Raw genomic sequence first — 56,778 nt, forward strand, 5'->3', positions numbered from 1 at the left:
GCGCCGCACCAGCGCTTCTTTTCTTTCTGCTGAGTAGGTTTTCATTCACTCTGATTTTACCGCCCCCGGACCATGTCTATAAGAATCAGATAACACGACAAGTAGTCTGACGCCGGGGGCTATTCAATAACCCACGACCGTTGAATTCCAGCAAAGCGAAATCAATCGAAAGCTGGCGCGTCATTGGTGTCAGCCCAACATGACGCAATGATTTTCAGTCCTTACTTAAATTGATATAGATATCCGAGCCTCGCTTCGGGAATCGTGGTTTTTCCAACAATCGGGCTATCCTTAATGCCACTGCCCAAGCGGGAGACACCTACGTCGAAACTGACTATTTGATGCTGCGTCAACCGGTAGTCGATACGCGTGCCGACGGATACATCATAGGTCGCTTTGCCGGTGTACTCATTTCGCCCTGCCCGGGTCTCCGAGGGGCGTACGCCATAGTAATAGTCAACGTATTTTCGACTGAGCCACTCCGCACCAACGTGCGGTTCGATGGAGAACTTGCCATACTCGAAGGCATGACTGAAATCCAGGCTTGCCCTTTGTCCTTTATTTCCACTGGTCAGGAAATCACCCGACAACGTGCCTATACCTGTTTTCCATTCGAGCGCGGGTCCGTACCATAAAGCCCCCTTTCTATTCTGCATCCCGTTCAAGGCAGTTGCGTCGGAGCCTTTATAGCCGTCATCGATCGCATAGGTTCCGCGCAAGCTAAATAGGACACTGCTCCAGTTTCCAATTTTCAGATCGAGCGTGGTCCCGGCAAAGTGCACCCACTTGTCGTCAAAATACACAATGGGTATAGGGCTGAACTGGGCGCCGTCCCCTCGATAGGGTGACTGTTGAACACTAGCGCCTACGCCCAGCCCCCACTTCGTTACGTTTGTGGCGTTACTTAACAACGTGAACCCCGTGTCATCGCCACTGAAGGGCACAGCGTTGGGTTCCTCTGCCTGCACAAACGACGAATGCAGGACAACGGCCGCTATAACTGCCTGCGAGCGATGCCCGCGCATGAAGAATTTTATCACTGTCGATCCAATGAATTGTTGGGAAGGCGAGCACTTATAGGGCGTGCATCGACCGCGGCCTCTCGCTGAGCAAGCCGTCAGGCGCGGACCACATGGTGAAACAATCTTTTCAGTGTCAAGATGAAATGTAGGGTATATATCTGTACGGTGTCAAGATGCTTTGTAAAATTACGTCGATGGAAGTTGGCGAGACGGGATCCTCCTTTTTGAGTCTGATCTCGTTGTCTCCAACTGAGGTGCAGCGTCATGCAGGGTCAGCAACGCTTGAACTTCAACAGCTTGCCGATCCGCGCATCCAAAGCGTCAATGGCGATCGCCTGCTTGTTAGACAGTCGGTCTCGGCCCCATAATTGGGGTACGTTTCGAATGGCAAATGCGTGCGACAGCTGGTCCACGATTGGCCGCGTAAAGAGGGGCGAGGGGCCGAGCGAACGGAAAGCCGCCGTTGAAAAGAATGGCGGACTACAGTCGTCATAGCAGGCAGTGATGCTGCATAGTTCAGAGGAGTGAAAGTGAAAGTGGCTTCGCCCAACCGGGCCGAATCAAAAGATCAAAAAGATCAGTATCACCATGGTGATTTGAAAAACGCTCTCATTGAGGCGGCAGAGGGGTTGCTCGAAGAAAAGGGGGCGAAAGAATTCTCTTTGCGCGAATGCGCTCGACGCGTCGGCGTGACGCCAACTGCCGTTGCTCACCACTTTGGAAACGCCTCGGGCTTGGTGACTGCTGTGGCTGCAGTGAGCTTCGCCGAGTTCGCAAAGCTGTTGCGAGCTGCACTGAAACGATCAGTGCACAACGATTCCGATAGCCTCGAGGCCATATGCGAAGCCTACCTAAGATTCGCCGAACGTAAGCCAGCTCGCTACAGAGTCATGTTCAGTGACGGCATCAGGGACAGGTCGAACGCTGACTACAATGCGGCATGGCTGGATGCCTTCGAAATTCTCTTGAATACTGTGAAAGTCCGCCTTGGAAATGTCGAGACCGAAGACGCCTGGGCTCGAGCGTTGTCCATTTGGAGCGCATTACATGGATTCGCCACGCTCGAGAATGCCCGAAAGTTGGACTTCTTGAAGGCGCCATTGCGAAGCGAGACCGACGCAGATCTACGGAGGAAATTTCTAAAAAGCCTGTTGACGCCGGAGCGATCACAATAGCCTGTTTGTCTAACGCCGCTTTCGGTAGGCAGAAAGCGGCCGAACGCGCGTAATCTGTACACCAACGCGCTGCGCCAGCCCTTTTTCATGCAATGACAGGTTCTCCAAAAACGAGAGATCGGCCCCGTCGCGGTCGGTCGACGTGGTGATGTGTTCCCATTGCGAGGCCGCTTTATCGCGGGCCGCCTCGACCATGCGAACAGCGAACAGCGCATCGCTTCCAAGAATCAAATGATTTGGAAGGGCGTCCATGCGAGACAGATCAAAGATGACCTTTGCGTATTTGGTCAGATCACCTATCTCGTTGCCCGCCAGTCGTTGCGTCATTGCAAGAAGGTGTCCGACGCTCGGTTCATACTCCGGCATTAGTTTTGGGGCGCTTTTCGACGCGAGCGTGGCCCAATTGGTTGGCATGCTCCCCGGTTCGACGGCGACGATTTTTACGCCAAAGCCAGCCACCTCTTTCGCCACTGATTCCGTGAAGCCACCGACCGCGAACTTGGCAGCATGGTAGGCGCTCATGCCTGGTGCGCCAAGCCGGCCAGCTCCCGAGGAGATGTTGATGACGTATCCAGAGCGCTGCTTGCGCATGATGGGAAGGGCGGCACGGGTCAAATTGACGACGCCGTAGAAGTTCGTATCCATCTGCGCTTTGAAGTCGTCTTCCTGCATCTGTTCGAATGGCGCGACAGACCCAAACCCGGCGTTGTTGACGAGAACGTCGAGACCGCCAAATGTATCGACTGCGACTTTAACGGCGGCTTGCGCAGCGGCCCCGTTGGTTACATCGAGCGTTGCTACCGCGATTTTGTCGCCGTATTTCTCCTGGAGGTCGGCGAGCAGATCAGCTCTGCGCGCCGTTGCCACAAGGCGGTCGCCGTTATCAAGAACTGCCTCGGCAATACTTCTTCCGAGACCGTTTGCACTTCCCGTTATCAGCCATGTCTTCGTCATTTCTGTTTCCTCTTTAGATGCGGAGGCTTAGACTTTAAGTGTGGACCATACTCCATGGTCAAGGGGGCAAGATGCTGATTTCAGACTTTGCGGGGGCCACGGGGCTAAGCCGCGATACGGTGCGCTTTTACGTGCGTCTCGGTCTTCTGAGGCCCGGGACAAGCGACAAGGGTGGCCGCCATCCTTACCAGTTCTTTACGGCCGAGGACGTTCAGACCGCGGAGGTCATTCGGGTGGGGCAGTCCCTTGGTCTGTCGCTAAAGGAGATAGCCGCGCTCGACACCGAGCGCCGCGAAAGTGGCATCACGGGTGCGCGTCTTATCGAGATTTTGAGCGGACAGCTCGCCAGCCTGGAAGCGAAGGCGACGGAGTTGGAGAAGATGACCCGCTTTGTCCGCGCCAAAATCGATTGGCTGGCTGCTGGCGGAAAGGGACCACATCCAAATTTCGGACAATGTGGGTGCGATGTTCAGATCGGGGTATCCGCGAGATCCAACGACTCGTTCGCGTGAGATCTGAAGACCGAGGCCTACGGTAATGTTCGCCCGGCTTGCCGCGTTCAATTTCCTTGGGCGCTTCCAACTGACTCGTGATTACTTAGGGAAGGTCTGAACAACTCGTTTTCAGGGTAACTGTTGACCACATTCGAAATTGGTGGATCTCCGAAGGGCATTTTTGCGTTGCGAGCCGGATGAAAACGAACCAAAAATTGAGCTTTATGTTTATGGATCGCCGCTCTTGCGGCGTCTACCACTCACATTTTCAACAGCTTGCGACGCGCCATCCAGAGATTGGACAACGCAAACAGCGTTGTCAGTTGCGCCGTGTTTTTCTTCAGACCACGGTAGCGCGCTTTCGCGAAGCCAAACTGCAGTTTGATTACCCGAAACGGATGTTCTACCTTGGCGCGCACGCTTGCTTTAAGGTATTCAATTTTGTTGACGATGCGATCAAGCGCGTCGTCTTTGTCCAGCGCCGCGCGCTTGCCCGGGCACATCGCGACCATCCATTGCACTGCCTTTGCGCTGGTACGTTTTTGTATCCCACGATAGCCCGCATCGCCGTACACAACAGTTTCCTCGCCGTGCAGCAACGCGTCCGCTTTGACAATGTCATGTACATTCGCGGCCGTTCCTTCAACGGTGTGCACCAGCCCGGATTCGGCGTCCACGCCGATATGCGCCTTCATCCCGAAGTACCACTGATTGCCTTTCTTCGTCGAGCTCATCTCAGGATCGCGCTCACCGCTCGCGTTCTTGGTCGAACTGGGCGCGGCGATCAGCGTCGCATCAACGACCGTACCTGCTTTGAGCAACAGGCCCTTGCTGCTAAGCACCGCATTGACCGCTGCAAGCATCTGGGCTGCAAGCGCGTGCTTCTCAAGCAGATGCCTGAATCGCAAGATCGTGCTCTCGTCAGGCAGACGCATGTTCCAGTTATCCAGTGCAGCAAACTCCCGAAACAGCGGCACGTCATGCAACGCTTCTTCCATCGCAGGATCGCTCAAGGTGAACCACTGCTGCATGAAGTGGATCCGCAGCATCGTCTCCACGGGAAACGGCGGGCGCCCTCGCTTACCTTCGGGTGCATGCGGCGCCACCAGCGCCACCAGTTCGGTCCACGGAACCACGCGGTTCATCTCGTCGAGGAACTCTCGCTTACGCGTTCGTTTGGTCGTCAAATCCAATCCCAGATTAGCTTGTTTCATTCCACAATCGTCGCAGCCGATCGTTTATTTGGCAACCCAATCCTGCACGATTTATGCAGACCTTCCTTAGCTCCCGGACCGAATCGCGCAATCACGAAATCAACGAAACTCGCGAGCTTGGCCGTCAGCTTGCGTTCCGGCAGATAGACAAGATGCACGGGAATGATTGGCGCCGGGGAGTCGGCAAGCAGCTGGATCAGCCTTCCGGCTGCAATATCCTGCTCCACCATCAACTCCGGCTGGAGAATGATGCCCAGACCGGCAAGGGCGGCTTCACGCAGGGCCATGCCGCCGCCGCTGATATCGAGGCGCCCTGGTACACGCACGGTCTCTTCCGAGCCGTCGGCGAGGGTGAAGCGCCAGTCGCGTTCCGGGCCACGGGCAAATCCGGTCGCGAGACAGTGGTGTCTTTCCAGATCCTTTGGCGTTGCCGGGGTTCCGTATCGTGAAAGATACGCGGGAGACGCGCAGACAATGAGCGGAGAGGGCGCCAGCGGTCGCGCGATCAGACTCGAATCCCGCAGTGCGCCGACGCGGATCGCCACTTCGAAACTCTCATCGGCGAGATCGACGAACCGGTCGGTCAGCGACAGCTCCACCTGAACGTCAGGGTTGGACTCGAGGTAGTCGCTTATTACAGGCGCGAGCTTATTGTCAGCCCGGGTCTGGTACTCACGCCGCTGTGGTCAAACGTCCCGGAGAGCGATCGTGAAGCGATGTACCTGCACGCCGGTTCGAGGCTACCGGTCGGGCGTGCCGGCGAGGCTCACGACATCGCCCAGACGTACGTTTATCTGATGAACAACGAGTTCGTCACCGGGCAGACCGTCGTGATCGACGGCGGCGGTGTTTTAGTCTGAAGGGCATTTCCGGATTCAGGCGGCGCATCGTGTTGTGGTCGGCGTCGGTGCGGCGCTTAATGCACAGTATTACTGATCATCAAAAACACCTCGATACAGGTTCGGGACGAGGGTCGCGGAATCAGGCAGGACCACCACCCATTTCTGTTCACGCGATTCTGGCGTGCCCCAGAAGCCAGCCACGATGGCGCGGGCCTGGGGCTGGCCAACTAACCCGGTTACCCAAGGTCTTTAACGCTTCCCTGTGCGCTGTACGACAAGATTTCGTTCGCGTCCGAGCAAATGCCGCATTTATTGAGTTCATATGATGGTGCGAGCGAGACACATACCGGGCATATGCCTGGTTAAGGATAGCCTTCCATCCACTTGAAAGCCGCGGCTGCCGTCGACGACGACCAGATCAACCTGATGCGCATCCCCGGCGTCACCGAGTGCCAGGTCTTCACGAAGCTCGTCATCCCCGCGTCGCTGCGAGACATCTTCGCGGGCCTGAAGCTGACCGTCGATCCCGCCCGCTTACCGGAACCCGTGAAACCATGAACATTGCGTCCACGCGCCATCAGGTCATCAGCAAGCAGCAACTGAAATACGCGCTTGCCGCGACCGACAGCTTTATCGCCGAAGTCGTGCCCGGCGAAACCTTCGAGGTTGAGACGGAACTGAACATCGGCGGCCATCTGATCACGCATCTCCACGAGAAGCTCGATGAAACGAAGGTGACTCTGCCGTTCGTCAATCCCGCTACGGGGCCGGTGCGGCTGAAGGGCGCGAAGCCTGGCGACATGGTGGTGATCGACGTGCTTGAAGTCGGTGTGCATGGGCTGGGTTATACGGCGCTCTGGCCCGGCATTGGCATCTTTCCAGACTGGGTGCGCAAGAAGGAGTTCGGCATCCAGAACCGCAACGTCGTGGTGGAGGACGGCGTCGTGCACTGGAGCGATACGCTCAAGCTCGAAGCCCGGCCGATGGTCGGCGTTATCGGAGTCGCGCCGGTCGCGGGGGGCACGCTTACGATCGACAACGGCGTGCACGGTGGCAACCTGGACATCCAGGAGGTGACGAACGGCAACCGCATCATGTTCCCCGTTTTTCATGAAGGCGCGTACCTCTATTTCGGCGACGTGCACGCCTTGCAGGGCGATGCGGAATGCAACGGCATGGGCGCTATCGAAATTCGCGGCCATCTGACGCTGAAGGTCGACCTCGTGCCGGCACCCAGACACATGACGTGGCCGCGCATCGAAACGCCGACGCACATCTGCACCGTCGGCTGCGCCCGTCCGCTTGACGACGCCTTGCGCATCGCCTTCGAGGAAATGATTTACTGGCTCGAGGAAGAATACCGTATTCCGGCGTCGGAAGCCTATATGTTGCTGGGACAGATCGCCGAGGCGCGCTGCACGCAGATGGTCAACCCAAAGTTCACGTACGTCTGCAAGGTGGCGAAGAAATACCTTCCGAAGAGGTGAGCCGGTGCAGACGGTGGTGGCGTCGCGAGGCGGTGACCGCGATGAGGCATCTTGTATCCGAGGACAACAACCATGGATTTGCAACTAAAGGGTTTGAAGGCGATCGTCACCGGCGGCACCAAGGGTATTGGCCTCGCGATCGCACGGACGCTTGCAAGCGAGGGCGCGGATGTCGCGATTTGCGCGCGAGATGCAGCGGTAGTCGAAGCGGCGGCGATCGAGCTAAAAGAACTCAGCAGGGGCCGTGCGCTGGGCGCGGCAATCGACGTGGCCGATGGCGCCGTCTTGAAGGCGTGGGTCGCAAGCGTCGGGACGCAGTGGGGTGGTCTTGATATCGTAGTCGCGAACGTGAGTGCGCTTGCGATCGGCAACGATATCGAATCGTGGCGCAAGGAATTCGAAACAGACCTGCTCGGCACGGTGAATCTTGTCGATGCAGCGCTGCCGTTTCTTGAGTCGAGCAAGGCTGGGTCCATCGTCGCGATATCGAGTGTCTCCGGACGCGAAATAGACTTTGCGGCCGGACCCTACGGCACCTTTAAAGCGGCGCTTGTTCACTACGTGCAGGGCCTCGCCTGTCAATTGGCGTCCCGGGGTATCCGGGCCAATACGGTGTCTCCCGGCAACGTGTACTTCGAGGGCGGCGTATGGGACTGGATTGAGCACAACAACCCGAAGCTCTACGCCGAGGCGCTCGCGTTGAACCCGACCGGACGCATGGCGAATCCTCAGGAGATCGCCAACGCGGTGGCTTTCGTGGTGAGCCCTGCCGCGAGCTTCGTCAGCGGGACGAATCTTGTTGTCGATGGTGCGCTCACGCGGGGTGTACAACTTTGAACTGGTGGTGAGCCGGCTGGCTTCACGCAGTGAAAAGCGCCTTGCGGATGATGGCGTGGACGCCCCAGTTGCCATCCACCACTTGGGTCACGCCAAAATCCACGGCCACCGACATCAGCGAGATCGCTTCATCCTCGGACAAGCCCTTAGTCGACATGAGGAAGCGCCGCGTCTTGATGAAAGCGTCGCGCATGGCCTGGTCGAGCGTCGATTTCTGGTAGACCTCGCTCTGCGCATTCGCTCCGAATTCAGCAAGATAGTTCGGATGACTGAATCCGTGCAACACCCATTCTTCGTCGGTCTCGACGAGCGGATAGGTGAGATCGGCGAACGGCTGATCGGTCAGCGACTTCTTCTTGTGCAGCACGAGTTCGAAGTCACCGGTCAGCGAGCATTCTATTGCCGTGCCGCACAGCTCTGAGTCGCCCTGTGACGCATGCGGATCGCCAATCGAAAGCAGTGCGCCCGGCACGCCCACCGGCAGATAGACGCTCGCACCGCGTGCGACCCGCCAATTGTCCAGGTTGCCGCCGAACGCCGAGGGTGGAATCGAATCGATCAGGCCGTCCTGCTGCGGCGCCACCGCGATGACGCCGAAATGCGGTCGTACCGGAATGCTTACGTTCTTGAGGATGTCGTGATTCTCGACCACCGTCGAGTGATCGACCGGCACGCCGGGATAGTCGATGGTCGGATGGATCACACCGAAGGGATCTCGCTGCGGCGTCCAGCGATAGTTGTAGACCGCGCGCGCGTAAGCGGTGACGCTGTCTGGCGGCGGTTCTGCATCGATCTCGTAGATGGTGACGACTTCGCGGGGCTTCGGTTCGGTCAGAAGCTCGCGATAGTGAAAGCCCCACCACGCGGCTGCGTTGCTGCCGAAGGCGCGGCCATGGAATTTTGGGCTGGCGCAACGCCGTGCGTAAATATCGATAATGCGCACTTCGAGCACGTCGCCGGGCTCCGCGTGGCGAACGGCGATCGGGCCCGTGCAAATATGCACGCCGAAGCCTTCACCCGCGCCGCGGCCAAAGATCGATGCATCCATCGGACCCGCGCCTCGCCGGTTCACGTTCTTGCGCTCGGCCGTCCAGTGGAAAACGCTTTCCGCGCCAGGGTCACCCGCGATCATGCGCTCCCAATCGTCGGATGCGTGCTGCGTCAATGTCTCGATGGTGACCGTGTCACCGCTGTCCACTTCAAGCACCGGTTTCAGGTCATGGCTGAAATAGCCCCAGTGCACGGTGTTCGCCGTCGCGCGCAACAGGTGATGGCGAGGTTTATCGCGCGGAGCGGGCGCTGCAATCTTGACCGGGTCGATACAGGGATCATCGAGTGCAACGAGCGCATCCGCGTCCGCCTCTGCGTGCCCTTGTTTCGCATGCAGGAGCAGACCGGTCGCGTTGACCGGCAAACCGCGCGAGATGCGACGCACGAGATGGCGTGCGATCTCGAGACTCGCTTCGTGACGGAACGTACGCGGAGACGCGCCGTAACGTTCGCGAAAGACACGGCTGAAATGCGCGGGATCGTTAAAGCCCCAGCGAAAGCAAATATCGGAGACGGAAACCTTTTCGTACAGCGGATCGACGAGTTCTGCACGGCAGCGTTCGAGCCTGCGCGAACGAAGGTAGGTAGAGAAACTTTGCCCCGCGGTTTCGAACAGCTTTTGCACGTATCGTGGCGACACGCGCTCTTCTTTTGCGAGCGTGCCAACGCCCAGTTCGGGATCGCCGAGGTTCGCTTCTACGGACCGGCACATGCGCGAAAAAATTGCCGCCTGCGATGGCGTAAGCCCACCGAACGAACCTTTGTGCTCATGCCCCGCGAGGCTCGCCACGAGGAACTCGGCAAGCGCCAGTTCCAACGGACGCAGCTCGCCGGCGGAGAGCGTCTCGACACTCTCCGCTACCGACACGAGAAAACCGGAGAAGACATGACCGATACCGGCATCGCCCGACAGACATGCTGCGCGCAATGAAAACGGCGACAGGAGGCGGGCGTTGATCGCGGCCCGTGGAACTCGCACCATGAACAGGCGAAAGTTCGTGGCAAACACGAGCGACGCCACTTCCTGTGACGACGCATAGACGATGTCGCGCACGGCCACACGTTCGCGCAGGCCATCGGTCACGAGCGTCGCGTCGCCATCGAGATGCAGGACAATCATGAGGCTATCGGTGTTATCGGCCTTGAGGTCGAGCGTCTGCGGCACGGAAGCAAGCGACGTGAGCTCGAAGCCGCCCGCCGATGTCTGAGACGTCAACGTGCCGTGCAGCCTGTGCCCGGAAGCGCCGGGCCTGCCGCACCAGCCAAGGCGGTCGAGCACGGCGGTCCATGCGCGCACCCGTTCCACCTCGGGATATGACTCGGTAGTAAAGCGCGACACGTCCAAACAAGGCTCCCCAAAGAAACGCGGCAGAACGGTGAATGCGAAGCAACCTTCGCGCCATGGACGTTATGGGCGTGTTGCGTCCGGTTCCACTCCTGCGCTTGCCGTAGCGCAGTGCATGCATGCGCCGTTGCGGCGCATGCATGCACGATGAAGCACTTTGCGTGTGCCACTTTTCTGCGGTTCTTTAACCGGTACTGTCCGGTCCCCAACCGTTGGCGTGCACGCCCATACCAGCAGTTGTGCGCGGCCAGACAAGTCCTGCCGATATCGTTCGCGTACGCTTTGGCGTGTGCCTTGGCACCGAATCCGCACGTCGCTTCCCGAGGGTCGAACATGAAGCATCACATCCTTCCCGTGTCGCCTGCCACCGTGCATTGGGGATATTTCAGCAAGCACGTTGCGCCAAGCCTCACGCTGCAGTCCGGCGATCGGGCCACCATCGAGACGCTGACCCATCATGCGAACGACGACCATGAGCGCATGATCGCCGGCGACCCCGGTGCCGAGAGCGTGTTCCATTGGACTCGCGAACACAAGGCGGTGTCGCGCCGCGGCGCAGGCCCGACGGAGGGCCCCTTCAGGCTTGGCTCGGGCGAGGGGATCGGCGTGCACCTGCTAACCGGCCCCGTGGTAATAGAAGGCGCCGAGGCCGGCGATATCCTGGAGGTTCGCATCCTGGACGTTCGCCCCCGGCCGAGTTGCCACGCTTGTCATGCAGGCCGCTGCTTCGGCTCGAACGTGGCCGCTTCCTGGGGCTTCCAGTACCACGACCTGATCGAAGAACCGAAGCCCCGGGAAGTCGTCACTATCTTCGAGCTCGATACCTCCGGTGAGCCCTTCGCGAGCGCTGTTTACAACTACGTCTGGACGCCGCAAACCGATCCGGACGGCATCGTCCATTCGACGATCGACTATCCCGGCGTGCGGGTGGACCAAACGCTCGTGCGGCGGCGAGGGAACATTCTTCCCAACATCAAGGTGCCGGCGCGGCTGCATTTCGGAACGATGGGACTGGCGCCTTCGGAGTCGGACTATGTCAGCTCCACCCCGCCGAGCTATACCGGCGGCAACATCGACGACTGGCGCGTGGGCAAGGGTGCAACGATGTACTACCCGGTCGCCGTCGAGGGCGCCTTCTTCTCCGTGGGTGATCCGCATGCGGCGCAAGGCGATAGCGAACTTGGCGGCACCGCGATCGAGACCTCGCTCACCGGCGATTTCGAATTCATCCTCCATAAAAAGGATCAACTTGACGGGACGATTCTGGAAGGATTGACTCATCCCATGCTCGAAACGGAGCACCAATGGTCCGTGTACGGGTTCACTTTTCCCAACTACCTGGCCGAACTCGGGCCCAACGCCCAGGTCGAGGTTGCGCAACACGCCAGCCTCGACAAGGCCATGCGCGACGCTTTCCGGAAGTTGCGCCGTTTCCTCATGACCGTGCATCGCTTGAGTGAGGATGAAGCGATTGCGCTGATGTCGGTCTCGGCGGACTTTGGTGTGACTCAGGTTGTGGACGCCAACTGGGGCGTGCACGGCTCGATTCGAAAGAGTGTTTTCACCGGAACGTGAAGGTATCCTTAGCGTAAGAGGATTGTTTGAGTGCCTATCCACCCGCGCTTTGGTATGGCTACAGAAAGCAACGGCCGCGGCCGCAACGAAAATAGGCAAGAGATCATTCGTGCTGATCCAAGTCGTTTTTTTGACCCGATCGTATCTTGAGACATCGACGTCACCTTTGTTGTGCCGACCCTAAACGATGGAATGGGAGAACTAGCTAATGTTCCAGAATCCGATCAAGGAAGTAATCGATCTAAGTCACGAAGTCTCCGAGAACATGGAAAATATTTCGGGGTGGACGACCGCCTTTCCGATGATGGATACGATCGCCAAGACGAAGCAACTGAGCGGCGGAAAGGTGGGTTACGCAGCCCGAATGATTCTTATCTCGGAGCACACCGGCACACACATCGATGCGCCTCGCCATTTCGTCGAAGACGGAATGGACGTAGCGTCCATTCCCGTCGAGCAGTTGTGCCTGCCGGGCCACCTCCTGGACCTCACTCACCGCAAGGTCGGCGAGGCGATCACGGTCGAGGATTTCGAGGAGGCCGAGAAAGTGTCGGGGAAGGCGGTAGGCCCGGGTAGCGCGCTTATCTGCTGGACCGGTGTCGACAAGGTGTGGGGCCAAAAGAATATGAATCGTATCCGGCCGCATATTCCGGCGGAATCGGCGCAATGGATGGTAGAAAAAAAGGTCACGCTGTTCGCTACGGACCTCATCGGGATGGACCATCCGGACGAGTGGCATGACCCGACACATCTTGCGTGGCTCGAGAACAATATCTGCATGGTTCAGCAACTCTGCAGTCTCGAGAGGCTTGTTCACAAGGATTTTCTTTTTTGCGCGTTCCCGATCAAGACGATCGGGGGAACCGGTTGTCCGGTGCGAGCGGTTGCGCTGGTCATCTGAGTTGGTCATTCCGACATGTGTAAAAGGGCCGGTGGCCCGCGCCGCCTATGGACAGGGAGAGATAGCCATGATCCGCACGAGCTTTGCTTTATTGATAGTTTTGTTCCTCGCTACGGCGGGCATTGCCCATGCGCAGGATGCCAAATGCGAACCGGCCAGACTTAAGGAGAAGTATCCCAGCCTCGTCGGCAAGACGGTCAAGGTTGCTTTGGATGGCCTGCAGCGGCCGTTCACCTACCGCGATCCTCAAAATCCCGACAAGATCATCGGCGTCGATATCGACCTGGCCAAAGCGACGTTCGATTGCATCGGCGTGCCCTGGACGCAGAGCGTCGGCGTGTGGGCGGGGCTGATTACTTCGGTGACCGAGGGACGCAATGACGTCATGTGGGACACGCTGAACTACACGCCGGCCCGCGCGAAGCAGGTGAACTATGCGTTGTATCTTTCCGCTGCTACCGGCTTCATCGTGCATGCGGGCAATCCCAAGCATGTTGACAGCCTCGATTCCATCTGTGGCCTGAATGCGGCGGCCGGCCTTGGGACGGTTGAAGAGGCGGCGTTCCACGACCTGGGCAAGAAGTGCGTCAGCATGGGAAAACCTGACATTAATCTGGTCACCTACACTGATCTCAATGCCGGGCTGCGTCAGGTGGCGAGTGGCCGCGTGGACGTCATCATGACCGATCTTGCCATGTCGAACATTCTTGTCGCCGACCAGCCGCAGAACTTCGCGCTCGCATTCAGCATCCTGAGCGGCTTTCACGTCGGCGTCGCCGTGAACAAGGGCGAGACCGAACTGCTCCAGGCTATTGCCGAGGCGTTGAAGGTCGTTCAGGCGAGCGGCCAGCAAAAAGCAATATTGGCCAAGTACAAGGTCGATCCGTCGCTCCAATATCCTGTCGAGATCAAGACGGAATAGCGGAAGTGATGGCGATCCGTTACGCGCCGTGCCGAGGCGGCTGGAAGGCCGCTTTCCGGCTAAGTCGTGAGGACAGACCCGCCAATGAATGACTGCTCGCGCGCCCGGCGAAGTACCGGCAGGTTGAATGGAGCCTATCGGACCCGTTTCCTTAAAAGGCCGGCGAGAAGGAATATTTTCTAAATGGCATACCGATCCGTTGCTCGAGCACATGCAGGAACGAAAGCGCCCTTCATCGCACTGCTGGACAGGTTGCTGGATCTGCTTCATGCCAGCGTGCGGTTCCTGAAACGAAGCGATCCGAAGCGGACTTTACTGATAGGAGGATTGCTCGCACTGTCGCTGACAACGGCCTTCGCGGCGAACGATCTGGTGGGCGGGCAGGGAGGAAACTTCGGAAGCGGTGGTTGCATAGTAGGGTGCCCGGACGCTGCATCGACACCTAAGGCAACGCCCAAAGCGGTACCCGCGCCGGTACCTCCAACTGCCACTTCAGCCGCGACCCGATCGATGATCACCGTATCGGCGATCCAGGCATCAGTCGGTTATCTCTTCGATCCGTTCCTAGCGAAAGGGGCGCTCCTCGCCATCGAAATAGCCGCTCTCGCAATGGTCGGCGGCGCGATCCTTGGCCTGATCCTCGCCTTGATGCGGCTGTCGAGTGTCCGGGCGATCAGTGGGCCGGCGTGGTTCTACATCTGGTTCATGCGTGGGACGCCGGTCATATTGCAGATCATCTTCATGTATGACGCGTTGCCCGTGGTGGGCATCGAGCTGGATAGTTTCACCACTGCGGTCGTCGGATTCATGCTGAACGAGGCCGCCTTCAGCGCCGAGATCATCCGCGGCGGCATTCTCTCCGTGGACCGCAAGCAGAGTCTTGCCGCGGCATCCTTCGGCATGGGGCCGCTCCTGACGCTTCGACGCATCATCCTGCCTCAGGCGATGCGGGCCATCCTGCCGGCTATGGCCAATCAAGGCATTTCCATGATCAAGGGCACGTCGATCGCGTCGGTGATCTTCGTGAACGAACTCACTTTCCGGGCAGAGCAGATTGTCGGCCAGAATTTCAAGTTCTTCACAGTCTTCGCCGCTGCCGGCGTCCTCTATCTGGTAATGACGAGCGCCGTCGCCGTGGCGCAATACTATCTCGAGCGTGCCTTCAATCCAGAGACGGAACGCAAGCAGCGCTCCGCGTTGCCGGCGCTTGTCGAAAGCACGGACAGGCCGCCCGCTCCACCGGGCAGGAGCCTCCTATGGGTCGATGCTGTTCGGACCGCCGGTACCCCGGCGCCGGTCTCCGACGATCCCTTCGTCGTCTGCTACAACGTCCAGAAATCCTACGGGCAGAAGGAGATACTTCGAGGCATCGACCTGGTGATCAAGCGCGGTGAAGTCGTGGTCTTGATGGGGCCGAGCGGTTCCGGCAAGAGCACGCTGCTGCGCCTGGTTAACCACCTGGAACCGCTGGACTGGGGGCAGATAACCGTCGACGGTAAATATGTCGGTTATGAGAAGCAGGTTGGCGGCGGCCTGCGCCCGACCCGCAATCTTGCGAAAGCACGGGCCAACGCCCGTATCGGGATGGTGTTCCAGCATTTCAACCTGTTTGACCATCTCACCGCGCTGGAAAACATCGTCGAGGCGCCCGTTCATGTCTATGGGGAACCGATGGCAAAAGCGCATGCGCTGGGCCTCGATTTGTTGAGCGCGGTTGGATTGGCGGCTCACGCGGATCATCTGCCTCATCGTCTATCCGGAGGCCAGCAGCAGCGTGTGGCGATAGCTCGCGCGCTCGCCATTTCGCCTCGCCTTATGCTGTTCGATGAACCGACCTCCGCGCTCGATCCCGAGCTGGTGGGTGAGGTGCTGGCCGTTATTCGCACGCTCGCCAAGGCCGGCATGACAATGATGGTGGTCACGCATGAGGTGCGGTTCGCGCGTGAGGTGGCGGATCGCGTGATCTTCATGGATGAAGGACAGGTGATCGAGGAGGGCCCGCCGAATGAAGTGCTCGATCATCCGAAGCATGAGCGAACGCAGCGATTCCTGAGAATGGTTGAAACGCGAACCGAATGAACGTTGCTACGAAAATATCTTGGCGTGCGATCTCCGCGCTATGGCGCGGAGGAAGTCAAGTGTGTAGTCAGAGTTAATCTAGTCGGATTGATTAAAAGATACGGAGTGCTATTAAAAATTAATATGAAAATTCGCACTATGTATCGGCTAAGCATTGATAGGTGATTTCAATCTGAAGCATGCCGTGTGCGGGTTGGTTAGCGGCTGTGAGGAAACCAGATGCGCCTGATCGATTGTTCAGGTCGTCCGGCGTCTGGCAGGGAGTTTCGGCAGGTCATCTCATAGCAAAACTACTTGCGCGACGGGCCTGTTATGCATTCGTAATGCAATGCTTAAGTTCGTAAGATAGCCATCACTACCGGTTAATGTGCTGTCTCTAAGATGCGCCTTGTCAACTTCCATCCAGACGGAAATTTAAAACAAGGACGCGTCAAAAATGCAACGGGTACGTTCACGGTTTCGCCAGAAACCACTCGCGCATATTGTTCTCGCATCGCTGTGCGCAACTGCTGCTCAGGTATCTCATGCACAGGCAACGGGGGATCTTGGTTCGGTACAAAGCACCGCCACTTCCAACTCGTCCAGCGGCGGTTCTACACCGGCCAACCCGCAGTCGGCGCCGGCACAGGCGCCCACGCAAGGCTCGCTGACAGCGGACGAACCGCAATCGATCATCAGCCGTCACTATATCCAGAACAGCACCGCACCCACGGCAAACTATAGCGATATCGTCCAGATCGCACCGAGCGTGAACAGCGTCAACCCGAACGGCGCGGGCCTGATGGAGTCACAGGGCTTGTCGATTCGCGGCTTCCAGGACGGCCAGTTCAACGTGACATTCGACGGCATTCCGTTCGGCGATTCCAACGACTTCACGCACCATTCGACGTCGTTTTTTACGTCGCAGAATATTGGCGGCATTAACGTCGACCGTGGCCCGGGTGACGCATCGCAGATCGGCTTCGCGACCTTCGGCGGCACGATTGCCATCCAGTCGCGAGAGCCGTCCATGACCCCGTCGGTTTCCCTTCTGGGTTCGTACGGCAGCTTCGACACCTGGCTCACGGGCGCGGAATTCAATACGGGTGACATGCAGCAGTGGGGCGATGCGCGCGCCATGGTCGGCTACACCCATACCAGCAGCGACGGTTACCTGACCAATGCTTCGCAACGCCGCGACAACGTCTTTTTCAAGCTGGAGAAGCCCATCGGCGACGACACCCTCGTCACCGTGTACGCGAACTACAACCGCATTCACCAAAACGTCTCGCTAGGTGCGACCGCGGCGCAGATTCATCAGTTCGGCCCGAACTTCGGACTTAGCAACGATCCAACCAGTCAGTCCTATTCGGGCTACAACTTCGATCGGATCAATACGGACATGGAATACATCGATGTCCAGACCCGTATTGCCGAGTGGAAGATCGAGAACAAGCTCTACACCTACGGGTATTACCACGACGGTTTCAACGGCTTGGACCCGAATGGCGAGACCCCGAACGGCACCAGCTTCGGTCCGAATGACGTGCCGGGGCAGCAGATTGCCAACAACTACCGGGCGTTCGGCGACATCGCGACGGCGGAACGCAAGATCGGTCCGGGTACGTTGCAGTTTGGCGGGTGGCTCACGCATCAGTCGAACTTCCGCGACAACATGAACGTGGACGACTCGCTGAATTTTGCGCTCCAGACGCTTAATTTCACGATGAACGACACGTTGCTCACATTCGAACCCTACGTACAGTACGCGTGGGAGTTGCCCTTCGGACTGACACTGACGCCGGGCCTCAAATACGTGTCGTTCAATCGCAGTATCGACGCGCCCGTGGACCAGGGCAGCGGCGTGCCGGTGAACTTCAGCCATACCTGGACGAAGGTGCTTCCATCGGTGACGCTGCACGAGCAGATCAACTCGAACTGGAGCGCTTACGCACAGTTCGCGCAGGGCTTTCTCGCGCCGAACCTGAACATTTTCTTTGTCACGAATCCGGCGGGATCGAGCCAGCCCAGCCCTGAGCAGACCAACAACTATCAGATCGGCACGACCTATAAAAGCGAGCGGCTGACCGTATCCGCCGACCTGTACTACATCGACTTCCTCAACGCGATTACGAGCCAGACGGTGGGCGGTAACACCACGTTCTCGAACGCCGGCGGCGCGGTGTACAAGGGCTTTGAATCGGAAGCGACGTTCTACGCCGGACTTGGCTTCAGCCTGTACGGCAACCTGACCTTCAACTCAGCCAAGCAAAAGAGCACCGGCGACTGGATGCCGGATGCACCGCAAAGCACCGCGGCATTGGGCCTGCTTTACGAGCGCGGGCCGCTGAACGGGTCACTGATCACCAAGTTCGTGGGGCACCAGTTTGGTTCCACGGGCGACCAGCAACCTATCGGCGGTTTTACGGTGACGAACTTCGCGACCTCCTACACGATCAAGAACCTGGCGCCGTGGCTGCACAACACGCGCATCGGCCTTGAAGTCGACAACATCTTCAACCGTACCAGCATCAACGCGCTTGCCGGCTTCACCGCTGCCGACAATACGCCGCTGTACTGGACGATTCCGGGCCGCGCGATTATCGGCACCGTATCGACCGACTTTTAAAAGGAGTTTGCCTGCATGACTTTCAACACGCTGCTTAACCTGGCCAACCATTCCGGAGGCGTTCTCTATGTCATCGCGGCGATGCTGTTTGTCGCGTTGACGATCATCATCGAACGCTCCTGGTTCCTGCACCGCGTTTCGGGCTGTGGGAGCGCCGCGCTCCAGCAGATCGACCGTCTCGATCAGCTCGACACATCGACGCTCGCCACGTTCGCCGAGAAATATCGGGGCCTGCCGATCGGGCGGATCTTCTCGACGGCCGCACGCCTTCATGGTTCCCGAACGCGGGAAGAACTCGACGCGAGTTTCGAGGAAGTAATCATGCGTGAAGCGCCGCGCATCGACCGCTTGCTGTGGGTTCTCGATACCATCGTCACGCTCGCGCCGCTGCTTGGCCTGTTCGGCACGATCGTGGGAATGTTCAATGCATTCCAGGTGCTGTCCGACCCGGGCAACGCACCCACGCAGGTAACGGGCGGTGTGGCCGAAGCGTTGATCGCCACTGCGTCTGGGTTGTTTGTCGCGATGATCGGCCTGGTGTTTTTCAACGGTCTGCACAACCGTGTGCGCGCGGTCGTGCATCAGCTTGAAACGCTGAAGGCTGCACTCGTCAACCGGCTGGCGAGCGGATCGCACGAACATTCGAAGGAACTGAGGGAAGGGGCAGGGCCGCGCGCGGTGATTGGGAAACTTGCCTCGCAAGGGGCCTGACAATGAACTACTTCGAAGCGAAAAAGGCCCGGATCGAGATCATCCCGATGATCGACATCATGTTCTTCCTGCTGGTGTTCTTCATCATGATTACGCTGCACATGATTCCCAACGCCGGCCTGAGGACCCAGTTGCCGTCGAGTGCGAGCGCCCTCGCTTTGCCGCCGCCCAAGGTGATGGTCACGTTGTCCACCGACGGCAGCATGTCGGTCGATGGCCATGCGCTGACGCCGGCCGGGTTGACCGCGATGTTGTCGGCGCGGCCGAATGCGTCGCATACGGTAGTGACGATCGCCGGATCGAAGGCGGCACAGATCCAGGATCTCGTCACCGTGATGGATGCGTGCCGTGCAGCGGGTGTCTCGCAGATCGCGCTTGCCGCGCAACCCGCGGCGAAGTGATATGGCGACTCCCTCTGCTGCCGGCTTCGTGCCGGAACGACGACGTTTCTATCCGGCGGCAGCGCTCGCGCTGCTCGCCGAAGCGCTACTGCTGGGCGGCGGGTATCTGATGCTTGCGCACAAGCCGGCGCCGCCGGTCGTACCGCCTGTGACCATGCTGTCGATCGCGCCCGCGCCAGAACCTGTGCCCGTGCCCGTGCCCGTGCCCGTGCCGTTGCCCGTTCTCAAGCCGCAGCCCGTTGCCCGTCCTGTTACTCCTGTGCATCAAGTGACGCATGTTGCCCGGCCACGTCCGGTGCCGGCCGCCGCGCCACCCACGCCGACCCCGGTACCGGAGCCCGCAACGCCGTCTGCAGCGCCTACCGACACGCGCCCGGCACCTGCCCCGCAGCCGCCTCCTGCGATGCCCGCAGCGGCGCCTGCAGCGCCCAATCCGAGCTTCGAGAACGCCATGCGGGCCGCGATCCAGGCCGCGCTTCACTACCCGGAGTCGGCACGCATGGCCGGCATGGCGGGCCGCACGCGAGTGGGCTTCCGGTATCGCGACGGCAGCGTATCGGACGTAACGCTCATCACGTCGAGCGGCAGTGGAATGCTGGATCGCGCGGCGCTTGCGGCCGTGAGGGATGCGGCCTATCCGAAACCCGACCCCGCCCAGATGGGCAAAACCCTGGAAGAACAGCTCTGGGTAACCTTCAATCTAGACGCCAACGAATGAAACAAATACTCTCCGTTATTGCAGCCTTGCTGAGCTTGTCCACGGCCGCCGCAACCGCAGCCACGCCCGCGGCGTCGCTGCCGCCTGACGCGCCCGTGCGCCACGTCCTGCTGATCAGTGTCGACGGTCTGCACACCGGCGATCTCGCGCATTTCATCGATGCCCATCCGGACAGCACGCTCGCGAGCCTTCTGAAGCAGGGCGTCGACTACACCAACGCTCATACTGTCGCTCCCGCCGATTCGTTTCCTGGCCTGATGGCTCTGGTAACCGGTGGCACGCCCGCCGTGACCGGCGTCTATTACGACGACTCGTACGACCGGGCGCTGGCTGCGCCAGGCGGCGATTGCAGCCGGCTCGGCACCCGCGTTCGCTACGACGAATCACTCGATCTGGCCGCCGCTGACGGGCATGACATTATCGATCCTGCCAAGCTGCCTCGCGATCCTGCACACGGTTGCGTGCCGGTTTATCCCCACAGTTACCTGCGCGTCAACACGATCTTCGAAGCGGTGCATGCGGCCGGGGGTTATACCGCCTGGACCGACAAACATCCGACCTACGAACTGGTCCAGGGTCCTTCGGGGCACGGTGTCGACGACCTGTTCCTGCCGGAGATCGGCGCGAACTACGAAGGGCTCACCAACGTCGCAGCCAAGGAGATCACCGGTTCGCTTCCGCGGACCGAGGACTATGACGATATGAAAGGGCGGGTGATCGTCAACGAAATCGACGGCCTGACGCACGACGGGAAAAAGCATTCAGTCATACCGAACGTTTTCGGCCTGAATCTGCAGGCGGTCAATGTCGCGCAAAAAATCTACGGATACAAGAATGCGGATGGCGATCTGACAGCGGGGCTGGATCGCGCGATCGGACATACCGACCAGTTGATCGGGCGCTTCGTGAGCGAGCTTGAACGGCAAGGCTTGCGTGACGATACCTTGATCATCGTGACAGCCAAGCACGGCAATGGCCCCATCGATACCAGCCTGCTCAACAAGATCGACGAGCGCCGGCTCGAAAGCGTGATCGACAAGGCCGCGCCGGGTGCGCTCGCCCAGTTGACCACGGACTATGGCGCGTTGATCTGGCTGAATGACACCTCGGCTACCCCCGCGGTGAGCGCTGCGTTGAGGGCGAATGCGAACGCGCTCGGTATCGCCGATGTCGTGAGCGGCGAGCGCCTGGCGCTGCGGTTTCCCTCGCCATCGCGAGACAGCCGTACACCGGATATTGTTGTCGTGTCTCGCAACGGTGTCATATTTACGCCACCTGGCGATGGCAAACTAGCTGAACATGGGGGATTCCATGACGACGACACGCGCGTTGCCTTGCTCGTGTCTAGTCCGCGTCTTGCCGCGCAGGGCCAGCAAGTGACCTATCCTGTGTCGACCACGCAGGTCGCGCCGACCATCCTCGCCGCGCTTGGCTTACCGGTGACTGCACTTCAGGCGGTCGCGCAAGAAGGCACGCCGGTGCTGCCGGACGGGAACTGGAATCCGCTTCGGCAAGTCGCGCAGGCTCAACCTGGAACACAATCGCTTGGCAAGTGAACAGGCCGTCGTCCGCTCGATCGGACGGAAGTACCGCATTCTGGTTGTCGAAGACGACCAGAATGCGGCGCTGGAAGTCAGGGCAGCGCTCGAAGACTATGGTTTCGACGTCGAATGCGTGTCGTCCGGACATGATGGCTTGTTGCGCGCGATCGACGGCGAGTTCGACGTCGTGGTGCTCGACCGCATGCTGCCTGACATAGACGGTCTGTCGATTCTTTCGACGCTGCGCAACATCGGCAAACAGACCCCGGTGCTGATCCTGAGCGCGCTCGCAGCAGTCGATGAGCGCGTGCGGGGCTTGCGTGCCGGAGGCGACGATTACGTCACCAAGCCATTCGATAGTCTCGAACTGACCGCGCGCCTTAACGTCCTGCTGCGTCGCCAATCGTCGGCGGCGGCACCGTCTATTCTGAGTGTCGGCGATCTGACGCTCGACACCAGCATGCACCGGGCGCAACGCGCTGGCCAGGCACTCGATCTGAAGCCGCGTGAATACAGTCTGCTTGAATTCATGATGCGGCATGCCGGTCAGGTCGTCACTCGCACCCTCTTGTTCGAGTCGGTCTGGAACTACCACTTCAACGCGCAGACCAACGTGATCGACATGCATATCGGCCATCTGCGCCGGAAGGTCAGCCTCAACGGGCGCATGTCGGCGATGATTCATACGGTACGTAATGTCGGCTATATTCTCCAGCCCGCCGAGTAGGCGTGCCGCGCGCCTGAATCCGGGCAGCATTGGCTGGCTGATGCTGGTATTCGTCAGCTCGGCGATAGCGCTGTTCGCATTGCTTTACTGGCTCACCAGCGGTTACCTGCTTCACCAGGTCGATGAACGCCTTAACGGAGAGGTGGCGGAGTTTCAATCGATCGGCCGCGACGAAGCCATTGCAACTATCAGCGCACTGAGCCGGCGCGACGTGGCGAGCAGCCGGCCCTATGGCCTCTTTGACGAGAACGGCAAGCGGCTCGCGGGTAACGTCGATACCCTCCCGGCGCAGAAAGACGGTACGCCGTTCGATTACGCGCAGGCGACCCTCGAGGGACGCGGCCGGGTGACAAGCCAATATCGCGGCATCATCGTGCCCACAAAAAGCGGTCTGAAAATTGTCGTGGGGCATTCGATCGACGAAATCATCGTGTTCGACCGGACGCTGGTGACAACGCTATGCACTGGCCTCGCGCTGACGATCCTGCTTGCGGTCGGCTGCGGCGCCGCGCTGAACAGGATGTCGAACCGGCGCATCCGCGCCATCAGCGAGACGAGCCGTGAAATCATGGCAGGCCAACTGGACCGGCGCTTGCCTACGCGTCATACGAACCACGATCTTGACCGGCTTGCCGGGATCGTCAACACGATGCTCGATGAAATAGAGCGGCTCGTGAGCGAGGTCCGCGGTGTGTGCGCCGGCATCGCGCACGATCTGCGTACGCCGATGACCAGTCTGCGCGGCGGGCTGGAGCGGGTGCGCCGCCGTTCGACTGCGGTCGACGACTACGCCGACGCAATCGACACGGCAATCGAACAGTCGGACGCCGTGCTCAATCGCTTTACGGCCCTACTGAGAATTGCGGAAATCGAGGCCGGCGGACGGCGCGCGAGTTTTGGTTCGATCTCGCTTGATACCGTGCTGCGCGACGTGGTTGAGCTTTACGAACCGCTTGCCGAGCATCGCGGCTTGTCGATGATGGTGCATGCGCCTGCACCTGTCGAGGTCATCGGCGACATCGACTTGTTGTTCGGCGCAATCGAGAACCTGCTCGACAATGCGCTGAAGTTTACGCCGAGGGGAGGGCAAGTAACGCTCGAGGTTTGGAACGACAATGGTTTTGCCGCGCTGCAGGTTACCGACACCGGGCCGGGTATTGATGTGGGCGAGCGCAAAGCAGTGCTTCGGCCGTTTTACCGGAGTGCGGGTGCGCAAGCGGATACGACGACGGGGCACGGCCTTGGCCTGAGTCTTGTTGCTGCAATTGCCCGTATGCATGGGGCCGACTTCGAGATCGGGGACAACCAGCCGGGTTGCAAGATGCTGTTGCGTTTTAGAGGGCGTAGTTATGTTGGCGAGCAGGTGACGCATTAGAGGCGGCCGGCGTCCTTCGATCGCGTCCGCGTTTTTGTTCGAGCTACAGTCCACTATTGGCATGCGAGGTATCGCTGGAAAGGCATGAGGCGTGGCCCCTGGATGGCCTCAACGGCGTCCAGGTAGCCCGATCAGCCCGAAGGGCAGCGGCGGTGCCCACGCCTCGCCTTGGTTACTTATCGCCCTACGCGCCCCCCAGGTTCGGCGTTCCACGCCACTATCAGACGGGTGAAGGTGCTTCTGGTTCTCAATCATCTCCGTCGCGGCAACATCCGTCGCAGCGTGTCATCCTTTATGATGAAATGATGAAATAAGGCAGCTGAGATGTGCAGCCCGACAGCCACGAGCAATACCCATGCAAATACCTGGTGCATGTCGCCCATTTCATGTCCAAGAACCGAACCTGTGGGTGAGAGCGGCGGCAGCGGTACCAAGCCGAACAGAGAGACCTGCCATCCCCGCGACGACGCGTTTGCCCATCCCATCAGCGGGAACGCGACTAGTAACGCATATAAAAGCCAATGGGTCGCGCGTGCAACAGCCTGAAGCAAGGGCGGGAGAGCGCTTGGTTCTGGGGGCGTTGGGTGGGTCAGCCGCCATGCCAATCGAATCAGAACGACCAAGACGATCAGCGACCCAATCGAAACATGCAAACTGATCAATCCAATTGGCTTGGTATCTTTATGCACATCCGGCATCAACCATCCAATGGTGAACTGGATAATGAGCAGCAAGACCGTGATCCAGTGGAAGAGCTTTACCGGAGCACTAAAGCTCAGGCGATTGCGGGGTGCATTGTGAGTTTTCAGATAAAAGTCCATGTGATCGCGTACAGCCGAAGGGCAGATTCATTTTCGTACCGTGACTTTGCCGACCTCGACTTAGACGAAACATAGGTAACCGATGGTTCCCGGGCCTTCGCGCCTTGTGCCTTGTGTACTGGCGCCCAATCCTCAATACCGCGGCACCAATTGAGTCGTACCTCTGTCAAATCGGAGCAGAGTCTTGTTTGTCTTGGAAAATCACAATGAAATGCCACTCAACTCTGTCAGGAGCCCATAAGTTTGAGCGTGATCGCAACTTGCACTCACCGGTGCAATCACGTCGAGCCATCGGAAATTGCTGCCTTGTGAAGTCTGATTTATCACGCGCCTAAGGAAAGCTTAAGCCTTGGTGGTCTAGTCTATTGTCGGATAAGTCGCATCGTTCGCTGGGGACCGATGTTTATTGAGGGTCAACGGAGCACGAATGCTAAACAACGCAAGGAGTTGGGCGCCGCGAGGCCCATGGCGCTACGCAGTGGCGCTTGTCGCGGCACTTGCCGCTTTCGGCGCCCGGGAATTGATGCATCCTGTGCTTGAAGCGCACATGCCCGCGCTCTTTTTTACGATTGCGGCCGTCCTGGTAGGATTTTTCCTGGGGTTCGGTCCAGCGATACTTGTAGTGACTATCGGGGTGCCAGTCGCGGACTATTTCTTCGTTCCGCCGTACGCAAACTTTAGTTACTTTGATAAAGAGGATGTGATCCTTTTTGTAGGGTTTCCCGTAGCTACGCTTTTGTTCCTTGGCATGATCGAGTGGCTTCGACGAACCCAGCATGAAGCGAAACTTTTCGCAGAGGTCGCCAGATCTCGGCATCAAATGCTTTTACGCTCAGACAAGCGAAGAAGAAGTGCCGAGGCGTCGCATTTGATTTCAGACCGATTGCTCCGGCAGTTCACGGACGAAAACGCAGATGTCTTATATGTAGGTAAAGTCGGATCGTCCTACGAGTATGTCAGCGAATCGCTTCACCAAGAGATTGCTCCTTTGGAAGGGGAAGCCGTCTCAGCGCGATTGATGGCGACATTTTCCGAGAGCGACGCATCGACGTTCGCCGCCGCGTTCGAGCAATCGAGCGACTTGGGCACACGAAGTTGGCAGGTGAGCTTGCCTCGCCGGAATCCGGCTCTTTCTGATTTGATGTGTCAGTTGGAGCGCTTCCCCACCGCCCACGGTGCCTACCTGATCATGAAAATTCCCTCAAAGGCTGTCGGATGAGCGAGCAAGACGTCTTGATGCAGGACATTTTTCATCCGGCAAGTAGTCGAAATCACGCAGTCTTGCTGCTCCATGGATTGCGAAGCACGCCGCAAGAGATGGGTTACCTCGCCCGAGCGCTCGCCAAGCAAGGTTTTGCCGTCCATGCTCCATACCTTGACGGTTACGGACTTGGAACCCCGTGCACCACGTCGGTTGAGTGGCGCGAACAGGTCAGAGCGCACTACCAAAAACTCACCTCTGCGTACGGCAGCGTTTCAGTAGGCGGTCTATGCATTGGGGCGACATTGGCGCTGGCTCTTGCCGTAGAAGAACCTGAACTTCTGGCACTGTCGTTGCTGTCCGTGACACTGAACTACGATGGCTGGACCATTCCCTGGTATCACTGGATGCTTAGCCTTGCTTACAAAACACCCATCCGGAATTTTTACAGTTTGCCCGAGCGCTCACCCTATGGCTTAAAGAATGCGGCGCTTCGAGCGAAAGTGGCGAAGAGCATGGAGCGTCAGGGTGATTCCGAGATTGGCGCGGCCAGCTTGTCGATGCACCATATTTTTGAAGCAAGGGCGCTGGCGCGCTACGTAACGAAGAACATCAGGACCATAAAAGCGGATTGCTTGTTGATCCACGCGATAGACGACGATATTTCCACGACGGCCAATGCGGACCTCGTATATTCGGGTGTGGGTTCGCAACGACGACGCAAGATATTCCTGGATGACTGTTATCACGTGATCACGATGGACAATGAACGTGACCTCGTCGCGCGCGAAACACAATACTTCTTCGAGGAAGCCGCCGACCTGAACAGGGATCGGTTAAATGAAGCTAATGCCCCAATAGCGCTGCGACACCGGCGCCAACAATCTTCTGTGCACTGAAAGTGATAGAACTAACGTCGGATGATTCCGGCGCAGTACACGGACTGCTGCACCGATACGCCATTGGTTTCCAGCCTCGCTACGGAATAGAAAAACTGGCGCAACTTTCTTGCTACGCATTTGCGACGGGTAACCGTTCCGGTTGTATGGATGTTAGCGCCTCAGCGCGTTGTAGCTTGTCATCATATTTCTACTCAGCACCCTGCAATCAACACTGTTTCTTCCGCTGGGGCTATCGCTGTGCGGCGGGGCACGTCGTTCTCACACTCGGTGGGAACAAGCCTTGGTGACATAGGGATACACCGAGCGTTGGTGCGTGCGTGCGCCCCCCATCCCGGCGGGTTGTCACGGATGGAGAGCCGCAAACGTACAGGACCGCGATCTTTGACGACGCTTAGGTTTTATGAAAAATAAAAACGATGCCGGCTCGTTTTTCTCGCTTACGCCAATCGCTTAATCATGCGTTAAGCGTGTGTACTTTATCGTGTGCTTACCGGTTGCGAACAGGGCTGTTCGTGACGGTAGAAATAGTGGAGGTATCAAATCATGAAGATTCTTTGTCAAGCCTTTTTTGTAGCCGCCGTGCTGGCGGCTCCAGTCGCCGCATTTGCTCAACAGTCGAACACGCCGGTGACCCGTGCTCAGGTGCGTGCCGAGTTGGTTCAGTTGGAAAGGGCCGGCTACAACCCTGCTAAGCGCGACACTACCACCTATCCAGATGACATCCAGGCCGCCGAAGCCCGTGTTGCTGCCCAGAATGATGCGGAGCATGCGGCAGACACCGGAGTGGGTGGAGTGACAGGTGGTGCAGCGCAGTCGGGTCACCATTCCGCATCTGCAAACTGGGAACCGCTTTACGGACACCACTGATACCCTAGAGCTTTTTGCAAGCAGTCCTCGACACGTGGCAGGGCAAAAACAGGTGTGCTTCCGCAAACAATCGCGAGAGCACACTTTTTTGAATTTTGGAGCGGACCAGATCGTAACCATACGTGGCGTCGGCTATCGTCTGAGTGAGTTCCGTCGTCGTTAAGGCGTACAGGAGTAGTTTTACTTAAGCATCTCTTAAGTCTGCTTGTTCTAGCATCTGCAGGAAAGTTGACGACGGTTGTCGAGATTGCGAGTCTGCCCAACCGGATACAAACGAAAATCTCCAATGCAGGCGTCGAAAGCGATGAGCCGCATTCGCATGATCAAAGGTTTTCGGGAGCGTGCTTTTTCGAACGTCGCCATGTCGCGAAGCGCAAGACATCTCCTCACATTTACTGATTGGGCTGCATATTGTTGGCGCGCTCACACATCGGTTCTTGTTTAAAGGCAGAATTGTTCTCCGAATGTTGTGACCAGGTAGATTCCACGTGCAACTTCGATGCTCGGCCCAGCCACAAATCGTTCTCGATCGTTTAGGCGGATTGGCGGTTGGTTCTTGTCGGCCCACAGGCTGTGGGCAGTGCAAGGACCATGTCACACCCCGTCGAACTATGGTGCACAGCGAAACAGCCGGGTGACCGTCTACTCGACGGCTCAATTAAATGTTGTCCGACAAACGAGAGTAAATGAACATCCGCAGAAAAGCGTCGTCATCGATGATGATTGGATAGCTTCGCAATCGGGCAATGAACGACACGCCTCGGAAATCGGGGTGAGTGTAAGGTAGGCGACTCAATGTAGGCGGCGACGCCGAGCGAGGTTAGATTGAAATCAGTGCGCGCGCAGCTTTTAGTGGGGCTCGTTTTGGTCCTTGGCCTAGCGACGGTGATCGCGGGGTATGGAATTTTCCGAAGTGCCTTGGAAGAAGCCAACGAACTTTTCGACTACGAACTTCGCTCCATCGCACTCTCTCTGCCGCCGTCTGTTGCTGCCACTGAATTGATAACCCACCCGGATAGAGATGTCGAGGGACTGGATGATGAGCGAGTCGTCATTCAAATCTGGGATGCGCAAGGCAAGGAAATCTACCGTTCGGTTCCCAGCGCACAGTTTCCATTGCAAAAACCCGGCTTCCACTCGATAGAGATCGGCGAGAAGCACTTTCGCGTGTTTGGGGTACAACAATCGTCTCGATTTGTGCAGCTTGCGCAACCGACTTTTGTTCGAGATGAATTGGCATTGAAGCTTGCCTTGCGAACCCTGTGGCCTTTGTTGACCGTGCTTCCCTTTGAAATAGCCTTCGTCCTGCTTATCGTGAGACGGGCTCTGCGCCCCGTGAATACTCTTTCAAAGGCCCTTGCGGCACGCTCCGTCGAAACATTGCAACCCATTGAAAAGGATAGTGCGGTGCCGACCGAGGTCCAGCCGCTCGTTGACGCATTGAACGGCATGCTCATACGATTACGTGGAGCGCTCCAAAGCCAACGCGTGTTCGTCGCCGATGCCGCGCATGAATTGCGAACGCCGCTAACGGCGCTCAAACTTCAGATTCAGGCCGCCCGGCGCGATGGATCCGTATCGTCTGACCCTTCTTGGCTACAGCGATTAGAGGAGCGAGTAAACCGCGCGATTCACTTGGTGCAACAACTTCTCGCACTAGCGCGAGAAGACGCGGAGTTTACCGCGCGAGAGGGAAGGGTTGATCTGCCAATCATTGCGTCCCAGGTGATCGGCGAGCTGTCAATTTTAGCGGAGGACAGGAAAATCGACCTCGGATTGGAATGCGTCGGCGTAGCACGGTCGAACGATAGAATAATTGTTCGTGGCGACGAAAACTCGCTGATCACTCTGCTTACCAATCTGGTCGACAACGCGCTTCGCTACGCGGGTGCTGGTGGGCGAGTTGATGTAAGGGTTACGGTAACTTCGGGTATGGCCGCGGTCGAGGTAATCGACGATGGACCGGGCATTCCGCCAAGCGAGTTGGAGCGCGTTCTGGATCGCTTCTATCGCGCCGCGAACACGACCGGACAAGGAAGCGGGCTAGGCTTGGCCATTGCAGCCAAGATAGCCGAAAAGCATGGCGCATCCTTTGAAATACAGAACCGTACTGATGGCACGGGCCTGCGCGTGCGTGTGAGTGGCCTCCTGTTGGCCACTCAGGTTTAAGCTTGAATGAGCTGGCGCTGCGCATGCTCGACATCCACACGCCCGTCGAGCATGCAACTTCCATCGGCTGTGGTGCAAATAGCGATCAACGAATCGGTTAGAGTGTCGGTCTGACTGATTTGAGAGCCCGCGATGAGCAAGCTGAAACCCTCTCCTCAATCCGCTCTATTGCGCGTGTTCAAGCGCCCACTGTGCGACGTCCCGGTGTGTTGCGAACCAAACCTTCGGATGCGACTGCGCGTGCCGGATGATTTCTTCAAGAATCCAGATCCGCGAACGGTAGCCGGTCACATGCGGATGCATCGTCAGCTGGAAAATTCCGCCTTCAACGTAGGCGGCGTCGAACTCGCGGCGAAAGATATCGTACACGTCGGCGGGGGACGTGTAGGGCCGTATCGCTTCGAAGCGGTTCATGATGAGATAAGCGCCGTCGTCGCGGATCCACTCGACCGGCAACTCCACCAGTCCGCTCGGCACACCGGCCTCGAGCAACTCATAGCAGTCGACGTCCGCCATTAGCGACGAATCGTAGCGCAATCCCATCTCACGCGCGATCGAGAGGGTGTTCGGGCTGAAATCCCACGATGGTGTGCGCATGCCGACCGCGCGCTGCCCCGTGATCGACTCGAGCGTATCCGCCGAGCGCAGCAGCAGATCGCGTTCGGCCTCATGCGGCAAGATGGAATTCAGTTCGTGGATCCAGCCGTGCAGGCCCACTTCATGGCCTTCGCCGACAATGCGCTGGGCCTCCTCCGGATGAAGCAGCGCGGTCACCGCCGGCACGAAGAAGGAGGCGGACACGGCATGCCTGCGCAACACCTCGAGAATGCGCGGCATCCCCGCACGGCTGCCGTACTGCCCCCAGCTGAGCCGGCCGATAGAATTTCCACCCTCGCGCAATTCGCTCGTTTCGTGATCGCAGTCGAACGAGAGTGCGACCGCGCATTGGGCCCCGGCCGGCCAGGCCGTAGGACGAAGCGCTCTTCCGGCGCGAACCTGTTCGACCAATTTTCGCCAATGGTGGTCGGGCCATTGCCAGGGTTGGGCATGCGAGTCGTTTGTGTCCATCGAAGCGTCCTTGTTGACGGTTGTGCTGCTGTTAAAGAGAAGTATTCAGGCCGGTCTGGCTAGTCGCATAAAGGGACGCGCATGCCCGCGTTCCGGGCGCGGCGAGCGTCATACCGGAAGCTTCTTTTCGTAGTCGATGCCGAGCGAGCAGAGCAACAACCCGACGCCGGTCGCGGCGAAAAACATCATGGCGAGGAAGTACGAGCCAGTCGCCTGCACGATCGCGCCAACCAGGATGGGCGCGCCGATGCCGCCGATCGCAGCCCCCAGGTTCAGGAATCCCCCGAGCGTGCCCACTTTGGCGCGCGTGCCGAGCAGCGGCGGAATGCACCAGTAAAGGTTGCCCCAGCGCAAGAAAAACACAGTGCACGATAGAAGCACGACGACAAGCGTGGTGCTCGACAAGTAAGCCACCGAAAACACCGAGACCGTGGCAATGACGGCGGCGATTCCGAAGATCGTGCGCAACACCGTATTCGGTCTGCCGCCCGAGGCCAGCCATTTGTCCGCGATCCACGCGCCGACGAGTTCTCCGACGAAGCCGGAGAAGTAGATGATGAAGCTCGATCCACCCATCTGGCGGATATCGAGGCCGTGTTCTTTCATCAGATAGCTTGGCATCCACGTGAGCAGGCCGTTGAAGAGCGTGTTGCAGCACATGAACCCAAAAAACATTAACAGGAACGAGCGGTACTTCAGGAAGTCGAGCGCGCGCCCGGAGGCGTCGGCCGGCTCGCGCCTCAACTCCTCGTCGTGCGAACTCTCGATAAACGCGGCTTCGGCTTCGTTGACGGCGGGATGCTCGCGGGGATGATTGCGTATGTACGCCCACGCGAGGGCGCCAACCAGTGCTGTGGCCGCGCCGGCCACCAAGAATGCGATGCGCCACGAACCGAACAACGCGATCAACGCCGAGATCAGGATGGAGCCCACGGCCGCGCCAAGCGGCGCACCACCGTCCATCAGCGAAGCGCCGCGCGTGCGCTCGTTGCGCGTGAGCCATAGTGCGTTGAGCTTGCCGCCGGCGGGCGCGATCGAGGCTTCGGAAAACCCGAGGCCCAGCCGCATGACCAGCAGCGAAAGGGCATTGGTGCAGAATCCCGCGCCGGCCTGGAACGCGCCCCAGATCAGCGTGGCGACCGTGATCACGAGGCGGGGCTTGAAGCGGTCGACCAGCATGCCGGAAGGAATTTGCATGACCGTGTACGACCAGAAGAACGAACTCAGGATAAGCCCTTGCATGACCGGCGAGAGCGTGAACTCCTTTGCGATTAGCGGCATCGCGACGGAGAGTGAAGCCCGGTCCACGTAGTTGACCGTTATCAGCACGAGCAGGAACCAGAAGATCCTCCATCGAACCGATGACTTCCGGGCAGGGGCGAGCGCAGCCATTCTTGTATTCATATCCTTTTCCTATTTCAGTCATGGTGGCCGCCCGGCCGAAACGCGCGGCACGATAAACCGACGAGGCCGGCCGCCGGTAATCAAGTCTTCCGCAAGTTGCTGATAGAGCGCGTTAAACCGGCGTGGTACGAACGGCGAACAACTCGCCCGCAGTTCAGAACTTCACGCGCAGACCCGCGCGCGCGACCCATTGCGTGGTCGTGCTTGATTCCACTGCCGGGAATCCCTGGTAGATATCGGCATTTGCCCCGCCCGAGGCCTTTTGATATGCCCCATTGAAGTAGACGTCCGTGCGTTTGGAGAGGGCGTAATCAGCCAGCAGGTTGACCTGGTTGTACTTCGGTTTCGCGCCGTTGTAGTCCACCTTGCCTTCCGTGAAGGTGTAGCCGGCGCCGAGCGTCGTCGCCGGCGTCACCTGATATTGACCCCAGACTTCATAGTTGTCGAAGGTGACGGTGTTGCCCTTCACCCCGCTTGCGTCATCGAACTTCGTATTCGTATAGGCAAGGCTGAAGCGTGCCTGGCCGATCGTGTACGCGCCGCCCACGCCGATGTTCTGCATATTGCCCGGATTGCCCACGTAGCCGAACGCGCCTTCTCCGTTCGAAACACCCGGCGTTGCGTTCGGCTTGAAACCGCCGTCGGTGAATTGTTGCGCGGGGTTGGTGGCGTAGAAGTACGCAGTGCCCAGGTACAGGGGACCATTGCGGTAATTCGCGCCGCCGGCGATCGTGCTGTTCTGGCGGAAGTTGCCTGCCACGCCGCCGAATGCATACATCACCTCGGCGGTGACGCCCTTCCAGGTTGGCGTGACGTACTTGACGGAGTTGTTCACGCGAAAGGCATTGTCGGTGTTATCGATATCGCTTGGATGCGAGAACAGTCCACCCCACTGGCCGTTGGATGTGGTCGGCGCGACCATGTCGACCACCGGGTCATATTGGCGGCCGATGGTCAGCGTTCCCCACCCTTGATTCGCAAGGCCGACCCAGGCCTGCCGTCCGAATTCGAGGCCGCCCTGTCCAAGCGTGCCGGTAGAGAGGTTGTAGCCGTTTTCCAACTGGAAGATCGCCCTCGTTCCCCCGCCAAGATCCTCGCTGCCTTTCAGACCCCATCGGCTGCCGCCTTCCACGCCGCTTTGCATGGCCCACTGGCTGTGGCCGGCGGAGTTGCTGGCGTAGGTCAGGCCTTCGTCGATCAGGCCGTACAGCGTAACGCTGCTTTGCGCGAATGCCGGCACCGCGAACGTGCTGGAGAGTGCAACAACAATCAGTGATTTTTTTATCATCGGTAGTCCAAATTAACGTTGTGATTTATATATCGATTTTGTGACTGGCCCTGCGCTACAAATTGTGTCTGGAGATCGGGGGTGATTGCGCGAGGCGATCGATGCCATGGGCTGTCTTGCCGCAAACGGACGCATGGGTCAGACCACGTCGGCATCAGTAAAAACGCAACCAATTCAGCGAATCAACTATACAAAGGCAAATTTGACAGGAGATAATCAAAGTTAGTGAAGCTAACTGATAGAGAATTACGATCATGCGCATTTCCTTGCAGCAAATCGAAACCTTTTACTGGGTTGCGCGACTGGGCGGATTTCACGCGGCTGCGCGTCACCAGCATCTCACGCAGCCCACAATCTCGGCGCGCATCCAGGAGTTCGAGGAACACCTCGGCGTGCGGCTCTTCGAGCGCGGCCGGAGTCGCTCCGAGCTCACGCTGGCGGGCCGCGAAGCACTCGCCAACGCAGAGAAAATGCTCAAGCTCGCCGACAATCTCGAACGAATCGGCAAAAGCCGCGACCCCATGCAAGGGCTGCTGCGGCTTGGCGCGAACGAGTCCATCGCTCAGGCAGGTCTGGCGGACTTGCTCACGCATATGAAGACGCGCTACCCGCAGATGAAAATCGAACTCACCATCGATGTCGGCGTGACGCTCGGCCGCAAGCTAGGCGCTCGCGAAATCGACGTCGCAATACTGAACGATTCCACCGATGCTCCGTATGTGGTGGAGACGGCCATCGGACATACCGACCTCCACTGGGTTGCGTCGCCGCAACTCGTGCCTAACCCCATCGCCACGCCTCGCGCCCTTGAGTCTGTTCCCATCATCACCGTCTCCCAGCCGTCGTCGAACCATTCGCTCGTAATGAACTGGTTCCGCAACGCGGGTTGTACGCCGGAAAACATCAGCTCATGCAATTCCCTGTCTACCATGTTGCGGCTTGTGGCGGCGGGACATGCGGCGGCGGTGCTGTCTCCCGCGATCATGCGCTCCGACATCGAGGGTGGGCTGATTCATGTGCTCAACACCGAACGGCCCATCACCCAGCAAGCCTTTTTCGTGGCCTACCAGGAAGAGCGTCATGGAGGGATGGACGCCATCGTAGAACTCGTGAAAGATGTGCTCACGCGCAGCCGCTTACTGATTCCCGATTGACCGCCGCGGCGCGCTATCCTGCGCATCTTGCGCACGAAGCAAACGAAGGATTCATGCGGCCAAGGAATGCTCCCGCTCGATGACGCGCTGTCCGGTTTGCGCATCGAACAGATGGATCGCCTCCGGCCGCGGCGAGATGCGCAAGGTCTCGCCCGGGCGAGCCAGAACACGTTCTCGAAACTCGCAGACAAGCTCGTCCGTGCCCCGGCGAACGTTGACCTGGGTGGCCGATCCGGTTGTTTCGACCACCACAACCTCGGTTGGCGTGCCGTTCTCCGTAGCGGAGAAATGCTCGGGCCGGATGCCAAGGATCACAGGCCGCGGGCACTCCACGGCGAGCCGGCGCCCAAAGGGCACCGTGAAGCCGCTCGCGGAACTGAACACCGTCCCTTGCTCGCCGTCGACGAGGTCACCCTCGATGAAGTTCATGGCCGGGGAGCCGATGAAGCCCGCGACGAACACGTTGCGCGGCTGGTCGTAGACGTCGAGCGGTGCGCCTACTTGCTCGACTACACCGTCGCGCATCACGACGATCTTGTCGGCGAGCGTCATTGCTTCGACCTGGTCGTGCGTGACATAGATGGTCGTGGTGTGCAGACGCTGGTGCAACTGCTTTATCTCGGTGCGCATGGCGACGCGCAGCTTGGCGTCCAGATTCGACAGGGGTTCGTCGAACAGGAAGACTTGCGGATCCCGCACAATCGCGCGCCCCATTGCGACGCGCTGGCGCTGGCCGCCGGAAAGCTGGCGGGGATAGCGCTCAAGAAGCGGGCCCAGCGCCAGGATCTCGGCGGCGCGCCGTACCCGCTGCTCGATTTCGGCCTTCCGCACGTTGCTGATTGTGAGCGAGAAGCCCATGTTCTCCCCCACGGTCATATGCGGGTAGAGCGCATAGTTTTGAAACACCATCGCCATGTCGCGGTCCTTCGGCGACAGGTCATTGACCACTCGTCCCGACACGCGGATCTCGCCCGAGCTGATGGTCTCGAGACCCGCGATCATGCGCAGCAGTGTGGACTTGCCACATCCCGACGGTCCCACCAGCACGGCAAACTCGCCGTCGGCGACATCCACGTTGATGCCGTGAATGACGGCGTGGGACCCGTACGACTTTCGAACATTCTTGATGCTGAGGTCTGTCAAGGCGATGACTCCGGAAAATATGCGGGTGGTGAATGCGCGGCCCTGGGGCTCACGGCATCAGCAGACCGCCGTTGATCTCGACCACTTGGCCGGTCACATAGCCGCTCAATTGATCGGAGCACAGGAACAGGAATGTCCCGACGCAGTCCTCCGGATCGCCGATGCGGCCCATCGGGATCTGCGTGGCGGTGGCCTTGAGCTGTTCCTGTGACGTCACCCGGTCCTGCATGTCGGTCGTGATGACACCGGGCGAGACGACGTTCACCCTGATGCCGTCGCGCGCATGCTCTTTCGCAATCGAGCGTGAGAACGTGGACACAAACGCCTTGGCGCCGGCGTAGACTGCGGACCCTGCGCCACCGCCGGTCCGCCCCGCGACCGAGCTGACGTTGATGATGTTGCCGCCGCTATTCTGCTTGCGAAACTGCCGGACGGCCGCGCGGCATGCGCTGAATACCGGCCGCACATTGATTGCCATATGACGCTCGAAGAGCTCGTCGGGAAAGTCTGGGAGACTCACCCGGGAGATCTGGTCTCCAGCGTTGTTGATCAGCACGTCAAGCCGCCCGAAGGCCGCGACGGTCTCCTGGATCAGCCGGTCTGCGGCGCCCGGCTCGGCAAGATCAGCCTGGACGATGCGGGCGCTGCCGCCGTGTTCTTCAATATAGGCGGCGACCGCTTCGGCCTGTGCCTGGCCGCTGCGGTAATGAACTATCACTTTCGCGCCCTGCGCGCCAAGGCCTTTGGCCACCGCCGTGCCGATGCCACGGCTGGCGCCGGTCACGAGGCACGCCTTGCCCGCGATTTCGTTCAGAGTCATGCGAGTTATCTCCATTGTTGGATGCTGGTTGCGGCCGGTGGCCGGTTCATGGGCGCGCGGCCAGCAGGAAGGGCAGCGCGACCTCATGGAACGCGTCCGCTTGTTCGATCTGAGGCGTATGACCGGCATCCTCGATGATCGCCAGCGCAGCGCCCGGGATACGCTCACGCATCAGCTCTCCGTGCTCGGGAGTGCGCGCGCGATCGTGCCGTCCCTGGACGATCAGCGTCGGCACCCTGATGCCCGAAAGCTGCCCGAGCGTGTCGTTCACGGCATTGGAGCGGGCTGCTTCGATAGCCGCGACAGGCGTGGCTCCGAGTGCAATGCTGCGGAATCTGGCTAGCTCCGCGTCGGACGGAGGATGCAGAAAGAAGCCGTTGACGACCGGGGTTATCGCGGCTTCATCCCAGGGCGCGGCCTCCATGGCGTCGGCTTTCGCAAGCGCCGCTGCAGGGTCTGCGGTCGTTGCACCGGTTGCGACGAGCAACAGGCGCCCGACGCGCTCCGGGTAGCGGAGCACGAAGTGTTGGGCCACGACGCCTCCCATGGATCCGCCGACCAGCGTGATTCGTGCGATGCCGCGCGCATCGAGCAAACGCGCGAGCGAGTTCGCAAGGCCGGTCATGGTGTACGGTCCGCTCTCGTCCGCCGATGCACCGAAGCCCGGCAGGTCTGGCGCCACGCAGCGAATACCGGCTGCCGCGAGCCGGCCGGCGGTCGGCTTCCAATACACCGACGACTGGCAGAACCCGTGCAGGAAAACCGCCGGGGGATTTGCGCCGTCGTGCTCCAGCGTGAAATAGCTCATCAGCTTGCCTCTTTCTTCAGTTGCTGCGCTTTTTGGGCCGACGCGGTAAGTGCCGCGAGGGGCGTGGTCTGGCGCATCAACACTGCCTGGATCTGCTGCTGCGTGAAGCGATCCCATTCGCTATACCAGGTGGTGCTGATGTTCTCCCGCGTCCGGGCATGCGCCATCTGCTGCTGGAAAATGGCTGGCTCGTAGCCGAGTTGTTTCTGCGAGGCTGCGATTTGCGGGTCCGTGTCGAGCGCCTTGAACGGATAGCCGACGCCATACTTCAGGTACCAGGTCTCTGCAGACGAGTACTGCCCGTGGGCGTCCTTGCCGCCAAGAAAATACATCAGACGCCAGGCTGCGTCGCGGGACTTCGTCTGGGAACTCATGCCATACAAGCGCGCCCATCCCATCGGACCCTGGCCGGCATCCTTGAGCCCGGGGAATCTCGTCATGTGGATCTTGCCGGCGCGCTTGCTGTACTGCGAATTGTTCGAGCGCGGAAAGACGTTGCCGACATTGGACGTGAAGATGCCCTGTCCGCTCAGGAACGTGTCGCGCACTTGGGTATCGTCGAGCTCAAGGCCGCGCGGGTCCAGGATCTGCGAGCCATGCATTGCGTCGAGCATCCATTCGAGGACACTCAACGCGGTCTTGTCCTCATTGGGGAACACTGGATCCATGGCGGGATTAAACATGTGCCCGCCGGAGGCGAATACCATGGACCAGAACTCGCTCAGCCCGTCCACGTTCGTCTTGTAGCCCTTGAGTATCGGGTACTGGGCGATGCCGGCCTTCTTCACCTCCAGCGCTGCGGTCTTCAACTGGTCGAGCGTGACCGGTGCTTCTTTCACGCCGGCTTTGTCGAGTGCCGCGCGGTCGTAGATGTAGACGTAGATGTCACCATAGTAGGGCGTTCCGTACTGCTTGCCCTTGTAGAAGAGCGCTTCGCGGTCGAATGGGAAGATGTCCTTATTCAACGCGTCGAGCCCGGGCAGGCCGTCGACGGGCTGTAACCAGCCGGCGTCGACCCACGCGCCGAGGTCCGTGTCGCGCACGTAGAACGCATCCGGCTGGGAGCCGGCATTGAAGAGCGCGATCATTTTCTCGTTGTACAGCTGCATGTCCAGTGGCGTGTAATTCACCTTGATGCTGGGGTTCTCGGCCATGAACTGCTTGAGCCGCTGTTCAACCACCTGAGGCTCGAAGGCCCAGCCCGCAAACTGAACGGCAACGTCGGCCGCGCGTGCGGAAGACATCAGCCCGAGGTTGCCGACGGTGGCGCCGGCGCCGGCGCCGGCAAGCGCAGACAGCGTCAGGAATCTGCGGCGGGACATCGGACTATAAAGATCGTCATTGGGCGGCATCGCGGTCCTCCTTGAGGCCATGAGATTGCGCTAAACGGTTGGTCATGATCAGTCCTTCACGGCACCACTGGTGAGGCCCTGAACAATCAGGCGCTGGAACAGGAACGCCAGCGCCAGGGGCGGGATGATCGCAAGCACGCCGCCCGTTGCCATCAGCGTGCGTTGGGTCGTCACGTCGGTGGCAAATCCTGCGACAACCACGGGCAAGGTCTTCGAGGCGGTCGTGCTGGTCAGGATCACGGCAAACAGGTAGTCGTTCCAGGCGGTCATGAAAGCGAACATCGCCGCGGAGACAAGTCCGGGCATTGCAACGGGCAGCAGCACCTTGACGAGCATCTGCAGCCAGCTGCAACCGTCCATGAACGCCGCCTCCTCAAGTGAGCGCGGGATAGTCTGGAAGTAGTTCTTCAGCAGCCAGATCGTGAACGGGAGCGTGAAGGTCACGTAGGTTGTGATCAGCGCGGACAGATGGTCCAGCATGCCGAGGTTCTTGAGCGTCAGATACAGCGGCACGATGAGCGCAATGCCCGGGACCATGCGCGAGCCGAGATAGACACCGAGAAGCGCGTTTTGCCCGCGAAAGCGCAGGCGCGCGAGGCTATAGCCAGCCAGCGTGCCGAGCACGAGGTTGACCACAGCAGTGCCCAGCGCGGCGAGCAGCGAGTTCACCATGCCCGGAAGCATTTCCTCCGCGGCGCGGCCACCCACCAGTGCGCTCGCTCCCGAAGGATGGAAAAACGTCCGATAGTGCTCGAGCGTCGGATGGTGGGGAATCCACTGCGTGGGTACCGTAAGGGCGTCGCGTTCGTGCATGAAGCTTGTCAGCAGCAGCCAGCAGAACGGCGCCAGGATGTAGACCGCGACGGCAATGCCGGCGAGCGCCAGGAATGCGGTGCGGCGCGAGCGGTGACCGGCGGGCGTGAAAAAACGGATGGGCAAGGTACTCATGCTTCGATGTCTCCGCGTCCGTAGAGCACCCGGAAATAGGCCAGCGCGAGCGCGAGCGTAATCAGGCTGACCAGCCACGCGTATGCGTTGCCATGGCCAAAATCGAGGTTGCTGAACGTGGTCAGGTAGGTCTGCCAGGTGAGAGTGGTGGTGGCCGTGCCGGGGCCTCCCGCAGTGAGCACGTAGATCACGTCGAATGCGCGAAGCGCCGACATCGTCTGCAGGATCAGCACGACAAGCAGCGACTGCGAAAGCCAGGGCAGGGTGATGTATCGAAAGAGCTGGGACTTGCTCGCGCCATCCATGCGGGCCGCCTCGTAAAGTTCTGCGGGAATGCGTTGCAGCGCGGAGAGCAGCAGGATGACGGCAAGTGGCAACAGGCTCCAGACTTCGGAGAATACGAGCGCGAGCAGGGCGGACGTGGGCGATGACAGCCAGCCCCGGTACTGGTCGAGCAAGCCAAGGCTCACAAGCAGGCCGTTGAGCGCGCCTACCTTGGCGTCGTAGATCCATTGCCACATCAGGCCGTTCACCACGGGCGGAATGGCCCACGGCAGCAGGACCAGCGTGCGCACCAGCGCCCGCCCGGGAAACTCGCGGTTGAGCAGCAGGGCAATCAGAATGCCGAGCACCACCACCAGCATGACGACGAGCACCGTGTACTCGACGGTGATCCACAGCGAAGTCCAGAACTCGGGTGACTGGAGTATGTCCACATAGTTCGATATCCCGACGAATTTGAACGCATGGGGTCTCTGCAGGTTGTAACGGTGCAGGCTGATCCAGGCAGAGTAGGCAATAGGGAATGCGGACAGCACGCAGATCGCTAGCAGCGCCGGCGTATTGAGCAGCCAGGCAAAGGCCCGGCGATCGTAACCGACACAGTTGCTGCGCTGGCTGGGTTCTGCGGCTGGTATCGACAATGAAGGTCTCATGAGCGGCTCCCCAGGCGCAGGAACTTGCCGGCGCGCTCGCCGGTGGCGCCTCGCGCTTCGTAAGTCATCGTGCCGCCCACCATCACGTTTTCTATACCGTCGGCGAGCAGTGTCGGCTGCGCGTAGGTGGCGCGGTCGATCACGAGATCCGGATCGAACACGACCAGATCCGCGTGCTTGCCCACGGCGATCTCGCCACGGTCGAGCAGATTGAAGCGGCGCGCGGACAGGCCGGTCATGCGGTGCACGGCCTCTTCCAGCGGAAACAGGGCGAGTTCGCGTGCGTAATGCCCTAGCACGCGCGGAAAGGTGCCCCACAGGCGTGGGTGCGGATGACGGTCGTGCGGCAGGCCGTCGGAGCCGATCATCGTCGCCTCGTACTGCAGGACGCGGCGCACGTCGTCCTCGCGCATCTGGAAGTAGCTCGCGCCGCCCGGCTGCAGGCGCTCGCAAGCCTCCCTCTGGCTGCAGTTCCACTCGCGCGCGATGTCGGCGAGCAAGCGCCCGCTCATCGCGGGATAGGGCTCGGACCACGTCACCATGACCTCGATGACCTCGTCCACCAGGTCGGGGCGCAGCACGGTCGAGCCGGCGATATAAGGGTAGGCGTCCAGGCCGATCGGCTGGCCATGCCGAGCGGCGTTTATGTGGGCCAGCGTCTCGACCGAGCGGCCCCAGTTGAGCGGTCCCGCGCACTTGTGATGCGAAATCACAAGCGGTAGCCCGGCATTACGCGCGGCAGTGAATGCTTCGTCGAGCGAAGCGATCACGTCCTTGGCTTCATCGCGTATGTGGGCGGTATAGACGCCCCCTGCTTCGGCCGCGATGCGCGCGAGCAGCGTCACCTCGGCCGTGTCCGAGGCCGCGTTGGTGTCATAAAAGAGCCCGCTGCTGAAGCCGGTCGCGCCCGCGGCCATCGCTTCGCGCATGAGATCGGCCATCTTTGCCTGCTCCGCGGACGTCGCGGCGCGGTAAGGGTCGTCCATTGTCGCGACACGCAAGGTCGAATGTCCGACGAGCGCCGCCACGTTGACGGCCGGCCTCGCGGCATCGACGGCTTGGGCGTACGCCCGCATCGTCGGATAGACATGCTTGCCCGAACCGCCCAGGAGAGTCAGCGGCGCCGGCACGTCCGGATGCACGAGCGGTGCGAGGCTGATGCCGCAATTGCCCACCACGACCGTGGTCACGCCCTGGCTCACCTTGGGCAGCATGGCTGGCGATGACAGCACACTTTGGTCGTCATGCGTGTGCACGTCGATGAATCCCGGGGCGACTATTCTCCCGGCTGCATCGATCGATGTCGCCCCACGCAACCCGAGATCCGCGCCGATTTCGCTGATGCGCCCGTTTTCCACGCGAACGTCGGCGAGAAACCGCGACGATCCGGTGCCGTCGACCACTTGTCCGCCCTGCAGCAGCCAATGCGCAGGCTTTTGCGCGTGCCGGGTGTCGGTCATGGCCGTGACTCCTCGAAGACTGACATCGATTGATCTGATATGTAATTAAATTTCACTACCAAAGCTAAGCTTTTGCCTGGAGTTCGTCAAAAAATAAACACGTCTCTTGCGACATTCTTCCGTTTCATTCGCGGTACAGGTTACAGATACGCTACAAAACAAGGGATAAAGTGAAAAGTCTCTGCTCTTATTCTTAATGAAACACCTTTTTTAATGTACGGATACGGGGCGGCGTAATTGCGTTGACAACTTTTTCGTGTAACAAAATTTCATGTCTAAGCGTAAAACGTCGATTGTTCGATGTCAAAAGGAAAAAATAAATTTTGACGGGCGAGGGGCGAGGGGCGAGGGGCGAGGGGCGAGGGGCGAGGGGCGGGGACGGCGGGTCACACGCCGTGCCTTGGTTCACATGTCTTATTTCTTACAGCGGGTCGGGTCCCGCTTCGGACCATGCTCGCTGCAGCGCCGGATGGACCTCGGTGTCGACGCCGCGCTCTCTCAGTACCGACCGGACTCGCTTGAGGCGCTCGAGTGCGGAGGGCCCAAGCCGCAGACCTACGCCGACCATCAGGACCTCGAGGAGAACCTGACCCGCGATGTAAGCCTCCGTGCCCACGCGTGCGGCGGCGTCCTCGGGCACGACCATCCCGATTGGAATAGTGCATTGCCTGGCAAGTGGCGTATCGGGCTGTGTAATGCCGATCACCGTCGCACCCTGTTCGCGCGCGAGTGCTACCGCCTCCAGCAAGGTGGGCATGCGACCGACATGCGAGATGGCGAGCACGACGTCGCGGGGAGAGAGCGAGGCGGCCGATATGACCTGCATGTGCGGATCGAAATATGCGTTGGACATCAGGCCAAGCCGGGCGAAGCGCGACTGGGCGTCGCTCGCGAGGAAGGTCGACACGTTGCCCACGCTATAGCACTCGATCCGCTCGGCCGCGGCCAGCTTCTCGATGGCCAGGCTGATCGTATCGGCGTCGAGCTGGCTTTCAAGGCTGGTCAGCACGGCGGCGGCGGCGTACAAGATCTTGTGGATCAGACTGGGCACGCCGTCCTGGGCGTTTACGGCCCGATGAAGGTACGGCGTGCCCACTGCCAGGCTTTGTGCAAGCTGCAGCTTGAAGTCGCTCAAGCCCTCGAATCCAACGGCACGGCAGAATCGAATGACGGTGGGCGCGCTGACTCCCGCGCGCTGCGCGATCTCCGCGACACTGGCTCGCACCGACCACTCCGGCTCTGCGAGTATCGCCTTCCCGACCTGGAGCTGGGCGTCCGGCAAGGACTCGGAAATTGCCCGGATTCTCGCGAGGGTGTCCGTGGTGGAGTGCGGTACGACTTGCAGGATATCCATGCTTCCCTTGGCTGATTTTGTGCGTTTAGGCCACCGTAACACGGTCGAAGGCAGTTCAGACGGGGCGCTCGGTGTGGGTTAATGAAAGTCCGCGAGCGGTGCTGTCCCTGCGACGACGGCTGCTGATACGCCCATCGGTCGACATTTTGAATGCGGCGGAGGATAGCTGCCACTCCGTGATCTTTTTTGGGGGCTCGCTCGCGGGTCGCGAACTTTTGATGATAGACCAGTTCATTTTTCAATGAGCCCCGGAATGACTTCATCGGAGCGTTGTCAAAGCAATTTCCCCGTCTGCTCATTGATGCCTGCATGCCAACGGCTCAATTGGAAGGGAAAGGCAGTATGACTCTGCATGAGGAGGAGGCTGACCCGCCGTGGGAAAACTGAACGCGGATACAGAGGCGACAGCCTTGAGCGCCTGTCGGCGGTCCCATGCCAGCTTGAAATCGGACGGGTGATGCACTTCAATCTGCGTCGTAGGCGGGCTGACTTGAAGCATTCTGTGCGCTCAACAGCGGCCGCTCGGCGGGTATTGGTCACAGACCAGCTTGTACAGACCTCGAATCTTGCTACCAGTTGAGCCTCAGTCCTGCCTCGGTTGCACGATGCAGATCATCGTTGTCCGCATGCAGGTACTGGCTGGTGGTCGAGATCGATTCATGCCCCAGGTTGTCCCGCACGTAGCGCAGGCCCATCAGATGCAGGAGCGAGATCAGCCAGCGCACCCGCGCGTAGTGCTCCTGCGCCCGTGTGGTGTCACGCGGCATCGCGCCGATCGAGCTTTTGACGGCCTGCCATAGATCGTCCTCGAGGAAGCGCGTCACGCGGGGCTTGGCCTTGCGCGCGGGTTGGCGTGACAGCGACAGCGGATTGCCAGCCAGGTAGCCTGCGTTGACCAGCCAGGAGAAGAGCGTGTTCAGAATCACAACCGCCTGCCGTTCGCTCGCGGGGGAGAGCGGTCCCGCGAACGGCCGCCACGACGGGTCGGCGCGGGCCACTTTGCGACCAGTCATGACCCAGCACGCGAACCTGTCGACGAAAGGTGTCGAGCGGGTTGATGGCTCCGGTGGTTCCCCCAAGGTAGCCAAGACATTGATCTGGCCGCCGCGGCGAATGGCGCGAAGCTTTCTGGGCCGCCGACTTCCAAGACGTGGTCGACACCGGCGCCATCGGTCAATTTCAGGACTTCGCCGGCCCAGTCCTCATGGCGCCGATAGTTGACGCCGGCATATGCACCGAGCGTTTTCGCCCGTTCGAGCTTTTCATCGCGCCCGAAAGGCTGGCAGCGGTCGTTGCCTACGACATATCCATTAAGGCGATTTGCGATGGATTTAAACGAAGCAGCGGATCAAGGGTTTCGGGTGCAGTCTTCGCTTGACCGATCCCGATGAGCGACGAATATTCAATGCGCGTCGCGCGGGTAGGCAACGCCGAGTTGGCGCGCGAGCGTGGCGAGCCGGTTGTCCAGCGTCCAGATCTGGGCACCGGGGGTCATCAAGGTCGAGGCCAGCAGCGTCAGGTCGACGCCGCCGCATCCTTGGCCATACGGCCGCTCGGTTTCGATGAACCGCATGACCTCGTTCCATGTCGCTTGCTGTACGTGCCGCAGCAGCCCGATGTCGTGGAGGGACCGTGCCCGTGGTGCGGGTGGGGTTCCGCAGGCGAGTTCAAGGAGCACGAGCGGATGGGTAAGCGCCTGATCGGTGCTGATCAGATGAGCGAGCGTTTCGTTGCCTCGGCGGAAATGATCAACCCACACCGAGGTATCGATTAGGACGTTCACTATGCGTCGGTCTCCGGGCGACGTCGTGGAATTTCGCGCATTTCGGGGATGGTACCGCCAAGCATGGCGAGGCGCTTGGCTGCCTGGATGCGGACGAAGGTCTGCATCGCGAGCCGGAAAAGGTCGGCCTTATCCGTCCCGGGATCGGCGAGTTCCAGTGCCTCTTGATAGAGCGTGTCATCGATCGTAACGGTGGTTCTCATGGCGGACGGCTCCTCGTTTGATGCATTCAAGCATCAATTTTAGCATCAAACCAGACAGCTAATTGCCCAGTCCGGCGGTTTGGTTATGGGGGCGGCCGGGCGGCGCCAAGATTTTAAGCCGTAGTGGCGACGGCTACAGACGCTGGCTCGCTGAACTTAAACAGAGGGTCGAGCGAACCCGACTTCGCGCAGTCACCAGCGCGAACCGCGAACTCATGGCGCTGTACTGGCAGATTGGCCGGGAAATCTTGGATCGTCCGCAGCGACAGGGGTGGGGCGCCGGAGTAGTTGACCGGCTTGCCCGGGACCAGAAAGCAGCGTTTCCCGACATGCGCGGTTTTTCCCTGCGGGACCTGAAATATATGCGCTCGCTGGCGCAGGTCTGGCCAGACGCGGAATTTGTGCAGCAGCCTGCTGCACAATTGCCCTGGTTCCATCTCTGTATCTTGCTGATCGAGACAGCGGCCTATGCGAGCCGGCAGCGCCGTGGCGAATTTCAGGGAAACTTTACCCCCGCAGCAGTCCGATCTCGCTCGGGATGCGCTGAAGGACCCGTACATTTTCGACTTTCTCGGCCTACTGAAGGTGCACAGGAGCGTGATATCGAGCGGGCGCTCACCCGTCATATCACCCGGTTCCTTCTTGAGTTGGGAGCGGGATTCGCGTTTGTCGCCCGGCCGCGCCGCGGCGGCCGGGTCGCATACGACGCGACGTCAAACCGCGTCCATCGAAAAGGGGCCGTCTCAGAATCCGCAAATTCGTACGCTTAGCGTCCGGTTAGATCCGTGTATCGCCAAGGGAATAAGAAAAATGGCTAGATTCGACGTACCAGCCGCCGAAGCGAAGATCGCGGAGGGGCTGAAGACGGTGCACGAGCAAAGGGAGGTGGTCGTCGATGCATGCATGCGCGCGGAACAGATGATTGCCGATGGCAACCTAGCCGAAGGTGGTGGCCGTGCCGTCACGGTCTAGGGGTCTTGTCGCCAAGCTCAAGGGACTCGTGACGCAGCGTGTCTTGCGACCGGCTGATGTCGTTTCGTTTCATAAACAAGTCAAAACGCTCTTCCTTTCCCGGAAGCGGTGAGGTGAATGCTCTGAAAACAACGAAGCCGACGAACAACAGAATACAAATAGCCGATGAAATCTCGAAAAGTGCGTGACTCATGGAACCTCCCAACGCTAGCTTATTCGGCAATTCGGACTTGCCGTTCTAATAAGGATAACTACTTTGTGCTCCGAAGTTTGGTTACAACCTCAAACTTGACAATGCCATTTTCCCTCTCATGTGTTCATGTGCGTCGATGAAACGATGAAGCGGATAGTAGTGCCGAAATCTTAGACGGGAATTAGCGGCTCCGGATATCGGGATCTCACGACCGCACTGGTCAGCTAGTCTTTTGCTCATTCTGCGCTCATTTTTCGCGCTCATCATGCGTGGAAAGCAAGGGTGGGGTGGGGTCGCGAGAACGCGCAGGCTCACGGCCGACATGCGCAGCGACGGCCGCCACATGACTCACGAAAGAGGATCGATCATGACAAGTTACAGCGAAACAACAGAGCCGCTCTATATCGATGCATTACTCGACCAGCTGGGCATACGGTCTGATAGACCTGTACTGCGCTATCTTCGTACCGACGTTACCGGCGGCGCGCTGCGTCGCTCGATCTTTCGTTACGCACGTGCGCTTGAGGCACTCGGTATTGGCCGGGGTTCTCTCGTCGCATTGCTCGCACTCAATTGTCCCGATGCGCTCGCTATCCGTTACTCGGCGAATCTTCTCGGTGCCGCGACGCTGTTCATGCCTGCGCTCGCGAAGCGCGATCAACACAGGACGCTGCTTGCCAGAATCCAGCCCACGCTCCTGATCGTGTTCGGAGAAACCGTGCACCTCGTCCCGGAAAGCGTGACCGCGCGCGTCGTGCCAGTGGGTTTCGGCGCTGATACTTTACGGCTAGATCGGCTTGCTGCGGAGCGTTCGGATCGGCCCTTGCGCAGCCGTGCCATGCCCGATGACCTCGCCGTGATCGTATCGTCCGGTGGCACGACGGGCGTGCCGAAATGCAGCCGGAGATCGTTCGCGGCGTATTCGGCGATGGTCAGAGCAGAGAAGGCAGAAGATAAGCGGCAGCTCGTCAATGGCGCGCTCGCCTACATTTCACAAGTACTTGTGGACTCGACCTTGATCGGTGGAGGCACGGTCGTGCTCGACCGCCAATACGACCCTGCCGCGACGCTCTCGGTGATCGAGTCGGAACGCATCACCGACCTGCTGCTCGTCGAGCCACAACTTTTCGAAACGATGGACCATCCGGACGCACGCTGGCGCAATCTGTCGTCGTTGCGTTCGATTGCGCACATTGGCGGCTCGACGCCCGCGGTTCTGCGACAACGCGCAATCAGGCGTTTCGGTCCGGTGCTCAAGCATATGTACGGCGCGAGCGAGGCGGGTCTGGTGAGCGTGCTTGCTCCGCCGAGGTACGAGGCAACCGTCAACATGGCATTCAGCGCAGGGCGGATTGTGGATGGCGTCGAGGTACGCATTCGACGCTTAGACGAACGGTTCGCGGCCGTAGGGGAGATCGGCAACATCGAGGTGAGGTCGTGTTGTGTGGCGCAGGGCTACTACAGGCAGCCGGAAGCGGAGTCACGCAAGTTTCGCAACGGCTGGTGCTGCATGGGCGACACCGGTTTCATCGACGAGGACGGCCACCTGCATGTGCTTGGGCGTGCGTCCGATGTGGCTGTGATCGATGGTGTTTATATCAGCCCGACCAGGATTGAGGAGATCCTCTGCTGGCTGCCTGACGTGCGGTATGCCGCGGCGTATGCACCCGGAAACGGTTCAGCGGGATATACATGGAACGCGTTGGTTGAGCCATGGCCGGGAAGACACGTACAGGTTGCGCGGTGCGCAAGCATTCTCGAAGCTGTGTTCGGCATTTCCATTTCGAACCGGGTACGCATTCTCGCGGTAGATCGCGTGCCACATACCGAACAGGGCAAAGTGGACCGTATGGCGATCGAAGCCCTTCTTCAGGATGAGCCGCGCAATAGAACGAGCCGTATCGAATTCGATACGCAATCGCGTCGACAGAGAAGCGTGGTCGGCGCTTCTCTGTGATTTGCGTCGTAGTGCGCGACGAGCGATAGCCCCGATGGGCTTGCTGGGTGTCGCGGTAAGGAATCAGGAGCGACGAGATCAATATGCCTAGTATTCCTTATTTTTATCATGAAAAGAATCGACCAGCGATTGACTCGGTGTGTTCCGGCAGCACAGGTTCCTCACTCACCGCGAAGTAATTCAGCGCTAATTCTGCGACGTCACTATGACATCTGTGTACTCACTGGATATCTAACATCATGAAACGTTTACAACTCGTGTGCGTGGCAACACCTTTATGCTTGATCGCCCTCTCCCTGACCGGGTGCGCCGTCATTCCTCCCACCGGCCCGACCGTGGTCGCGTTGCCGCCCGGAGGAGAGCCGCTGAGCAAATTCCAGCAGGAAGATTACGCGTGCAGGGATTATGCGTTCCGCTCTGACAATGCCTCGCAACCATCGGCGGCGGCGGCCAACGACGGTCTACGCACCGGGGCGATCGGCACCGTAGGCGGTGCGGCAGCAGGCGCGCTTTTTGGCGCGGCAGCAGGCGATGCCGGTATCGGCGCGGCGATCGGCGCCGGCGCTGGTTTGCTGCTTGGCAGCGCCGTGGGCGCCAACGGCGCTCAGGCCACTTCGGCCAGTCTGCAAGCCCGCTACGACGCCGCTTATTCGCAATGCATGGCGTCAAAGGGAAATCAAATCACACACCCGGCCGTCTATTCGACCGCGCCAATGTACGCGCCGCAGCCTGTCTTGGCGCCTGCGCCGGCGGTCGTCTATGGCTATCCGCAAACTTTCGGCTATTGGTAATACTGACGATCCACGCGGTCCGATCGTCTCGTATCGCTGTGCGTCGGTGAGCCGGCAGTCGAAATACAGGTGTGAAGTCTGCCTTACGCGGTCGATGGCGGCGGGGTAATTTTCCCCTAACTCACTGCCTATACGATGTATCCAGTCAACGCGCACCGGCACCTTGCGGTGAACAACACCTGGCAAGTTCCATTGCGTAGTACGCGTGCCCGATTCGAGAGGGTGCGCACCATCAGCCCCGAGCATTCATCCTCGAAGCCGGGGGTATTGATTTATCAACAAGCGGGGCTCTACCGCCGCGAAGGTGGAAAGATCCGCAACACCATCTGGAGAATGTTATGAAACACCTTGCAATTGCGACCGCCGTGTTGGCCGGTCTATGTGTATCCCCCCTCGCTCTCGCGCAGGCCGCAAAGCCAGTTACGCCCGCAAAGATGAGCTGCTCAGATTTCCTCGCCGTGGACGACGCTTACAAGCCGGCGCTCGTCTATTGGGTCTCAGGTGTCGACAAGCTGGGCGTAACCGAGACCGTGACGACGGTCGTCGATGTCGCAACTCCGGTAGCCATGATAGTTGGCGAGTGCAAGCAGGCGCCGCAGGCACCGTTCGCGAGTAAAGTCCGCGACCTGTACAAGAGCGGTCGAATCGCGCTGTTCAGCCACAGCTGAGCGTCCCCGCGCTAATTTTTCCGCTTATATTTTATTGATCCATTTCCGTTAGGATGTTAGACCATGAAGATCAGCTATCCTCATCAAGTAGAATTAATTAATGCATCAAAGTTCGGCATCGAGCATGTTGAAATGACGATCGAAAAATTGAAGGCGGAATGTCCCGATGCGTTCCATACGGACAGCACGCTGGTAAAGCGTAGATTCCATCACAGGCCGGCATCAGACACGCCTTGTCGCGGCTTCGTCGCCGATCGGGATTCGTAAGTGTGTCGGGATAGCTAGTTGCCCGCAGCTAGCTATCCGACCGCATGGGAGCTTACTATCCCGGCGTTCGAACGTCGTATTTCTGGAATGCGGTGGTTTATCTCGGCCAGCGAGGTAACGTGCTTACGAACAAGCACCGTACTTACGGTTTGCGCTGCGTGCATGCGGCTTGACCTTGACATTCCCATCAGCGCGCCTGATACGGTCGCCTGGAATACCGGATTAGCTGCCCATCAGGACCCGCCAGGTCGGAAGCCCGATAAACGCTAGCCTCCTGCGCAGCCAGTCTTACATCCGCAGCATGACTGCCACGGCAGCTCGACCTCAATCACCTGGCCCGCCCGATCGAAGGAAACCGTTTCCACATGGATCACTATGTCTTTTCTGCCATTGTGCTTGCGCTCATTCTTTTGAGTGCAGCGCTTGGGTCGCATGTGCGCGCAAGCCTGGCAGATCACCATTTCTCTGAAGACTCACTTGCCGCGATGCGTATTGCCGTTGGTCTGGTGGCGACGCTGTCGGCGTTGGTGCTTAGCCTGCTGATTTCGGCCGGAAATTCATCGCTCGACCTGGTCAACACCGCGCTCCAGCATAATAGTGTCGCAATGATCCAGCTGGATCGAAATTTGTCCCAGCTTGGCCCATCGGCCGAAGGTCTGCGAGTCGACATCAAGAACGAGTATGCCAGATGGATCTCCTTCCTGTTTTCCAACGAAAGGGGAATGACCGCAGAGGCAGAATCGCGAGAAATCCTCGCGAGTACCTATGACATCCAGGGACGCATTTTCGCTCTGCAGACCCTCGGCCCTTCGCAGGAAAAACTCCGTGACCATGCGATGGAACTTTGGAACAACATATTTGCAGGTCGATGGCTTGCACTCGAACACAGGAGGGGCTCGATTCCAACCCCTCTCATTGCGATCCTGGTTGGATGGCTGGTTGTCATATTCGGAATATTCGGCTTCAGTGCACCCAGAAACTGGAGCATGTGCGTTGTATTTCTTCTTTGCGCCTTATCGGCCACGACTGCCGTGTTTGTTGTCCTTGATCTCGACACGCCATTTCAGGGAATGGTCAATGTGTCGAAGACGCCGATGATGGACGCACTCAAGTTCATCGGACGATAACTTGAACTTAAAACACGTCACCGACCGACAGCCGAGTTGCTGAAGCGGGCGGTGATCGCTCAGGCTAGCGAGCGGTTGCGACTCAGCGCCCGCAACCCGATTGTCTTGAACTTCCCCGGCAGGCGCCCCTTCGATCACTGCATACGGCGCATGGCCTGCATTGCAATTTCAAATGACATCTTTCCGCTTACAAAGAGACCTGCCCGCCGCATGTGGCCGCGTAGGGGGCCAACAGCTGTCGGGCGAGCAGGATGCATCTGAAGTCATTGCGCCGGAAGTTGCCACGCGTCGCGCAGCAGTCTCAGGAAGTCAGCTTCCCGATCGCAGTAGCTATGGTCCGCCATGACGGCTTCGTTGCATAGATCAATGATGTCGCGACGGAGTTGCCGGTCGTGCACATCAGCCGCCAGGCAAGCAAGTGTCGCGGGATCAACCTGACACACGTCGCTCCAGCTCAGGTACCCGCAGCGCGTCAGGTCTTCATACAGCGTTTGCACGATGGAGAGCAAACGGCTTCGATTTAACGACAGCCGCCTTTCCATACCGCAACGATCGAGTGCTTCAAGTTCCGTAAGGCCAAGATGTCCGTCGGAAAGCAGACAGGCCGCCAGGATGCGGCCCGCTGCCTCGGGACTGTTGCAATGATAGTGACGCATTCTCTACTCCTTGTTGTCTCGGCAAGAATGGCCCAGTGAAACGGACTCTAAAATGATTCCGGTGAGTCACCGTGGTCGTTCAATTAATCACATTCATCTGTTAACCGAGGATAACTAATCTATAGGTGTGTCCTGCCGAGGATTGGGATCATCATTAAATAAATCCTGGTGACCGCCGTGTCGCCAGTCAGCGGCGAATGTCGCGATCGATACCGGCACCCGGATTATTGGGCATCAGCGGCCGGCGCTCCGGTCCAGCGTGTAGCGCCGCGACGCGTCGAGCCGCCGATGACTTTGCCGGAGACGGTCTGAGTCGGCGTGTTCGTATGGCGCCGTACCTCCGAGGCAACATCTTCGCTCATCCAGCGCCACCAACCCGATTTCCGCTCGCCGAGAAGAATCAGATCGGCACCCGACGAGTCGGCGGCAGAGGCGATCGCCTGGCCCACCGATTGACCCGATATCGGCAGCGTGACCATGCGGGTTTCGTTGAGACCTGAATGACCGTCGAGCACATCAGCCATTCGCGTAACGATTTCGCGTCCATGTGCTTCCAGCGCCTGGACGATGAGTCCGAAGTCGTAGTCGAGTGGCCCCATCCAGCAGGGCATGGGGTCGACCACGTGCAGCGCAAAAATGCGCGCATCGTACTTTTTGGAAATTTCGATGGCCGATTCCAATACCGTATCGACCGAGCTTGCACTAACCGCAACTAGAATCCTTGTGAACATTCTGGGTGCCTCTTTGTAGTGGGACAGTGGAACGCAGCGGCCTGTGCCGTTCGTGATCCATAGCCTTATCATCACGCTGCAGAATGAGAGAAAAATTAGCGCGTCATATCTTGCAAACAGGGGGCGTTGACAGCTTTTTGCGAACGATGTCTCGGAAACGTCGGATCGACGTGTGCTCACTTTGCGCTAACAAACGATTGTTACGCTGACGTGCATCGAGTCAAGAGGAGTCGGCATGACATTCAAGTATCGGTCGGACGTGACCAGCGGTTTGCTGTCGTGCCAGAAACGTAGTGGCTGTCGCCTGATCGCGCAGTTGCTGGTCTGCTCCGGGTTGCTCGTCCCGCAGATGCTGCCGGTCGCCTATGCCGGGACGGTCGCTTGGCAGGATGACATGCGATGTGGATCCGGCGCGTTCCGTCAAGATCGCCAAGCGGGACTGAAGGAACGGATACTCGAGACCCCGAACGGCTCGATCGGGTACTTCCGGTTCGGTCACGGCAGTCCAATCGTGCTGATTACCGGTTATCGCGCAAGCATGGCCGAATGGAATGCGTACTTTCTCTCCGATCTCGCGAAGCATCATGAGGTTGTCGTCTTCGACAATCGTGGAATCGGGCAGTCGCAGATGCACGACGCGAGTTACAGCGTGCGCGATCTGGCGAGTGATACCGCCGCGCTGCTCCGCGGCCTGCACTTGAAGAACGCGACGGTATTAGGCTGGTCGATGGGAGGCATCATCGCGCAGCAACTCGCGATCGACGAGCCTTCGCTGATCTCGAAGCTCATTCTGCTTTCGTCGATGCCCCCCGGCCCGCGCGCTGCGCTGCCGCCAACTGACGTTGACCAGGCCTTGTCGGGAAGCGGCAGCGGACATTTCGATCACGTGATGGAAGTGCTGTTTCCAACGCCTGCACTACCGAGTGCTAAAGCATGCTTTGTTCATGACATGTTTGCGCCTGTGGGTTATACCGAACCGCACATCACGGACGCCGTAACGCACGCCCAGGACCTCATTCTACGGCGTTGGAAGCAGGACAATCAGGCGCTCCGGGGTCTCGATCGCGTCACGGTGCCGACGCTGATCCTCGCTGGCACAAGCGACGAGGTGCTGCGGCCGAGCAATTCCGTTGTGCTCGGTCACATCTTGCCCAATGCCACGCTGGTGGAAGTGAGGGCCGGTGGTCACGCGATGATGTATCAGTACCCTCGTCAGTTGGCTGACCGAATCGTCAGGTTCATTGGGACGCAGTAGTCGGCAGGCGCGTGCGGTCCGTCGGTATGTCTAGTAAAGGGGGCGCGTGACGGTGTCGAGCGGCCCCGTGTGTATAACGCGGGCGTCCGGCCTGCCCGGCTTAACTGATACCCGGGCGATTTAGCGCACGGTTGCTGCCTCCTCTACAGGTTACCGGCCGGCGAGATGTCGATATCCGAAGGGCCTGACAATGACGTGGCCGCGTTTCGCGCGAAATCAAAAGTGCCGGTCACGCGACGTGCTATCGGAATACAAAGTGATCGGCTGGTGGTTCATTTCGAAGGCGTGTATACGACGTTCGAGATCGACGAAGTCGACTGACTTCCCCAGATAGGACTCGCGTTTCTGTTCTTCGGTGAGGAAGAAAAACTCATTCAGCGTTTTGGAAAATTTCGCAAACATGATGCACTCCAGTCAGTGATTAGATTCATGGCGGACCAATGGTCTACCGCGTCACGACGATTGCAGCAGGCAATTGGAATTAGCCGTAAATCAAGGTGCCGCTCGTCGATGGAGTGCATCGTAGGCCTGGAGAGTGAGCGGAAAATGAGCAACGCGTGCTCTTGATAACCGTCGGCCAGGATGACCGTGTCTCGCGAGTGTTCCTAATTTTCTGATCAGCTCGCCTCGTCAATATGCAGTCGTCGATGCCGTCACTGGACAGCTGATCCAAAGACGAGGAGAAGATGGCATGAGGCGTTCTCTCGCTGGCAGCTCGATGCGCAAACGACGCCTCAACGATGCTCGGAAACGAATTTCGTATTCAGATACGCTTCCAGCGCCTCGCTGCCGCCTTCCGATCCGTATCCAGAATCCTTGATCCCCCCAAACGGTGTTTCAGGCATTCCAAGTCCGTGGTGATTGATCGAGATCATGCCGCTCTCGATATCGTCGCCCAGCGACGCCATCGTGGCCGCTGAGCATGTGTATGCATACGCGGCAAGACCGAAGGGCAAGCGGTTGGCTTCGCCGATGGCCTCATCGTAAGTACTGAAAGTCGAGACGGCCGCGATCGGGCCGAAGGGCTCTTCGTTCATGATGCGCGCGGATGGCGGTACATCGATCAGCAAGGTGGGTTCAAAGAAGTAGCCTTCACGTTCCCGCCGTCTGCCTCCCGTGGCTATCGTCGCGCCTTGCGCGACCGCATCTGCTACAAGTTGCTCCATTGCATGCAGACGCCGGGCGTTGGCAAGCGCGCCCATCTGTACACCGTCGTGCAGACCGTTGCCCACGTGGATGGTTTGCGCCGCGACGACGAAGTGCTCGATGAACTCGTCGCATACGGAGTGTTCGACGATGAAGCGCGTGGGCGAGATGCACACCTGACCCGCATTACGATATTTCGCGGCGGCGAGCAGTCGAGCGGCGCGTGGCACATCGCTGTCGGCGAAGACGAGTGCGGGCGCATGGCCGCCGAGTTCCATCGTTGCACGCTTCATGTGCTCACCCGCTTTCGCCGCAAGCAGCTTGCCGATCGCCGTCGAACCCGTGAACGATATCTTCCGGATGGCGGGGTGGGCGATCAGGTGGTTCGATATCTCGGCGGGTACGCCGAACACGAGGTTCAGCACGCCGGCCGGCAAGCCGGCATCCGAAAAGGCGCGAACGAGCGCGGCGCAACTTGCGGGTGTTTCCTCGGGGCCTTTCAGCACGACGGAGCATCCCGCCGCAAGGGCGGCAGCAATCTTGCGCACTGCCTGGTTGATCGGGAAATTCCACGGCGTGAATGCGGCGACAGGGCCGACGGGTTCGCGTGTGACGATCTGCCGGACGATGTTGACACGTGACGGAATCACGCGGCCATAGGTACGGCGCGCTTCCTCGGCGAACCATTCAATGACGTCCGCGGAAGCCAGCGTTTCAGCGCGCGACTCCACAAGCGGCTTGCCCTGTTCCAGGGTCATGGTAACGGCGATATCTTCGGCACGTTCGCGCATCAGTTGCGCGGCGCGGCGCATGAGTGCGCTGCGCTCAAAAGCTGGGATCTTGCGCCAGATTTTGAAGCCACGTAAAGAGGCTGCGGCTGCTTCGTCGAGGTCGGCCGTGTCCGCCATTGACACACGGCTGATCTCGATCTCCGTTGCGGGGTTGACCACGGGCAGCGTGCGCGACGTGGCGCGCCAGGTGTCGTCGATGAAGAGTTGTGTATCGGAATAAGAAGGCGCGGTGCTCATTGAATGTCCATGCAAGTAGAGAGAACGAGGGTGGTGTGCAGTCCGGTTATCCGGCGGCCGCAATCTCGCGGCGCAGCGACGCAATGTCAGGCGTGATGCCGATGCCCGGCGCTTCGCCAAGACGCACGCGGCCACCTGCAGGCGTCTCGATCGGACCCGATAACCGCGAACGAAGCGGGTTGGGATTGGCATCGACTTCGAGCAGACCGCGTCCGCCGCTGTCGCCTGCTGCAGCGAGCAGATGCGCCGACGCAAGCAGGCCCACGCCTGCGCCGAGGTAATGCGGGCAATACATGAGCCCCGCCGCCTGCACTGCCTGGGTTACAGGC

Annotated in this window: 57 protein-coding genes and 2 pseudogenes (1 of these 59 only partly in view); 31 read left to right on the top strand and 28 right to left on the bottom strand. The window is 59.4% G+C overall.

The annotated features are described in order from the left end of the window. Positions 1–221 precede the first annotated feature (221 nt). The gene (locus tag AWB69_RS24905) at positions 222–1,040 is read right to left on the bottom strand and encodes a MipA/OmpV family protein (RefSeq protein ID WP_231937221.1); all 819 of its coding nucleotides are present in this window, start codon (positions 1,038–1,040) and stop codon (positions 222–224) included. A 512-nt stretch (positions 1,041–1,552) separates the two neighbouring features. Here AWB69_RS24905 and AWB69_RS24910 point away from each other — a divergent pair. Next, positions 1,553–2,197, top strand: a complete 645-nt coding sequence (locus tag AWB69_RS24910) for a TetR/AcrR family transcriptional regulator (RefSeq protein WP_062089494.1) — start codon at positions 1,553–1,555, stop codon at positions 2,195–2,197. A 9-nt stretch (positions 2,198–2,206) separates the two neighbouring features. Here AWB69_RS24910 and AWB69_RS24915 read toward each other — a convergent pair whose 3' ends face one another. Continuing rightward, entirely contained in the window at positions 2,207–3,151 is a 945-nt protein-coding gene (locus AWB69_RS24915) for an SDR family NAD(P)-dependent oxidoreductase (protein WP_063977895.1), read from the bottom strand. Between the two features lie 71 nt (positions 3,152–3,222). Here AWB69_RS24915 and AWB69_RS24920 point away from each other — a divergent pair, with 71 nt between their 5' ends. Next, positions 3,223–3,663, top strand: a complete 441-nt coding sequence (locus AWB69_RS24920) for a MerR family transcriptional regulator (protein WP_062089557.1) — start codon at positions 3,223–3,225, stop codon at positions 3,661–3,663. Between the two features lie 242 nt (positions 3,664–3,905). On the opposite strand, the gene AWB69_RS24925 is transcribed toward AWB69_RS24920, so the two are convergent. Together AWB69_RS24925 and AWB69_RS49565 are read right to left on the bottom strand one after the other, a co-directional pair. Then, complete coding sequence (locus AWB69_RS24925; protein WP_062089495.1) at positions 3,906–4,859, bottom strand: IS5 family transposase; 954 nt, start codon at positions 4,857–4,859, stop codon at positions 3,906–3,908. Next, positions 4,856–5,458: a LysR substrate-binding domain-containing protein gene (locus AWB69_RS49565; protein ID WP_231937222.1), complete on the bottom strand. Its 603-nt coding sequence runs from the start codon at positions 5,456–5,458 to the stop codon at positions 4,856–4,858. The genes AWB69_RS24925 and AWB69_RS49565 overlap by 4 nt, the downstream gene beginning before the upstream one ends. A gap of 51 nt (positions 5,459–5,509) precedes the next feature. Between AWB69_RS49565 and AWB69_RS49570 the strand changes: the two genes are divergently transcribed. The 5 genes from AWB69_RS49570 to AWB69_RS24940 all read left to right on the top strand — a co-directional run bounded on the left by AWB69_RS49570 (position 5,510) and on the right by AWB69_RS24940 (position 8,025). Continuing rightward, on the top strand, positions 5,510–5,719 hold the full coding sequence (locus AWB69_RS49570; protein WP_269447491.1) for an SDR family oxidoreductase: 210 nt from the start codon (positions 5,510–5,512) through the stop codon (positions 5,717–5,719). Positions 5,720–5,812: 93 nt separating this feature from the next. Then, a complete protein-coding gene (locus tag AWB69_RS46005; protein ID WP_269447492.1) occupies positions 5,813–5,932 on the top strand; it encodes an ATP-binding protein in 120 nt (39 codons plus the stop codon). A gap of 153 nt (positions 5,933–6,085) precedes the next feature. Beyond that, positions 6,086–6,259 (top strand): hypothetical protein, encoded by a 174-nt coding sequence (locus AWB69_RS47940; protein ID WP_197500313.1) that lies wholly within the window; start codon positions 6,086–6,088, stop codon positions 6,257–6,259. Then, positions 6,256–7,188, top strand: coding sequence for an acetamidase/formamidase family protein (locus AWB69_RS24935; protein WP_062089496.1), 933 nt, complete (start codon positions 6,256–6,258; stop codon positions 7,186–7,188). The genes AWB69_RS47940 and AWB69_RS24935 overlap by 4 nt, the downstream gene beginning before the upstream one ends. Positions 7,189–7,260: 72 nt before the next feature. After that, positions 7,261–8,025, top strand: coding sequence for an SDR family NAD(P)-dependent oxidoreductase (locus AWB69_RS24940; protein WP_062089497.1), 765 nt, complete (start codon positions 7,261–7,263; stop codon positions 8,023–8,025). 22 nt (positions 8,026–8,047) lie between these two features. On the opposite strand, the gene AWB69_RS24945 is transcribed toward AWB69_RS24940, so the two are convergent. Beyond that, positions 8,048–10,420 (bottom strand): acetamidase/formamidase family protein, encoded by a 2,373-nt coding sequence (locus AWB69_RS24945; protein ID WP_062089498.1) that lies wholly within the window; start codon positions 10,418–10,420, stop codon positions 8,048–8,050. Positions 10,421–10,753: 333 nt separating this feature from the next. Between AWB69_RS24945 and AWB69_RS24950 the strand changes: the two genes are divergently transcribed. From AWB69_RS24950 to AWB69_RS25000, 11 genes are all read left to right on the top strand, one after another. Beyond that, positions 10,754–11,995, top strand: a complete 1,242-nt coding sequence (locus tag AWB69_RS24950; RefSeq protein ID WP_062089499.1) for an acetamidase/formamidase family protein — start codon at positions 10,754–10,756, stop codon at positions 11,993–11,995. Positions 11,996–12,203: 208 nt separating this feature from the next. Further along, positions 12,204–12,896: a cyclase family protein gene (locus AWB69_RS24955; RefSeq protein ID WP_062089500.1), complete on the top strand. Its 693-nt coding sequence runs from the start codon at positions 12,204–12,206 to the stop codon at positions 12,894–12,896. A gap of 67 nt (positions 12,897–12,963) precedes the next feature. Continuing rightward, complete coding sequence (locus AWB69_RS24960; protein ID WP_062089501.1) at positions 12,964–13,818, top strand: transporter substrate-binding domain-containing protein; 855 nt, start codon at positions 12,964–12,966, stop codon at positions 13,816–13,818. Positions 13,819–14,001: 183 nt separating this feature from the next. Next, on the top strand, positions 14,002–15,897 hold the full coding sequence (locus AWB69_RS50390) for an amino acid ABC transporter permease/ATP-binding protein (protein ID WP_062089502.1): 1,896 nt from the start codon (positions 14,002–14,004) through the stop codon (positions 15,895–15,897). A 436-nt stretch (positions 15,898–16,333) separates the two neighbouring features. After that, entirely contained in the window at positions 16,334–18,505 is a 2,172-nt protein-coding gene (locus AWB69_RS24970; protein ID WP_062089503.1) for a TonB-dependent receptor, read from the top strand. A 15-nt stretch (positions 18,506–18,520) separates the two neighbouring features. After that, complete coding sequence (locus AWB69_RS24975) at positions 18,521–19,216, top strand: MotA/TolQ/ExbB proton channel family protein (protein WP_062089504.1); 696 nt, start codon at positions 18,521–18,523, stop codon at positions 19,214–19,216. A 2-nt stretch (positions 19,217–19,218) separates the two neighbouring features. Then, on the top strand, positions 19,219–19,617 hold the full coding sequence (locus AWB69_RS24980) for an ExbD/TolR family protein (protein ID WP_062089505.1): 399 nt from the start codon (positions 19,219–19,221) through the stop codon (positions 19,615–19,617). 1 nt (position 19,618) lies between these two features. After that, on the top strand, positions 19,619–20,335 hold the full coding sequence (locus AWB69_RS47945; RefSeq protein WP_062089506.1) for a TonB family protein: 717 nt from the start codon (positions 19,619–19,621) through the stop codon (positions 20,333–20,335). Next, complete coding sequence (locus tag AWB69_RS24990; protein ID WP_082913570.1) at positions 20,332–21,891, top strand: alkaline phosphatase family protein; 1,560 nt, start codon at positions 20,332–20,334, stop codon at positions 21,889–21,891. The genes AWB69_RS47945 and AWB69_RS24990 overlap by 4 nt, the downstream gene beginning before the upstream one ends. After that, positions 21,881–22,603: a response regulator transcription factor gene (locus tag AWB69_RS24995; protein WP_062089508.1), complete on the top strand. Its 723-nt coding sequence runs from the start codon at positions 21,881–21,883 to the stop codon at positions 22,601–22,603. The genes AWB69_RS24990 and AWB69_RS24995 overlap by 11 nt, the downstream gene beginning before the upstream one ends. After that, a complete protein-coding gene (locus AWB69_RS25000; protein ID WP_062089509.1) occupies positions 22,572–23,978 on the top strand; it encodes a sensor histidine kinase in 1,407 nt (468 codons plus the stop codon). The genes AWB69_RS24995 and AWB69_RS25000 overlap by 32 nt, the downstream gene beginning before the upstream one ends. 251 nt (positions 23,979–24,229) lie before the next feature. Here AWB69_RS25000 and AWB69_RS25005 read toward each other — a convergent pair whose 3' ends face one another. Next, positions 24,230–24,799, bottom strand: a complete 570-nt coding sequence (locus tag AWB69_RS25005; RefSeq protein WP_082913571.1) for a cytochrome b — start codon at positions 24,797–24,799, stop codon at positions 24,230–24,232. A gap of 427 nt (positions 24,800–25,226) precedes the next feature. Here AWB69_RS25005 and AWB69_RS25010 point away from each other — a divergent pair, with 427 nt between their 5' ends. The 4 genes from AWB69_RS25010 (at position 25,227) to AWB69_RS25025 (ending at position 29,938) form a co-directional block, all read left to right on the top strand. After that, a complete protein-coding gene (locus AWB69_RS25010; RefSeq protein ID WP_082913572.1) occupies positions 25,227–26,018 on the top strand; it encodes a DUF4118 domain-containing protein in 792 nt (263 codons plus the stop codon). Beyond that, entirely contained in the window at positions 26,015–26,899 is an 885-nt protein-coding gene (locus tag AWB69_RS25015) for an alpha/beta hydrolase (protein ID WP_062089511.1), read from the top strand. Before AWB69_RS25010 ends, AWB69_RS25015 begins: the two co-directional genes overlap by 4 nt. Positions 26,900–27,445: 546 nt before the next feature. Continuing rightward, on the top strand, positions 27,446–27,769 hold the full coding sequence (locus tag AWB69_RS25020; protein ID WP_062089512.1) for a DUF4148 domain-containing protein: 324 nt from the start codon (positions 27,446–27,448) through the stop codon (positions 27,767–27,769). Between the two features lie 918 nt (positions 27,770–28,687). Continuing rightward, entirely contained in the window at positions 28,688–29,938 is a 1,251-nt protein-coding gene (locus AWB69_RS25025; RefSeq protein ID WP_331712690.1) for an ATP-binding protein, read from the top strand. Between the two features lie 165 nt (positions 29,939–30,103). Here the strand turns inward: AWB69_RS25025 and AWB69_RS25030 are convergent, their stop codons facing one another. From AWB69_RS25030 to AWB69_RS25040, 3 genes are all read right to left on the bottom strand, one after another. Continuing rightward, positions 30,104–31,006, bottom strand: coding sequence for a polysaccharide deacetylase family protein (locus AWB69_RS25030; protein WP_062089514.1), 903 nt, complete (start codon positions 31,004–31,006; stop codon positions 30,104–30,106). A 108-nt stretch (positions 31,007–31,114) separates the two neighbouring features. Next, positions 31,115–32,410: an MFS transporter gene (locus AWB69_RS25035; RefSeq protein WP_062089515.1), complete on the bottom strand. Its 1,296-nt coding sequence runs from the start codon at positions 32,408–32,410 to the stop codon at positions 31,115–31,117. A 154-nt stretch (positions 32,411–32,564) separates the two neighbouring features. Further along, complete coding sequence (locus AWB69_RS25040) at positions 32,565–33,698, bottom strand: porin (protein WP_062089516.1); 1,134 nt, start codon at positions 33,696–33,698, stop codon at positions 32,565–32,567. Between the two features lie 254 nt (positions 33,699–33,952). Between AWB69_RS25040 and AWB69_RS25045 the strand changes: the two genes are divergently transcribed. Next, positions 33,953–34,852: a LysR family transcriptional regulator gene (locus AWB69_RS25045; RefSeq protein WP_062089517.1), complete on the top strand. Its 900-nt coding sequence runs from the start codon at positions 33,953–33,955 to the stop codon at positions 34,850–34,852. A 51-nt stretch (positions 34,853–34,903) separates the two neighbouring features. Here the strand turns inward: AWB69_RS25045 and AWB69_RS25050 are convergent, their stop codons facing one another. The 13 genes and pseudogenes from AWB69_RS25050 to AWB69_RS25105 form a co-directional block, all read right to left on the bottom strand. Then, the gene (locus tag AWB69_RS25050) at positions 34,904–35,995 is read right to left on the bottom strand and encodes an ABC transporter ATP-binding protein (protein WP_062089518.1); all 1,092 of its coding nucleotides are present in this window, start codon (positions 35,993–35,995) and stop codon (positions 34,904–34,906) included. Positions 35,996–36,044: 49 nt separating this feature from the next. Next, entirely contained in the window at positions 36,045–36,815 is a 771-nt protein-coding gene (locus tag AWB69_RS25055) for an SDR family NAD(P)-dependent oxidoreductase (RefSeq protein WP_231937223.1), read from the bottom strand. 46 nt (positions 36,816–36,861) lie between these two features. Beyond that, on the bottom strand, positions 36,862–37,623 hold the full coding sequence (locus tag AWB69_RS25060; protein WP_062089519.1) for an alpha/beta fold hydrolase: 762 nt from the start codon (positions 37,621–37,623) through the stop codon (positions 36,862–36,864). Then, positions 37,623–38,975 carry an extracellular solute-binding protein gene (locus AWB69_RS25065; RefSeq protein WP_062089520.1) on the bottom strand — a complete coding sequence of 451 codons (1,353 nt, stop codon included), beginning with the start codon at positions 38,973–38,975 and terminating at the stop codon, positions 37,623–37,625. The genes AWB69_RS25060 and AWB69_RS25065 overlap by 1 nt, the downstream gene beginning before the upstream one ends. Positions 38,976–39,023: 48 nt before the next feature. Then, the gene (locus AWB69_RS25070) at positions 39,024–39,923 is read right to left on the bottom strand and encodes a carbohydrate ABC transporter permease (protein ID WP_062089521.1); all 900 of its coding nucleotides are present in this window, start codon (positions 39,921–39,923) and stop codon (positions 39,024–39,026) included. Next, positions 39,920–40,858 (bottom strand): carbohydrate ABC transporter permease, encoded by a 939-nt coding sequence (locus tag AWB69_RS25075; RefSeq protein WP_063977896.1) that lies wholly within the window; start codon positions 40,856–40,858, stop codon positions 39,920–39,922. Before AWB69_RS25075 ends, AWB69_RS25070 begins: the two co-directional genes overlap by 4 nt. Then, the gene (locus tag AWB69_RS25080) at positions 40,855–42,318 is read right to left on the bottom strand and encodes an N-acyl-D-amino-acid deacylase family protein (RefSeq protein WP_062089523.1); all 1,464 of its coding nucleotides are present in this window, start codon (positions 42,316–42,318) and stop codon (positions 40,855–40,857) included. Before AWB69_RS25080 ends, AWB69_RS25075 begins: the two co-directional genes overlap by 4 nt. Positions 42,319–42,739: 421 nt before the next feature. Further along, positions 42,740–43,672: an SIS domain-containing protein gene (locus tag AWB69_RS25085; protein WP_062089524.1), complete on the bottom strand. Its 933-nt coding sequence runs from the start codon at positions 43,670–43,672 to the stop codon at positions 42,740–42,742. A gap of 191 nt (positions 43,673–43,863) precedes the next feature. Continuing rightward, positions 43,864–43,986 (bottom strand): annotated as a pseudogene (locus tag AWB69_RS47955) (IS3-like element ISBvi4 family transposase); the annotation flags it as partial. A 369-nt stretch (positions 43,987–44,355) separates the two neighbouring features. After that, positions 44,356–44,751, bottom strand: a pseudogene (locus AWB69_RS25090) (hypothetical protein); the annotation flags it as partial. Then, positions 44,682–44,999 carry a zinc-binding dehydrogenase gene (locus AWB69_RS50840; protein ID WP_156528967.1) on the bottom strand — a complete coding sequence of 106 codons (318 nt, stop codon included), beginning with the start codon at positions 44,997–44,999 and terminating at the stop codon, positions 44,682–44,684. The pseudogene AWB69_RS25090 and the gene AWB69_RS50840, both read right to left, overlap by 70 nt. A gap of 75 nt (positions 45,000–45,074) precedes the next feature. After that, a complete protein-coding gene (locus tag AWB69_RS25100) occupies positions 45,075–45,455 on the bottom strand; it encodes a type II toxin-antitoxin system VapC family toxin (RefSeq protein ID WP_062089527.1) in 381 nt (126 codons plus the stop codon). Continuing rightward, positions 45,455–45,658 carry a type II toxin-antitoxin system VapB family antitoxin gene (locus tag AWB69_RS25105; protein ID WP_062089528.1) on the bottom strand — a complete coding sequence of 68 codons (204 nt, stop codon included), beginning with the start codon at positions 45,656–45,658 and terminating at the stop codon, positions 45,455–45,457. The genes AWB69_RS25100 and AWB69_RS25105 overlap by 1 nt, the downstream gene beginning before the upstream one ends. 62 nt (positions 45,659–45,720) lie before the next feature. Here AWB69_RS25105 and AWB69_RS46020 point away from each other — a divergent pair, with 62 nt between their 5' ends. Continuing rightward, complete coding sequence (locus tag AWB69_RS46020; protein WP_075643984.1) at positions 45,721–46,428, top strand: PDDEXK nuclease domain-containing protein; 708 nt, start codon at positions 45,721–45,723, stop codon at positions 46,426–46,428. 40 nt (positions 46,429–46,468) lie between these two features. After that, positions 46,469–46,630: a hypothetical protein gene (locus tag AWB69_RS47965; protein ID WP_156528962.1), complete on the top strand. Its 162-nt coding sequence runs from the start codon at positions 46,469–46,471 to the stop codon at positions 46,628–46,630. On the opposite strand, the gene AWB69_RS25115 is transcribed toward AWB69_RS47965, so the two are convergent. Further along, positions 46,620–46,823 carry a hypothetical protein gene (locus AWB69_RS25115; RefSeq protein ID WP_062089530.1) on the bottom strand — a complete coding sequence of 68 codons (204 nt, stop codon included), beginning with the start codon at positions 46,821–46,823 and terminating at the stop codon, positions 46,620–46,622. The genes AWB69_RS47965 and AWB69_RS25115 overlap by 11 nt on opposite strands. A gap of 367 nt (positions 46,824–47,190) precedes the next feature. Between AWB69_RS25115 and AWB69_RS25120 the strand changes: the two genes are divergently transcribed. From AWB69_RS25120 to AWB69_RS25140, 5 genes are all read left to right on the top strand, one after another. Further along, positions 47,191–48,780, top strand: coding sequence for an AMP-binding protein (locus tag AWB69_RS25120; RefSeq protein ID WP_062089560.1), 1,590 nt, complete (start codon positions 47,191–47,193; stop codon positions 48,778–48,780). A 239-nt stretch (positions 48,781–49,019) separates the two neighbouring features. Then, positions 49,020–49,571, top strand: a complete 552-nt coding sequence (locus tag AWB69_RS25125; RefSeq protein ID WP_082913575.1) for a glycine zipper family protein — start codon at positions 49,020–49,022, stop codon at positions 49,569–49,571. 338 nt (positions 49,572–49,909) lie between these two features. Beyond that, the gene (locus AWB69_RS25130; protein ID WP_062089532.1) at positions 49,910–50,239 is read left to right on the top strand and encodes an HdeA/HdeB family chaperone; all 330 of its coding nucleotides are present in this window, start codon (positions 49,910–49,912) and stop codon (positions 50,237–50,239) included. 63 nt (positions 50,240–50,302) lie between these two features. After that, positions 50,303–50,506 (top strand): hypothetical protein, encoded by a 204-nt coding sequence (locus AWB69_RS25135; protein WP_062089533.1) that lies wholly within the window; start codon positions 50,303–50,305, stop codon positions 50,504–50,506. Between the two features lie 365 nt (positions 50,507–50,871). Further along, a complete protein-coding gene (locus tag AWB69_RS25140) occupies positions 50,872–51,633 on the top strand; it encodes a bestrophin-like domain (protein ID WP_062089534.1) in 762 nt (253 codons plus the stop codon). 263 nt (positions 51,634–51,896) lie between these two features. On the opposite strand, the gene AWB69_RS25145 is transcribed toward AWB69_RS25140, so the two are convergent. Then, a complete protein-coding gene (locus tag AWB69_RS25145) occupies positions 51,897–52,289 on the bottom strand; it encodes a tellurite resistance TerB family protein (protein ID WP_062089535.1) in 393 nt (130 codons plus the stop codon). Between the two features lie 224 nt (positions 52,290–52,513). Further along, positions 52,514–53,020, bottom strand: a complete 507-nt coding sequence (locus tag AWB69_RS25150; RefSeq protein ID WP_062089536.1) for a universal stress protein — start codon at positions 53,018–53,020, stop codon at positions 52,514–52,516. Between the two features lie 235 nt (positions 53,021–53,255). Between AWB69_RS25150 and AWB69_RS25155 the strand changes: the two genes are divergently transcribed. Continuing rightward, positions 53,256–54,275 carry an alpha/beta fold hydrolase gene (locus tag AWB69_RS25155; protein ID WP_062089537.1) on the top strand — a complete coding sequence of 340 codons (1,020 nt, stop codon included), beginning with the start codon at positions 53,256–53,258 and terminating at the stop codon, positions 54,273–54,275. A gap of 216 nt (positions 54,276–54,491) precedes the next feature. On the opposite strand, the gene AWB69_RS25160 is transcribed toward AWB69_RS25155, so the two are convergent. The 3 genes from AWB69_RS25160 to AWB69_RS25170 form a co-directional block, all read right to left on the bottom strand. Beyond that, on the bottom strand, positions 54,492–54,677 hold the full coding sequence (locus AWB69_RS25160; protein WP_062089538.1) for a hypothetical protein: 186 nt from the start codon (positions 54,675–54,677) through the stop codon (positions 54,492–54,494). Between the two features lie 332 nt (positions 54,678–55,009). Continuing rightward, the gene (locus tag AWB69_RS25165; RefSeq protein WP_062089539.1) at positions 55,010–56,449 is read right to left on the bottom strand and encodes an NAD-dependent succinate-semialdehyde dehydrogenase; all 1,440 of its coding nucleotides are present in this window, start codon (positions 56,447–56,449) and stop codon (positions 55,010–55,012) included. Between the two features lie 46 nt (positions 56,450–56,495). Next, positions 56,496–56,778, bottom strand: the final stretch of a protein-coding gene (locus AWB69_RS25170) for a mandelate racemase/muconate lactonizing enzyme family protein (RefSeq protein ID WP_062089540.1). Its footprint extends 887 nt past the window's final position; 283 of the gene's 1,170 nt are visible here — the last part of the coding sequence; its start codon lies beyond the right edge, outside the window; it ends in the stop codon at positions 56,496–56,498.

The organism is Caballeronia udeis (assembly GCF_001544555.2).
GTDB classification, from domain to species: Bacteria; Pseudomonadota; Gammaproteobacteria; order Burkholderiales; family Burkholderiaceae; genus Caballeronia; species Caballeronia udeis.

What these genes read in the sequence shown, in the direction of transcription:
- AWB69_RS25015 (WP_062089511.1), top strand. Translation starts at nt 26,015, where the DNA reads ATGAGCGAGCAAGACGTCTTGATGCAGGACATTTTTCATCCGGCAAGT.
- AWB69_RS25085 (WP_062089524.1), bottom strand. Translation starts at nt 43,672, where the DNA reads ATGGATATCCTGCAAGTCGTACCGCACTCCACCACGGACACCCTCGCG.
- AWB69_RS25040 (WP_062089516.1), bottom strand. Translation starts at nt 33,698, where the DNA reads ATGATAAAAAAATCACTGATTGTTGTTGCACTCTCCAGCACGTTCGCG.
- AWB69_RS25105 (WP_062089528.1), bottom strand. Translation starts at nt 45,658, where the DNA reads ATGAGAACCACCGTTACGATCGATGACACGCTCTATCAAGAGGCACTG.
- AWB69_RS24955 (WP_062089500.1), top strand. Translation starts at nt 12,204, where the DNA reads ATGTTCCAGAATCCGATCAAGGAAGTAATCGATCTAAGTCACGAAGTC.
- AWB69_RS25130 (WP_062089532.1), top strand. Translation starts at nt 49,910, where the DNA reads ATGAAACACCTTGCAATTGCGACCGCCGTGTTGGCCGGTCTATGTGTA.
- AWB69_RS24960 (WP_062089501.1), top strand. Translation starts at nt 12,964, where the DNA reads ATGATCCGCACGAGCTTTGCTTTATTGATAGTTTTGTTCCTCGCTACG.
- AWB69_RS47945 (WP_062089506.1), top strand. Translation starts at nt 19,619, where the DNA reads ATGGCGACTCCCTCTGCTGCCGGCTTCGTGCCGGAACGACGACGTTTC.
- AWB69_RS24970 (WP_062089503.1), top strand. Translation starts at nt 16,334, where the DNA reads ATGCAACGGGTACGTTCACGGTTTCGCCAGAAACCACTCGCGCATATT.
- AWB69_RS25135 (WP_062089533.1), top strand. Translation starts at nt 50,303, where the DNA reads ATGAAGATCAGCTATCCTCATCAAGTAGAATTAATTAATGCATCAAAG.
- AWB69_RS25065 (WP_062089520.1), bottom strand. Translation starts at nt 38,975, where the DNA reads ATGCCGCCCAATGACGATCTTTATAGTCCGATGTCCCGCCGCAGATTC.
- AWB69_RS25160 (WP_062089538.1), bottom strand. Translation starts at nt 54,677, where the DNA reads ATGTTTGCGAAATTTTCCAAAACGCTGAATGAGTTTTTCTTCCTCACC.
- AWB69_RS25005 (WP_082913571.1), bottom strand. Translation starts at nt 24,799, where the DNA reads ATGGACTTTTATCTGAAAACTCACAATGCACCCCGCAATCGCCTGAGC.
- AWB69_RS24940 (WP_062089497.1), top strand. Translation starts at nt 7,261, where the DNA reads ATGGATTTGCAACTAAAGGGTTTGAAGGCGATCGTCACCGGCGGCACC.
- AWB69_RS25035 (WP_062089515.1), bottom strand. Translation starts at nt 32,410, where the DNA reads ATGAATACAAGAATGGCTGCGCTCGCCCCTGCCCGGAAGTCATCGGTT.
- AWB69_RS50390 (WP_062089502.1), top strand. Translation starts at nt 14,002, where the DNA reads ATGGCATACCGATCCGTTGCTCGAGCACATGCAGGAACGAAAGCGCCC.
- AWB69_RS25075 (WP_063977896.1), bottom strand. Translation starts at nt 40,858, where the DNA reads ATGAGACCTTCATTGTCGATACCAGCCGCAGAACCCAGCCAGCGCAGC.
- AWB69_RS25115 (WP_062089530.1), bottom strand. Translation starts at nt 46,823, where the DNA reads ATGAGTCACGCACTTTTCGAGATTTCATCGGCTATTTGTATTCTGTTG.
- AWB69_RS25020 (WP_062089512.1), top strand. Translation starts at nt 27,446, where the DNA reads ATGAAGATTCTTTGTCAAGCCTTTTTTGTAGCCGCCGTGCTGGCGGCT.
- AWB69_RS25010 (WP_082913572.1), top strand. Translation starts at nt 25,227, where the DNA reads ATGCTAAACAACGCAAGGAGTTGGGCGCCGCGAGGCCCATGGCGCTAC.
- AWB69_RS24935 (WP_062089496.1), top strand. Translation starts at nt 6,256, where the DNA reads ATGAACATTGCGTCCACGCGCCATCAGGTCATCAGCAAGCAGCAACTG.
- AWB69_RS25055 (WP_231937223.1), bottom strand. Translation starts at nt 36,815, where the DNA reads ATGACTCTGAACGAAATCGCGGGCAAGGCGTGCCTCGTGACCGGCGCC.
- AWB69_RS24920 (WP_062089557.1), top strand. Translation starts at nt 3,223, where the DNA reads ATGCTGATTTCAGACTTTGCGGGGGCCACGGGGCTAAGCCGCGATACG.
- AWB69_RS24975 (WP_062089504.1), top strand. Translation starts at nt 18,521, where the DNA reads ATGACTTTCAACACGCTGCTTAACCTGGCCAACCATTCCGGAGGCGTT.
- AWB69_RS25165 (WP_062089539.1), bottom strand. Translation starts at nt 56,449, where the DNA reads ATGAGCACCGCGCCTTCTTATTCCGATACACAACTCTTCATCGACGAC.
- AWB69_RS25060 (WP_062089519.1), bottom strand. Translation starts at nt 37,623, where the DNA reads ATGAGCTATTTCACGCTGGAGCACGACGGCGCAAATCCCCCGGCGGTT.
- AWB69_RS47965 (WP_156528962.1), top strand. Translation starts at nt 46,469, where the DNA reads ATGGCTAGATTCGACGTACCAGCCGCCGAAGCGAAGATCGCGGAGGGG.
- AWB69_RS24990 (WP_082913570.1), top strand. Translation starts at nt 20,332, where the DNA reads ATGAAACAAATACTCTCCGTTATTGCAGCCTTGCTGAGCTTGTCCACG.
- AWB69_RS25080 (WP_062089523.1), bottom strand. Translation starts at nt 42,318, where the DNA reads ATGACCGACACCCGGCACGCGCAAAAGCCTGCGCATTGGCTGCTGCAG.
- AWB69_RS25045 (WP_062089517.1), top strand. Translation starts at nt 33,953, where the DNA reads ATGCGCATTTCCTTGCAGCAAATCGAAACCTTTTACTGGGTTGCGCGA.
- AWB69_RS25125 (WP_082913575.1), top strand. Translation starts at nt 49,020, where the DNA reads ATGAAACGTTTACAACTCGTGTGCGTGGCAACACCTTTATGCTTGATC.
- AWB69_RS25140 (WP_062089534.1), top strand. Translation starts at nt 50,872, where the DNA reads ATGGATCACTATGTCTTTTCTGCCATTGTGCTTGCGCTCATTCTTTTG.
- AWB69_RS25000 (WP_062089509.1), top strand. Translation starts at nt 22,572, where the DNA reads ATGTCGGCTATATTCTCCAGCCCGCCGAGTAGGCGTGCCGCGCGCCTG.
- AWB69_RS24950 (WP_062089499.1), top strand. Translation starts at nt 10,754, where the DNA reads ATGAAGCATCACATCCTTCCCGTGTCGCCTGCCACCGTGCATTGGGGA.
- AWB69_RS24915 (WP_063977895.1), bottom strand. Translation starts at nt 3,151, where the DNA reads ATGACGAAGACATGGCTGATAACGGGAAGTGCAAACGGTCTCGGAAGA.
- AWB69_RS24980 (WP_062089505.1), top strand. Translation starts at nt 19,219, where the DNA reads ATGAACTACTTCGAAGCGAAAAAGGCCCGGATCGAGATCATCCCGATG.
- AWB69_RS25145 (WP_062089535.1), bottom strand. Translation starts at nt 52,289, where the DNA reads ATGCGTCACTATCATTGCAACAGTCCCGAGGCAGCGGGCCGCATCCTG.
- AWB69_RS25030 (WP_062089514.1), bottom strand. Translation starts at nt 31,006, where the DNA reads ATGGACACAAACGACTCGCATGCCCAACCCTGGCAATGGCCCGACCAC.
- AWB69_RS25070 (WP_062089521.1), bottom strand. Translation starts at nt 39,923, where the DNA reads ATGAGTACCTTGCCCATCCGTTTTTTCACGCCCGCCGGTCACCGCTCG.
- AWB69_RS25155 (WP_062089537.1), top strand. Translation starts at nt 53,256, where the DNA reads ATGACATTCAAGTATCGGTCGGACGTGACCAGCGGTTTGCTGTCGTGC.
- AWB69_RS24925 (WP_062089495.1), bottom strand. Translation starts at nt 4,859, where the DNA reads ATGAAACAAGCTAATCTGGGATTGGATTTGACGACCAAACGAACGCGT.
- AWB69_RS25150 (WP_062089536.1), bottom strand. Translation starts at nt 53,020, where the DNA reads ATGTTCACAAGGATTCTAGTTGCGGTTAGTGCAAGCTCGGTCGATACG.
- AWB69_RS25120 (WP_062089560.1), top strand. Translation starts at nt 47,191, where the DNA reads ATGACAAGTTACAGCGAAACAACAGAGCCGCTCTATATCGATGCATTA.